At 56.8% G+C, this 57671-nt stretch carries 40 protein-coding genes, 1 tRNA gene and 4 pseudogenes (2 of these 45 only partly in view); 16 read left to right on the forward strand and 29 right to left on the reverse strand.

Features of this window, described 5'->3' with window-relative positions; translation table 11 throughout:
• Positions 1-1324 carry the end of a bifunctional lysylphosphatidylglycerol synthetase/lysine--tRNA ligase LysX gene (lysX, locus tag ET810_RS09395; RefSeq protein ID WP_087454660.1) on the forward strand. It extends 1916 nt beyond the left edge of the window, so the window shows 1324 of its 3240 coding nt (coding positions 1917-3240); the start codon falls outside the window, past its left edge; its stop codon occupies positions 1322-1324.
• Here the strand turns inward: lysX and ET810_RS09400 are convergent.
• The 5 genes and pseudogenes from ET810_RS09400 to dcd form a co-directional block, all read right to left on the reverse strand.
• On the reverse strand, positions 1287-1898 hold the full coding sequence (locus ET810_RS09400) for an alpha/beta fold hydrolase (RefSeq protein WP_014836872.1): 612 nt from the start codon (positions 1896-1898) through the stop codon (positions 1287-1289). The two genes, lysX and ET810_RS09400, sit on opposite strands and share 38 nt — an antisense overlap.
• A gap of 22 nt (positions 1899-1920) precedes the next feature.
• A complete protein-coding gene (locus tag ET810_RS09405; protein WP_087454661.1) occupies positions 1921-2586 on the reverse strand; it encodes a DUF998 domain-containing protein in 666 nt (221 codons plus the stop codon).
• Positions 2587-2595: 9 nt separating this feature from the next.
• Positions 2596-2781 (reverse strand): hypothetical protein, encoded by a 186-nt coding sequence (locus tag ET810_RS09410; protein ID WP_087454662.1) that lies wholly within the window; start codon positions 2779-2781, stop codon positions 2596-2598.
• Positions 2782-2812: 31 nt separating this feature from the next.
• Positions 2813-4107 (reverse strand): annotated as a pseudogene (locus ET810_RS09415) (UDP-glucose dehydrogenase family protein).
• Positions 4108-4111: 4 nt separating this feature from the next.
• Complete coding sequence (dcd, locus tag ET810_RS09420; protein ID WP_013912502.1) at positions 4112-4678, reverse strand: dCTP deaminase; 567 nt, start codon at positions 4676-4678, stop codon at positions 4112-4114.
• An 86-nt stretch (positions 4679-4764) separates the two neighbouring features.
• Here dcd and ET810_RS09425 point away from each other — a divergent pair.
• Positions 4765-4838 (forward strand) — tRNA-Gly (locus ET810_RS09425).
• 374 nt (positions 4839-5212) lie between these two features.
• Here ET810_RS09425 and ET810_RS09430 read toward each other — a convergent pair.
• The 3 genes from ET810_RS09430 to ET810_RS09440 all read right to left on the reverse strand — a co-directional run bounded on the left by ET810_RS09430 (position 5213) and on the right by ET810_RS09440 (position 9791).
• Positions 5213-6604, reverse strand: coding sequence for an NAD-dependent succinate-semialdehyde dehydrogenase (locus ET810_RS09430; RefSeq protein WP_087454663.1), 1392 nt, complete (start codon positions 6602-6604; stop codon positions 5213-5215).
• A gap of 205 nt (positions 6605-6809) precedes the next feature.
• The gene (locus ET810_RS09435) at positions 6810-8471 is read right to left on the reverse strand and encodes a VanW family protein (protein ID WP_087454664.1); all 1662 of its coding nucleotides are present in this window, start codon (positions 8469-8471) and stop codon (positions 6810-6812) included.
• Positions 8472-8663: 192 nt separating this feature from the next.
• Positions 8664-9791, reverse strand: a complete 1128-nt coding sequence (locus tag ET810_RS09440) for a glycoside hydrolase family 3 N-terminal domain-containing protein (protein WP_087454665.1) — start codon at positions 9789-9791, stop codon at positions 8664-8666.
• Positions 9792-9825: 34 nt separating this feature from the next.
• Here ET810_RS09440 and ET810_RS09445 point away from each other — a divergent pair, with 34 nt between their 5' ends.
• Both ET810_RS09445 and ET810_RS09450 read left to right on the forward strand, forming a co-directional pair.
• Positions 9826-10014: a DUF2613 domain-containing protein gene (locus tag ET810_RS09445; RefSeq protein WP_014836883.1), complete on the forward strand. Its 189-nt coding sequence runs from the start codon at positions 9826-9828 to the stop codon at positions 10012-10014.
• A gap of 65 nt (positions 10015-10079) precedes the next feature.
• On the forward strand, positions 10080-13298 hold the full coding sequence (locus ET810_RS09450; protein WP_134316254.1) for an alpha-(1->3)-arabinofuranosyltransferase domain-containing protein: 3219 nt from the start codon (positions 10080-10082) through the stop codon (positions 13296-13298).
• Positions 13299-13355: 57 nt separating this feature from the next.
• On the opposite strand, the gene ET810_RS09455 is transcribed toward ET810_RS09450, so the two are convergent.
• Positions 13356-14426, reverse strand: coding sequence for an acyltransferase family protein (locus ET810_RS09455; RefSeq protein WP_087454667.1), 1071 nt, complete (start codon positions 14424-14426; stop codon positions 13356-13358).
• A 40-nt stretch (positions 14427-14466) separates the two neighbouring features.
• On the opposite strand from ET810_RS09455, the gene ET810_RS09460 reads away from it, so the two are divergent.
• Entirely contained in the window at positions 14467-15654 is a 1188-nt protein-coding gene (locus tag ET810_RS09460; protein WP_087454668.1) for a PorA family protein, read from the forward strand.
• Positions 15655-15729: 75 nt separating this feature from the next.
• Positions 15730-17043, forward strand: a pseudogene (locus ET810_RS13420) (MmpA family trehalose lipid delivery protein); the annotation flags it as partial.
• Here ET810_RS13420 and ET810_RS12820 read toward each other — a convergent pair.
• Positions 17007-18152: a glycosyltransferase family 4 protein gene (locus ET810_RS12820; RefSeq protein ID WP_134316256.1), complete on the reverse strand. Its 1146-nt coding sequence runs from the start codon at positions 18150-18152 to the stop codon at positions 17007-17009. The pseudogene ET810_RS13420 and the gene ET810_RS12820 overlap by 37 nt on opposite strands.
• 37 nt (positions 18153-18189) lie before the next feature.
• Here ET810_RS12820 and ET810_RS09475 point away from each other — a divergent pair, with 37 nt between their 5' ends.
• On the forward strand, positions 18190-18957 hold the full coding sequence (locus ET810_RS09475; RefSeq protein WP_087454670.1) for a class I SAM-dependent methyltransferase: 768 nt from the start codon (positions 18190-18192) through the stop codon (positions 18955-18957).
• Positions 18958-19001: 44 nt separating this feature from the next.
• Here ET810_RS09475 and ET810_RS09480 read toward each other — a convergent pair whose 3' ends face one another.
• Complete coding sequence (locus ET810_RS09480) at positions 19002-20837, reverse strand: phosphoenolpyruvate carboxykinase (GTP) (protein ID WP_087454671.1); 1836 nt, start codon at positions 20835-20837, stop codon at positions 19002-19004.
• A gap of 560 nt (positions 20838-21397) precedes the next feature.
• Here ET810_RS09480 and trmB point away from each other — a divergent pair.
• The 8 genes from trmB (at position 21398) to ET810_RS09515 (ending at position 28366) form a co-directional block, all read left to right on the forward strand.
• Complete coding sequence (gene trmB, locus ET810_RS09485) at positions 21398-22171, forward strand: tRNA (guanosine(46)-N7)-methyltransferase TrmB (RefSeq protein ID WP_087454672.1); 774 nt, start codon at positions 21398-21400, stop codon at positions 22169-22171.
• Complete coding sequence (locus ET810_RS09490) at positions 22172-22831, forward strand: NYN domain-containing protein (RefSeq protein ID WP_087454673.1); 660 nt, start codon at positions 22172-22174, stop codon at positions 22829-22831.
• 11 nt (positions 22832-22842) lie between these two features.
• A complete protein-coding gene (locus ET810_RS09495) occupies positions 22843-25431 on the forward strand; it encodes an MMPL family transporter (RefSeq protein WP_087454674.1) in 2589 nt (862 codons plus the stop codon).
• Between the two features lie 46 nt (positions 25432-25477).
• A complete protein-coding gene (locus ET810_RS09500; protein WP_087454675.1) occupies positions 25478-26506 on the forward strand; it encodes a lysylphosphatidylglycerol synthase transmembrane domain-containing protein in 1029 nt (342 codons plus the stop codon).
• Positions 26503-26850 carry a DUF3054 domain-containing protein gene (locus tag ET810_RS09505; protein WP_087454676.1) on the forward strand — a complete coding sequence of 116 codons (348 nt, stop codon included), beginning with the start codon at positions 26503-26505 and terminating at the stop codon, positions 26848-26850. The genes ET810_RS09500 and ET810_RS09505 overlap by 4 nt, the downstream gene beginning before the upstream one ends.
• A 165-nt stretch (positions 26851-27015) precedes the next feature.
• Positions 27016-27153: a hypothetical protein gene (locus ET810_RS12825; RefSeq protein WP_225870164.1), complete on the forward strand. Its 138-nt coding sequence runs from the start codon at positions 27016-27018 to the stop codon at positions 27151-27153.
• 243 nt (positions 27154-27396) lie between these two features.
• The gene (locus ET810_RS12830; RefSeq protein WP_225870165.1) at positions 27397-27603 is read left to right on the forward strand and encodes a hypothetical protein; all 207 of its coding nucleotides are present in this window, start codon (positions 27397-27399) and stop codon (positions 27601-27603) included.
• Between the two features lie 121 nt (positions 27604-27724).
• Positions 27725-28366: a DedA family protein gene (locus ET810_RS09515; RefSeq protein ID WP_087454677.1), complete on the forward strand. Its 642-nt coding sequence runs from the start codon at positions 27725-27727 to the stop codon at positions 28364-28366.
• 69 nt (positions 28367-28435) lie between these two features.
• On the opposite strand, the gene ET810_RS09520 is transcribed toward ET810_RS09515, so the two are convergent.
• The 13 genes and pseudogenes from ET810_RS09520 to ET810_RS09575 form a co-directional block, all read right to left on the reverse strand.
• Positions 28436-29983, reverse strand: a complete 1548-nt coding sequence (locus tag ET810_RS09520; protein ID WP_134316275.1) for an acyl-CoA carboxylase subunit beta — start codon at positions 29981-29983, stop codon at positions 28436-28438.
• 30 nt (positions 29984-30013) lie between these two features.
• Positions 30014-31093: pseudogene (locus ET810_RS13360) on the reverse strand (alpha/beta fold hydrolase); the annotation flags it as partial.
• A gap of 117 nt (positions 31094-31210) precedes the next feature.
• Positions 31211-34852: pseudogene (locus ET810_RS09525) on the reverse strand (beta-ketoacyl synthase N-terminal-like domain-containing protein); the annotation flags it as partial.
• A gap of 215 nt (positions 34853-35067) precedes the next feature.
• Positions 35068-36915, reverse strand: a complete 1848-nt coding sequence (locus tag ET810_RS09530; protein ID WP_087454680.1) for a FadD32-like long-chain-fatty-acid--AMP ligase — start codon at positions 36913-36915, stop codon at positions 35068-35070.
• A 290-nt stretch (positions 36916-37205) separates the two neighbouring features.
• Entirely contained in the window at positions 37206-38132 is a 927-nt protein-coding gene (locus tag ET810_RS09535; protein WP_134316259.1) for a cutinase family protein, read from the reverse strand.
• Between the two features lie 5 nt (positions 38133-38137).
• A complete protein-coding gene (locus tag ET810_RS09540) occupies positions 38138-38665 on the reverse strand; it encodes a DUF732 domain-containing protein (RefSeq protein WP_087454682.1) in 528 nt (175 codons plus the stop codon).
• Entirely contained in the window at positions 38665-40599 is a 1935-nt protein-coding gene (locus ET810_RS09545) for an alpha/beta hydrolase-fold protein (protein WP_134316260.1), read from the reverse strand. The genes ET810_RS09540 and ET810_RS09545 overlap by 1 nt, the downstream gene beginning before the upstream one ends.
• Positions 40600-40960: 361 nt before the next feature.
• Entirely contained in the window at positions 40961-42283 is a 1323-nt protein-coding gene (locus ET810_RS09550) for a glycosyltransferase family 87 protein (RefSeq protein ID WP_134316261.1), read from the reverse strand.
• 130 nt (positions 42284-42413) lie between these two features.
• Complete coding sequence (locus ET810_RS09555) at positions 42414-43439, reverse strand: alpha/beta hydrolase (protein ID WP_087454685.1); 1026 nt, start codon at positions 43437-43439, stop codon at positions 42414-42416.
• A gap of 245 nt (positions 43440-43684) precedes the next feature.
• Positions 43685-45616 carry an arabinofuranosyltransferase AftB family protein gene (locus ET810_RS09560; protein ID WP_087454686.1) on the reverse strand — a complete coding sequence of 644 codons (1932 nt, stop codon included), beginning with the start codon at positions 45614-45616 and terminating at the stop codon, positions 43685-43687.
• Between the two features lie 183 nt (positions 45617-45799).
• Positions 45800-46780, reverse strand: coding sequence for a decaprenyl-phosphate phosphoribosyltransferase (locus ET810_RS09565; RefSeq protein WP_087454687.1), 981 nt, complete (start codon positions 46778-46780; stop codon positions 45800-45802).
• Positions 46781-47287 (reverse strand): phosphatase PAP2 family protein, encoded by a 507-nt coding sequence (locus ET810_RS09570; protein WP_087454688.1) that lies wholly within the window; start codon positions 47285-47287, stop codon positions 46781-46783.
• Positions 47280-49271, reverse strand: coding sequence for a glycosyltransferase (locus tag ET810_RS09575; protein WP_134316262.1), 1992 nt, complete (start codon positions 49269-49271; stop codon positions 47280-47282). The genes ET810_RS09570 and ET810_RS09575 overlap by 8 nt, the downstream gene beginning before the upstream one ends.
• A gap of 266 nt (positions 49272-49537) precedes the next feature.
• On the opposite strand from ET810_RS09575, the gene ET810_RS09580 reads away from it, so the two are divergent.
• A complete protein-coding gene (locus ET810_RS09580; protein ID WP_087454690.1) occupies positions 49538-50896 on the forward strand; it encodes a TPM domain-containing protein in 1359 nt (452 codons plus the stop codon).
• Here the strand turns inward: ET810_RS09580 and ET810_RS09585 are convergent.
• The 5 genes from ET810_RS09585 to ET810_RS09605 form a co-directional block, all read right to left on the reverse strand.
• Entirely contained in the window at positions 50893-51399 is a 507-nt protein-coding gene (locus tag ET810_RS09585) for a phosphatase PAP2 family protein (RefSeq protein WP_087454691.1), read from the reverse strand. The genes ET810_RS09580 and ET810_RS09585 overlap by 4 nt on opposite strands.
• An 85-nt stretch (positions 51400-51484) precedes the next feature.
• Positions 51485-52771 (reverse strand): DUF5979 domain-containing protein, encoded by a 1287-nt coding sequence (locus ET810_RS13425; protein WP_225870167.1) that lies wholly within the window; start codon positions 52769-52771, stop codon positions 51485-51487.
• Positions 52764-54860 (reverse strand): DUF5979 domain-containing protein, encoded by a 2097-nt coding sequence (locus tag ET810_RS13430; RefSeq protein ID WP_134317677.1) that lies wholly within the window; start codon positions 54858-54860, stop codon positions 52764-52766. Before ET810_RS13430 ends, ET810_RS13425 begins: the two co-directional genes overlap by 8 nt.
• A gap of 367 nt (positions 54861-55227) precedes the next feature.
• Positions 55228-56328 (reverse strand): glycerophosphodiester phosphodiesterase, encoded by a 1101-nt coding sequence (locus ET810_RS09600; RefSeq protein WP_134316264.1) that lies wholly within the window; start codon positions 56326-56328, stop codon positions 55228-55230.
• Positions 56329-56403: 75 nt separating this feature from the next.
• A protein-coding gene (locus tag ET810_RS09605) for an MFS transporter (RefSeq protein ID WP_087454694.1) crosses the window boundary here: on the reverse strand, positions 56404-57671 show its 3' portion. The gene runs 103 nt beyond the window's last position; the window shows 1268 of its 1371 coding nt (coding positions 104-1371); its start codon lies beyond the right edge, outside the window; the stop codon is at positions 56404-56406.

Below are 57671 nucleotides of genomic sequence, written 5' to 3' on the forward strand. Positions count from 1 at the left end.
GGAGGCCCAGGTCTCTATCACCGGTAGGGTCGCGTTCATCCGCGACCACGGCGGGGTCGTCTTTGCAGATCTGGTTGAGGAGCACACAAAGCTCCAGCTGGTGATCGAGCGCGGCACAGAGCAGACGATGCGCTTGTTTAAGCGGTTGGTCAGCCGTGGTGATCTGATTTCCGCGACAGGTCAGCTGGGTGCTTCTCGCAATGGAACGCGCTCCCTGATCGTTTCCTCCTGGGCCATGGCGGCTAAGTCTCTTACCCCTATGCCGCGCGTCCCGCTCAGCAATCCTCACTTGCGGGCAAAGTTCCGCCACATGGATTTTGCGCTTAATCAAAAAGCCACGGACATTTTCATGGCTCGTTCCAAGGCCGTGAGCGCAGTGCGTTCTGTTCTGCAGGAACAGGGCTACATGGAAGCCGAAACCCCCATTCTGCAGACGATCCACGGTGGTGCAAACGCCCGCCCCTTCAGGACTCATATCCGCGCATACGACCAAAACCTCACGCTTAGGATCGCGCCCGAGCTGTATCTCAAGCGCCTCGTGGTCGGCGGTATCCCGCGTGTCTTTGAGATAGGGCGAAACTTCCGCAACGAGGGCGTGGATGCCACCCACAATCCCGAGTTCACCTCGCTGGAGGCCTACCAGTCGTATGGAAACTGGGACACCATGCGGATTCTCACGGAAGATCTCATTCGTTCCGCAGCAATCGCCGTTTATGGAAAACCAGAGGTGACTACAGCGGACGGTCAGGTTCTTGACCTGAGCGGATCCTGGCCCGTCGTACCTGTTTATGATGCGGTGTCCGAGGCCGTCGGCAAGCATATTTCCCCGGACGCAGACGTCTCCGAGTACGCGGACATCGCTGAGAAATACGACATCACCGCCGCCACCGTGGGCGATCTAGTCAACGAGCTTTACGACGAACTCATCGAACCAAACACCGTCTTCCCCACCTTCTACGCGGGCTTCCCAGTGGAAACCTCCCCGCTCACGATGGCAGATCCAGATCAGCCGCGTATCGCCCAGCGTTGGGACCTTGTTGCCTGCGGCATGGAGCTAGGCACCGCCTACACAGAACTCGCAGATCCGCTGGAGCAGCACGCTCGACTTTCCGACCAGTCCCTGCGCGCCGCCGGTGGCGATGCCGAAGCCATGGAGCTAGACGAGAACTTCCTCAAAGCGCTGCAGTTTGGCATGCCGCCCACAGGCGGACTCGGAATCGGAATCGACCGCCTAGTCATGTTCCTCACCGGCCAAAACATCCGTGAGGTGCTCTCGTTTCCCTTTGTTAAACCAGATACGGACGGATCAGCTCGGGGCTGTTAACCGGGAACATATGATTCTCGCCGCGTAGGAACACAGTTTCTGCGCGGAGCTGTTCCCCTAGCTTTCGTTGCGACTCCAAAAAGCCACGCTGCCAACCCAGGCCCGCGCCAACTAGCAGCGTGGTTTTTGCCATCGGTGCAGGGTTTTTCCCTTCAAAAGCGGTAGCTAAACGACGCTGCCGGGCCTCCACTTTGAGGAATTCATCAAAGAGAAAACGGGCGTTATCCTTCCCACCAAAGCGACGATACAACTCCGAGAATCTGCCATTGGACTCACCGCTCGCCACTTGGGTGAGTTTATGTCCCAGGGGGAAAAGTTCGCCCAACGCGGCACTCGTTCCTTCCTTGAGCCATTCTGGGACCAGCCTTCTGCGTACGTGCACAGGCTCGGAGGGATCGGCAAGGACTAGCCGATCGACTTCCTTGGGATACAGCCACGCCCACTCCATGGCGACCAGACCGCCGACGGAGTGTCCAAAGATGTTGATCTTTTCGCCGGGCTGTAAATGCTCGCGCAGATCAGCGATGGAAGAGCTCAACGGTTTCTCCCAGCTATCAAGGATTTTGGCATCCAACCCCGAAACGAGCTCTTCGTAATTATCTGTTGGGCATGCCCACCCTGGCAGAACGATCCACATGCTTAAGCAGAATAATCGAAGATGTGACAATGAGTATGCAGGCAAAAATTGCTTGGCCTCGTTGCTCGTATCCCGTAGGCGCCTGGATTGCTGTCGCAAAAAGCAAAGCCGCAGTTGAGGCTATAAAACCAACCCCGGCGACCGCAGGGATAAGGGCCCACTTCCTAGGAGAGGAAAGTTCCCTCCATACGAAAATGATTGCCGCTATGCCGATTGCCCCGTGTCCCGAAACCGCCAAGCTTGAGGCAAAAACATGGGCGTTAAGATGCGACTGCACGGGACAGGTTGGAAGCGACTCCGCACAAGGAAGCGGAAACAAAACATCCAAGATCGTTGCCGCGCTGGCTACAAGCAGACTCCCCAGGATCACTTTCTGATGCCACGTCCACCGATCGCGCAGTGCGCCGACAGAAATAAAACAAAGCACACCCGCGGTGATAAGCAGGGCGGAAAGCACATCGCTACCAGCAAAAAGCCAGCGCAGTGGGCTATCTGCTGCTGCATATTCTGAAAGGTATGCGTACTTGGGATTCAGCGGATAACCATAGATAGCTTCCGTGATAAAAGAGGCGTATGCCAACCCACCGAGAGCCAACATTATCTTTCCGAGGTTCACCATGCGCATTGAGCGATTCTAACGCACTTGCGCTTCAGCACGCCCCCTGGTACGCCCGAAGGCCTGCCATCCATCACGGCGGCAGGCCTTCTTGTTTTTCTCTTTACGCTTGTCAGGGATTGTTCGCGCCCGGTTTTTCAACTGCAGATGTTGTTCCAGCCTCTCTGGACTCATCTTCCACCTCCGTCTATCGGGTTTCGCCATGATGCACCTCCTTCACGTGCACCTAGTGAGCCTAGATCCTCCGACCCCGTTGGTACAGCGACCAGCCAGACCAACGCTGCCTATCCAGAACATTCCTGGCGTCAAGGATATTCTTCTTCCGAACCAGCCCCTCGGCAAAGCACGGATCCAGGGAGACAAACTCCGGCCATTCTGTGGCTAGGACGATCGCATCGGCGTCGATAAGCGCCTGCGCAACAGATTCCACGTAGTCGAGTTCTGGTGCCACGCTGCGGGCGGTAGTCATCGCCTGCGGATCATAGACGCACACCCGCGCGCCTTTACGAGCAAGTTGCTGAACCAAAGTCACCGCCGGCGACTCCCTCACGTCATCCGACCCCGGTTTGAAAGCACAGCCCAAAAACGCCACCCGAGCATCACGCAGACCCCCAACCATACGATTAAGCGCATCAGCATAGGAGTCGGGCAACTGCCGATTGAGTTTCTCCACACCCCACAGCAACTCCGCCGCCCCCGCAGCACCGATGTCGCTTGCCGTGGCAGCAAATCCCCTTATGTCCTTGGGCAGACAACCGCCACCAAACCCAAGGCCAGAACCCAAAAATTCCGCGCCAATACGGGCATCACAGCCCATTGTCTGCGCAACCGCAACCACGTCCCCGCCCTGCGCCTCACACACCTCTGCGATCGCGTTAATAAAACTCACCTTGGTAGCCAAAAAAGCATTAGCCGCCAACTTGGACAGCTCCGCCGACGCAAAATCCGTGACGATCAAAGGAGCGCCTCCGCATACACGTCCCGCAGAATCGCAACAGCCCGCCCCTCAGGGCAACATCCCAGCACGATACGATCCGGCCGCAGCGTATCCCCAACCGCGTGGCCCTCCCGCAGAAACTCGGGATTCCACGCGAGTTCCACATCAGCATCCGGGCGGCTCAGCTGCGTGCACAGCCGCTCCAGTCGTGCGGCCGTGCCCACCGGCACTGTCGATTTCCCCACAATGAGGTGAGTTCCACGCAGTAGCGGCACCAAAGACCGCAGCACCGACTCAACAAACCCCGTATCAATGCTTGCCGACGCCAGCGAGCCAGGCGTTCCCACCGTAATAAAATGCACGCTCGCGCTCTGAGCGGCTTGGGAAATATCGGTCGTAAAATCCAGGCCTCGTCCGTTATGGCGAGCCAATAGCTCGGCGAGGCCTGGCTCAAAAAAGGGCGGGTTTCCGGCACACAACGCGGCCACTTTTGCCGCATCGATATCAACCCCTACGACCTCATGTCCCAGTTCGGCCATACAGGCAGCATGAGTCGCACCAAGATAACCCGTCCCGATGACGGAAAGCTGCATCTGACTAATTACGGAAGTTCAAATACGCCTTCGAGGGAGTAGGACCACGCTGCCCCTGGTACTTAGATCCCAAAGCACCCGTGCCATAAGGCATTTCTGCTGGAGAAGTCATCTTAAACAGCGCCAGCTGGCCCACCTTCATCCCCGGCCACAGGGTGATAGGAAGATTAGCCACATTGGACAGCTCCAATGTGATGTGTCCCGAGAATCCCGGATCAATGAATCCCGCAGTCGAGTGCGTCAACAGACCTAGGCGCCCCAGCGATGACTTCCCCTCCAAACGACCCGCGATATGAGCAGGAAGCGTGAACTTTTCCAAAGTCGCACCCAGGACAAATTCCCCAGGATGCAGAACAAACGGCTCCCCCTCCGGCACTTCCACCAGACTAGTCAACTCGTCCTGCTGCAACATTGGATCAATGTGGGTGTACTTGGAATTGTTAAAGACCCGGAAGAAACGGTCCATGCGGACGTCAATGGACGATGGTTGGATCAACTCTGGGTCAAAAGGCTCAATGCTGAGCTCACCAGCGTCAATTGTGGCTCGAATATCGTGGTCTGAATAAAGCACGGCACTAGTCTACGTGCTTCGACGCCCCTTTTGGTAACACCCCCGACTATTCGTGCTAAACTAACTCTCGTTGCTTAAGCAGCATTGCCGATGTAGTTCAATGGTAGAACATCAGCTTCCCAAGCTGAATACGCGGGTTCGATTCCCGTCATCGGCTCCATTTTTTGAGCCGGAGCATGGTATACACCACGCTCCGACTCTTTTTGTATCTACTAGCAATCATCCCCCCACTAAAGCCTGCATTTCCATGGACAAAAGTCCCGAATCAGACAACAAAGGGCCGCTTTGTCTATGGAAATGCAGGTTCGGGTTTAAGATCCTCAAGGTTTTGTCGTTTTTGAGAACGCTAGAAAACCTCACTTGGGCTTTTACACAGCACACATCCGCTAGCGTTCTCAAACGACAATAAACACACGGAAGCCATCGGCTGCGAACGCCGCTTTCCATTCTGCGCACAAAAAATGCCGTAAGAAGCTCCCTCAATAAGCCTCTTACGACATTTCTAGTTTAATACAACCACTAAAGCCTTACATTTTAAAAATCGCCATCAATATCGGTGACCACCACCACTTTCTGATTCACAAATTCGTGCAAACCTAAGTCGGTGAGCTCACGTCCAAAGCCGGAGCGTTTGGTTCCGCCAAAGGGGATGTCTGCTTTCACTCCAGTGGGTTGGTTGATGTAAACCATGCCGGTATCTAGGCGACGCGCAACCGCCTGAGCTTTATCTTTATCCTCCGTGAACACAGATCCGCCAAGACCAAAGGGGGAAGAATTGGCGATCTCAACAGCGTGATCCACATCCCGAGCGCGATAGATCTGTGACACTGGTCCAAAGAATTCAGCATGCGCAGTGTCGGATTCGAGGGGGATATCGGTGAGGATCATCGGGGGGAAGAACGAACCATGCTCGGGTATTGCTACGCCTAGTTCTTCCACTGTTGCACCTTCGCTGCGCGCCTTTTCCACTAGCTTTCCAAGGTCGTCGGCTTCCTGCTGGGAAGATAGAGGTGCCAGCTGAGTCTCTGGATCCATAGGGTCGCCGGCTTTTAGTTCCGCAACTTTGGATTTGTACTGGTTGAGGAAGGCGTCGTAAAGCCCCTCTTCAACGATGATGCGCTTAGAGGAGCAGCACACCTGCCCAGCATTCCAGTGCCGACCAAAGACAGCCCATTCGACAGCTTTGTCCAGCTGGGCATCGTTGAGCACGATGAACGCATCCGCACCGCCTAGCTCTAGAGTGGACTTTTTCACGTGCTTCGCGGCGATAGCGGAAACCGCTGCTCCTGCAGCTTCTGAGCCAGTGAGCGCTACTCCACGGACGCGGGGGTCAGAAATGATCGTCTCTGTAGCGTCGTGACCTGCAAATACGTTTACCAAAAGCCCTTCGGGAGCGCCTGCCTCACGGAACAGCTCAACCATCTTCAACGCCGACTGGGGCACGTTAGATGCGTGCTTGAGGATGATGGTGTTACCCGCGGTGAACTGCGGCGCACCAATGCGAATGACCTGGTAGTAAGGGAAATTCCAGGGTTCCACAGCATACAGAACACCCAAAGGCTCGTTCACCACCTGCACGTCTTGCGCACCAAACCCCTGTGCGGGCAGATAGCGCGGGGCTAGCTGCGATTCACCGTTCTCCACGTAATAGCGCAGCATGCTTATGCAGATGTCTACTTCTGCCTCGGCTTCGGCAAGGAGCTTGCCCATTTCCAATGTCAGGATTTCCGCATACTCGCGCTTCTTGGATTCCAGAATCTCTGCGGCTTTGGCCAACACCGGCACCCGCTCCGAGACAGGCTTGAGACTCCACTCTTTAAAAGTTTCATCCGCACAAGCAATGCCGTGTTGAATTTCCTCTGGGGTAGCCGTAGGGAACTCTTTAAGCACTTCACCGGTGTAGGGATTTGTGGTCTTATAAGCCATGTACTTCCTCCTAGGATCTCGCGTGAGCCTCGAACTTTGAGCCCACACTACGCTCGCGTAAGAACGCGTGCGACGCTTCCTGACCGTGATGTTCGTCCCCTTTTGAGGCCATCAGGTACAAGCAGAAACACTCAGACACACTCAAAAGTGGCCATTCCATACAAAAATGCACGCGGCCTACACACCGCGCGCATTTTCACATTGTTTAGGAGCAGGTCACGATCGGCGATGGATCGTAGACAGTGGTCGTGGTTACCCGCGAGAGTTGGTTACCGCTGAGATCGCGCACAATGCGGGTATCAGATGTGGTGAAACCTTGGGCACCGCCGGAAGGCGTGCAGTCCGGGCCAGATAGTCGGATCGGCCTCGGCGGGGTGTAATTCCAGCGCCCTCCGTTGATGGATTCCACGTTGACAGTCTTTACTCCCGTGAGCTTGACGGTCACGTTGCCGCCACCTGCAGACGTCACGATCCTAACGGGATACGGTGAGGTGTTCTTAAATTGCAGGTCGATGGCACCTTCATAGACCGTGGCCTCGCGTCCCGCGGGGTAACGCGAGATGTAGAAGCTGTGATTGGTGTGGGCTACGTCTTGCATACCGGCAAAGTAGGAGGCGTTGTACAAGGTAGTGGCAAATTGGCTAATGCCGCCGCCTACTGCTTTATCTGCCCGACCGTTGAGAATAACGCCGGATTCCACAAAACCTTGTGCGCGCCCACGTGGACCCGTGTAGCCGTTCAAGGAGAATGTATCTCCCGGCGCGACGATTGCCCCGTTGACCATCTCTGCAACGCGAGCGATGTTCACGCCCGAGGCTTGCGAGTAACCGCCCGTGGTGAATTCACCTACGACCTCGTCAAAGGTGGCGCGTTCCGCCTGCTCGGTGGTAAAGGTCGCGGGTTGGTCGATGTAGACGGCATCGAAGGTTCGTTTGTCCTTGGAGGTCACACGCTCCTGAAAATTTTCTAGCGTCTTCTCCCAGTCAATGGTGATTCCGTCCGCGCTAGGGGTGATTGTCTTGGTTCCACCGTTGAAGATGATGTTGGCGTTTTGCCTTTTCACCTCTGTGACACCAAGGTTTTCCAGGAAAATGCCTTTAGCTGCTTCTACGTTGATGTCCGGTCGCAGCGAATCGTGATCCGGGACAAAGGTGAGCACCTCAGCTAGCCGTTCCACGGGGATGAAGCCGTCGATGTTATCGCGTCCATGCAGCACAAGTGGGCCTTGGAGTGCAGCGTTGGCTGTCTCCTCCGCCTTTTTGAGTGCGGATTCCCCGATCGCGGGCTTGGTGGTGTTCACCTTCACGTTCACACCATTAGGTTTTAGCCAATCGGAGACGACCGCGCTGTTGAGCTCCTGCCGGCTCAAGCTCTGCCCATTCACGGATGCGTGAGAGTTAACCCTGCCGCCGTGGATATCCAGGCTGGCGTCCTGAGGCGCAGGAGTTAGCTCTTTTTCCACCCGGTCCAGTTGCGGGGTCAACTTAGCCTCATCGACAGTGGAGACGATGTTGATCTCATGAGTGGTGAAGAAGCTAGCCAAGCGGGTAAACGGGTTGGCAGATTGTGCGCCCGCTCCGTCGATTGTTTTCTCCCAATCCACCCCAAGTCCTGAGGCTTCAGGCGAGAGGCTGGAGTGTTGCTCTCCCGCGGTGATCTGTACTTGGGCGCTCAGCGCCAGGCCCTTTTTTAGCGTCGAGATGGCTTCATCTTTCCCCATCCCGCCGATGTTGATGCCGCCAACACTTGTCCCTCGGGGGACAGATCCTTGGTTGATCACATAGTCCGTGCCGTACCCGACGCCGCCGAGCAACGCGATCCCTAGGACCACTCCTGCACCGAACTTAGCTGCCTTCTTTGAACTCACTCACACCAACTTAGTGGACACAGGGTGTTGCCCACTATTCCAAGAACTCTAAAGTTTTGCTGTGTAATTTTTTCGTGCGGCTATTTTCGTGACAAAGAACCCCTTATAACCTTTATCAATCCTGTTTTTATGGATTTACATCACACAATCATCGCACCATAATAATTTTTTACTTAAGTCTTCCCAAAGGGATTAAAGAACACCTACCCGGCGCACCGAGTCTTCAAATTGACCTCTGGGATACGCGCCCGTTTCCACGGCAGCAACGGTGGCGTCGATAGCCTCTTTGAGCCCGGCGGTGGTCACCCACAGCGCCTGGTCTGCACCTGCTTGCAACGAGGCCACCACAGCCTGGGGAACAGGCATAGCCCCCGTGATCGCACCCATCGCAAGATCATCGGTGTAGACAACACCATCAAAAGGATGTCCACCACGATAAGAACCCGTGCGCAACAGCTGATACGCGGCTGGGTTGAGGGTGGAGGGAAGACCATTCTTGGGCGAGCCTAGGTCGGGGACCACCATGTGACCGAGCATCACGCCAGCACCAGGGACATTAATCCGGCTATAGGGCACCAAGTCGATGTTCTCTAGGTCTCCCAAGGGCGGGGTAAACACCTGACCAGTGTGAGAGTCGCCACTGGCACGTCCATGTCCAGGGAAATGCTTAAACACTGGTCGAATCCCCGCGTCCAGCATTCCTTGGGCAAAAGCTGCCGCATATTCCGCATCAATAGTGGGATCCGCGCTAAAAGCGCGATCGCCCACGACATCCAATCCAGCGTCTATGTCTGCAACTGGCGCAAAGTTCACGGTCACCCCGTGCGCCGACAAGGAATCACCCATCGTTTTAGCCATGCCTCGAACCTGCTCGGGGTTCATGGTCTGTGCCATCACTTGGGGTGAGGGGAAGGTCCCCAGGATTCCTTGGTGCCGGAGAACACGTCCGCCTTCAAAGTCGATAGAGACGGAGAAATCACGTCCCACGGCCTTACGCAATGCCTCGATGTTTCTGCCCGGCGCGGTGAGGAGGTTGGGGTCTGTGCCTGATCCTATGAAGATGCCTCCAACACCTTGGTGTAAGGCAGAGAGAGCGTCGTCGTAGTTGCTTACTCCCACCATCATGAGGCTCGCGGCTTGAGCGCGGACGTCGTTAGGTTGTGCTTTTGCGCTTGGCGGCGCACTGGTTTCCTGCGTTGTAGACGCAGTAGCAGACGCAGTGGTGACCTCGGTGCTGGCGGGATCCGTATCGGTTCCGGCGTCACTGCATGCGGCGAGCGCACCGAGGAGGGCGGCGGCGAGAAGTCGTTTTATGTGCATTGCCCATCCAGTAAACCACGGTATTGTTATATGTATGGCTTTTGAATCCGATTCCCTTAACCGCCGCACCCTCGGCCCCACCATAGCCAGCGCCGTTATCGGTATCGCGGTGGGCATTGTGGCCGTGATTGGTGTGTCGCTCGTCGATTCTGGGCCAGCCAACGGTGCCGCAAACGCCGATTCTTCGGTCCTCGGTGACCCGGAGTATGGCTCACGTCAGTAGATCCGGCTTTGGCATCCCCTTCACTCATAAAGGCGACAAAGGCTAGGACCTTAGCCGACTTCTTCGTGGCGCGCGTGACGCTGCTCTTGTTGTTCTGTGCTCGCCGGCCTCATCTTTCCGGCTGGTTCTGCACTGCCCTGGTGAGTTTTTCGCAGCCGTGGGGGTTAACTGCTGCAGACACAAAGCACGACCTTGTTGCCAACCCTGCGCGCTTTCTTAGCGCAGCTCTCCATCCGTGGACGGATATTTTTCCCATGGGTCAGCTGCAAAATCAGGCCTACGGTTATCTCTTCCCGCAGGGGGCTTTTTTTCTTCTTGCCTCCCCACTTCCGGATTGGGTGGCTCAACGCCTGTGGTGGACGTTGCTTCTGGGCTTGGCTTTTTCGGGTTTTTTGTTGCTTACCCGCAGGCTGGGGGTTGGTTCCACCGGTTCGCGTGTGCTCGCCGCTGCGTTGTATGCGCTGTCTCCTAGGATTTTGACCACCCTGACGGCCATTTCCTCAGAGGCTTGGCCGGTGGCGCTAGCCCCCTGGGTGCTGTGGCCGTTGCTCCCGGTAGCGGGCACGGTGGCTGATACTCCCCACGCTAGCCGACGGCCTCCCGTGCAGGGTTTCCCAGGGGTGGCAGCATCGTTGCTGGCCGTGATAGGTATGGGCGCGGTGAATGCGACGGCTACGGTGGCCGCGTGTGTTCCCGCCGCATTGTTGCTGCTGTGGTTGCGGCGCTGGCGGTTCTTTGTTGTTTGGACTGTTGGTTGCGTTGCGGTGAGCGTGTGGTGGTTGGTGCCGCTGGCCGTCCTCGGTACGTATTCCACTCCTTTTACTGATTTTATCGAGAGCTCCTTTGTCACCACGCGCTGGCTCAACGCCGCCGAAGCCTTACGCGGCACCACGTCGTGGACGCCTTTCGTAGAGACCGAGCGAGAAGCCGGCCATGCGCTTGCCACCAGCCCCTATTTTGTCGTGGTGACGCTCGCCATCGCGGCCATCGGACTGATCGGCCTATGCCGCCCCGGCCTGAGGTTTCGTTCCTTTTGGATTGCGTTGCTCTTTGTGGGCGTGATTGTTGTGTGTGGGGCACATTTAGTGCCTGAGCTTCTCGACGGCCCCGGCGCCGCACTGCGCAACGTGCATAAGTTTGACCCGCTTGTGCGGATCCCACTGCTTATAGGCGCTGCCCACGCTATCCAGATCCGCTGGATTCCGGAAGCTCCCCGTCGCACAGCAGTCTATGCCCTCGTGGTGCTTGTTGCGGCGGCAGCGGTTTCTCCTGTGTGGTCGGGGCGCTTGCTTCCCTCGGGTGCCTATAGTCAGGTCCCCTCTTATTGGTCGGAAGCTGCTGATTTTCTCAGTGAGAAGGCCTCGGGCACCCGCACCTTGATACTGCCTGCGGCCAGCTTTGCCCGCCAAGATTGGGGATGGACCAGAGATGAGCCGCTGCAGCCGTTGTTGTCTGTTCCGTGGCTTGTTCGCGATGCTGTGCCGCTTGTGCCCCCGGAAGCAATCCGCACGCTTGATGGGACGCTTGCGGCTATCGACGAAGGCGAGTTAAGCGAGCTACCAGCCCAGCTCGAACGTCTCGGCGTCGGCGCGCTGGTACTCCGACATGATCTCGACGACTCCGTCGTGGGGACAACCGGGACAGCGCTCACCTTGAGCAAAGTCCAGCGCTTGTTTCCTGCTGCAGAGGTCCGCACCTTTGGCGAGGTCGATGTGGTCGTGTTTGCCCCCCAGCGCAACATGCTGCTTGCCGACGCAGAAAAGGCCGCCCCAACACCCACAAAGCTCGCAGGCGGCGGCGAAGTCCTCCCGCTGCTTCCCCGCGGCCTCTACGAGCTCACGCATGAAGGCGCAGAGATCGTCACCGATACGCCCATGTTGACGGCTCGCAACTTTGGCACCATAGAGTCTGCGGTCTCCGCCCCGCTCGCCTCCGCCGATGAAGCCCGCGACGCTAAGGGCGCAGCGCTCGATTATCCGTCGCAAGGTTTATACACTCGCGTCGTAGAAACCGGCGGCAGCGTGGCGGCCTCCTCGTCTGCCTCGGATGCCACTGCTTTCGGTGGCGCGCACCCCGAGCGTTCCTTGACCGCCGCCGTCGATGGCGATCCAGACACCGCATGGTTTCCCGCCCCCGGAACTCAAGAAGGGCAATGGCTAGAACTACGAGCGCACTCCGATAACCCGACGCTGAGCCTCACCACCACTGGCGCTCCCGCAGAGGTCACCATAAGCAGCGCGGGAGCACACACAAAGGTCAAACTCAAACCTGGAATTCCCACCACCATCAAGGTGCCCGGCGGCCCGACCGACGCCGTGCGCATCACCCTGGGGCCACAACAGCCAACCGCAACTCAATCCGGAAAAGTAGGTATTGCCGAAGCCACCATCGAAGACGCACCGATCCGGCGGGTGGTCACAGTGCCGGAAGCCCCCGCGAGCGTCCGAGAATTCCTGTTCCAAAAGGTTGCGGTGGATACCGGCGTGATCATCAGGAGTTTTAGCCTCCCCAAAGACCTCACCGTTCAACTATTCCAATCCGACTGCCGCCAGCCCACGCATATCGACGACACCCCCTACACCTGCGGCGACGACCTCGTCCTCACCGCCGGTCACCATGAGATCCTTACCCGCGCCAACTGGGTCCGCCTCAGCGAACCAGACTACTCGCCCCGGAATAATCTGCGCGATATAGCCCGCGGAGAAAGCATCCCTCCCGCTGACTATGACAGAATCCTCGTGACCACCCGCGCCGCCAACAAAGGACTCACGGCAACGTTAGACGATGGCACGGAACTACGTCCGGCGGAGTTTAACGCGGCGTCGCAAAGCTTTATCGTCCCGCCAGGCGCCCACGGCGCCGTAACACTCAGCATGCGTGCCGACTCCACCTACCGCCGCGGGCTGCTCGGCGGCGGAGTGCTTGCGGTGACGATCGCGGCGGGATGCGTCCTAGCCATCAGCCGGCGACGACGCGCCACCGAGCCTCCCGTCAAGCCCTGGCCTGCGTTCATACTTCCCATTATTGGCACGGCGGCGGCCTGCTGCGTCGTGGGATGGTGGGGGCTGCTGATGCTCCCGAGCCTCTGGGCTATCCGGCGTTTTACCACCATCACCCCCACCATCATCATCGGCGCAATGATGGCGATCACCGCCCTCTGGCTCGCGCGCACCCCGTGGCCCAGCGCCCACTACTTTGACCTTGTGCCTTTCACCGACATTCTGTGTTGTCTGGCGTTGCTGTGCCTGCTGCTAGGCAAAGATTGTCGTTTTTGGGAACGCTAGCGCTTGTGGCTCGCGTAAAACCCCAGGATGCCTTTTCTAGCGTTCTCAAAAACGACACTATCGCGCCCAACGGGCGTTCTTTTCCACCAACGTAAAGCTCGCCGCCGCCACAATGACACTTCCCACAAAGCAGACCACTGTGACAAGCATGAAGTGCCCGGAAAACGGTGCGATCCCCAGCAGCGGGAAGACCATCGACAACACCGGAAGGTGCCAAAGAAACAGCGAGTAGCTCCACCGCCCCAGAATAAGCAGGGGCCGACTACTGAGAAACGATGTCCACGCGCCCCCTGTCCCCCAGGCATAAGGCAGCACTATCAGCGCCCCAAAAAGTGCCCCTGCCAGGATTTTTCGCACAAACTCTCCGGGGGTGGGATGCGTCAATCCCTGTGGCCCAAACCATGGCTGCCCCGCCACCCACGCCACGCCAAGGGCCAGCGCCCACCACAGCCATGTGAGATTAAAGCCTCTCCACCTGGTTATTCGTGTCCCCTCCAGCTCAGCTGCGATAAGGCCAACGGCAAACCAGGGCGCATAGGAAGGCGGGAAAATCTGAAAGTTGATTCCACCGGCTAGATCGAGGGGCCATGGCACCGCAGCCCAACCGATCCCTGCCGCAAACATCCCGAAGAAGCACAGCAGGCGCTTGCTTTTCGACGCCCCCCGCAGCGCCCACACCAACACCGGAAGAAAAAGGTAAAACGCTACTTCCACACTCAGCGACCAGAGGTGTGTCAAACCACCGGCAAGGCTGTGGGCTGGGTAAACCTGGGTGAGGGTCAGGGTGGCTAAGATTGTGCGCCACCCCGTGCCAAAGGAATCCGGCAAGAACGCAAAAACAAGCAGGACGCACACCCAATAGGCCGGGAGGATGCGTAGAGCGCGGCGGCGAAAATACGAGAGTGAAGAGCCCGAGTGATCACCGCGCCAGAGCAGGAACGCTGAGAGGCCAAAAAATACTGAAACAAAGAAGTCAAAGCGCGCGAGTATCGCCCCTGGGATCCCCGATTGGCTCATCCCGGTTTGAAAAGCCGTGTGTGTGAGGAGTACCCCGGTGGCAGCCACACCTCGTAGCCCCTCAAGCTGGGGGAGGAAGTTTCGCGTGCGCGGTGGGTACGATGGAGACACTTTAAGGGATCCTAGCGGAAAGTAGAGAGTCGTCAGGGTGATGGACAGCAAAGACACCGGTGTGGATGCTGCTGGCATGGGCACACGAAAAGCCCTGTTTGCGCGTTCCGAAAAGCATGCACGGCGTGCCCCTATCATTGCCTTTGTGGCGGCAGCCGTGCTCTTTATCATTGCAGCGGCTGGGCCGGCTCTCATGATCAGCCGAATCAAGCCTATCCCGGTGGACACCACCCGACAGATCACCACTACTCCTGCGGATACCATTCTCTACGATCCTGAGGCCCCCTGCCCCGCTGATGCTCCACAAAGCTGCTTTGTGGTTAGCACCACCACGCAGCTGCATCGGGAGATCAAAACGGTAAAAACCGATGTCCGCGACGAGGTCGACCTCCACGTGACAGAAAATCTCGTGCGCACAGACACTAAAAAATCCATCATCGATGTCGATGACAAACTGCGCCTTATCCGACATTCCACCTATCCGGTCTTGGATTTTGCGTCGCATATGAAGGTCACCGCACCCAGTCTCAATTTGAGCTTTGATACCGGCGATTTTGCTCGCGACGGCCTCCAATACTTCTATCCGTTTAATACGGAACGCCGCTCGTATCAGTTCTTTGATCCCATCGCGCAAAAACCCTGGCCGCTGGATTATGTGGAAGAAAATAACGGGATCTACAGGTTTACCCAAGACATTCCCGCCACGGACTTGGTTAAAGCTGCGACGCGCTCTTTCACCCAGCCCGAGGACATCTCCGATGAGCCCTCGATGGAAGCCACCACGAGCGACCTCAGCCAGGAGCAGCAAGACCAGATACGCAAGATGCAGATCACGGCCCCGGCATCCAAGTTCTATGGCGAGGGGCGCCCCGGCACGGTCAAGCTCACCCCTTATTACACCGTCAAGCGCACACTGTGGGTAGAGCCTAAGAGTGGTGTGGTGGTTAATCAGAGTGAAGACGTGTTCATGTTCTACGCCACCGATCAGCAGGACGCAGACGCAACTGCTCAGCGAGGCCACGACCCCATGCGCGCGATCTTAAAGACCACACTTCAGTGGGATGCCACAACACAGAAGCATGCCCACGATGAAGCCCAGCCGACAGTGGATACTTTGCACCGGCTGCGCATAGGCGGGTTCGTCGCAAAAATGCTTGGCTTTGCGCTGCTCGCGGTAGGTCTTTGGCTTGCTGTACGACGCCCCCACGACGTCCCACCGAAGCCTTAGAGCATGTCTGCCCCCGGCGCGCGTTCTTCGTCGTATCTGCTCGTCGCATGGACCGCGATGCTGCTCACCCTACTCATGTGGGCTTTGTGGCTACCTTCTGGGTGGTCTGGGATGTTGGGGCTGCGTGACATGGTGGTGCTCAATCACCCGGCACTGACCGCAGGTGCCGTAGGTTTTGGTGATCTGCCGGCACGCAATGCGCCCCAAGACGGAGTGCTGGCGCTGTTGGGTCACGTGGTTCCAGCTACGTGGGTAGTGCGGATGTTGTTACTGGTAGCGGCTGTCGCTGGAGCTCTGGGGGCTGCCCGGCTGGGTAGCACCGCGTGGTCACGAGCTGCCGCGATAACGCTTACCCTGTGGAATCCGTTTGTGGTGGAGCGGTTGTTGCAAGGGCAGTGGTCTTTGGTGATCGCTGCGTGGTTGTTGCCGGTGGTGATCACTGCTTCGACTCGGGGTCGAATTGCGGCACTGTGGCTGAGTTCTTTGACTCCGACGGGGGCGGTCGTGGCAACAATCACGGGCCTGGTTGCCGCTCGTTCTAAGCTTCCCGTCTTGTTAGCTGGTGTGGCCGCTAGCCTTCCGTGGCTCATTCCTAGCCTTGTCACTGTGCCAACGTCTTCCACGACGGCGTTTCTCGCCCGTGCGGAAACCTGGACTGGCACGCTAGGTGCGCTTATGGGGTTGGGCGGCATATGGAACGCTGAGGCAGTTCCCCCCTCACGGGCTGCGGGCTTTGCGGTGTTTGGGATAGCGCTATGCCTGCTCACATTCTGGAAAGCCCCCCGGCGGTGGCAGCTGCTCGGGGCCGCTGCCCTGGCGACGTGCTTGGTGTTGAGCACTCCGGTTGGCGGATGGTTGCTCGCTCATGTGCCCGGCGCGAGCCTTTTCCGTGATTCTCAAAAACTCATCATGCTGCTTATCCCAGCTCTGGTGACGGGCGCGGGCAGAATGCGGTGCCGACCGCTTGCTCTTATCACTCTCTTCCTTGTGATTCTCCAGGTTCCTGATGCCCCGGTGGCCCTCAAACAGCTCACCCCGGTGGCCGAGCGCCCCTGGCCGAGCTCCGAGGGAGACCTACTTTTCCCGGATTCGCGGGGGTTGGTGACCTACCACGGGCGCACCATGGTGGATCCTCGGATCAAGGCTCAGTCAAGTGTGGAGGCAGGGGGCCTTGTGGTGGATGGCACGCTGGTAGACGAGCTTTCTCCCCGGTATTCGGCCGCTGTGAAGGAGTGGCGTCGCGGCTGCACCGAGTGCCTGAAGGAACGCGGTATTGGGACGGTGGTGACGTCGACAAGCTCAGGCGCAGAAACCATCACGGAGATCGGCGGCATCACCCACCGCGGGCGCAGTTACTGGGTGGGCGTATCGCTTGCCTCGTTGTGGCTGGTGGAAGGCGTGGGCGTTGCCGGGGCATGGGCGACGCGTTCCATGAGGTCGAGGAAGCGGCGGCCGGTGTCGTCCCAGGAATAATCCTGCACTGCTTCATAGGCCAAGGCCCCTAAAGCTTCTCGACGATCCGAGTCCGCCAACAACCGGCGGGTCTCCGCAACAAACTCATCCCGATCCCCGACCAGCACACCGCCTTCCCGGACAGAGTCCACAAGCCCGCCCGAGGAGCGGTAACCGATCGTTGGCACCCGATGCTGAGCTGCCTCAATCACCGCTAGACCCCAGCCCTCCTTTCGGGAGGGCATGAGGTGTATCGCTGCGCGGTCCAAGAGGGCATGCTTGTACTCCTCGGACACCTGACCGTGGAACACAACCCGATCTGCAATATCCGCCGCTTTATCCCGTAATTGCTGGCCCCACCAGCCAGAGCCGATGATGTCTAGAACTACGCCGTCAAGCGAGCGCACCACCTCGATGGCGTCTTCAATCCGTTTGTGGGGCACCAGGCGCGAAAGCGTGACCAGGTGTAGTCGGCCATCGTCTTCCAAGCGCATATGCGTGGGTGGATGATCCACTCCATTGCGGATAATGTCCACGCGATCGGGATCTACCCCCAGGCCCACCAACTCATCCTTGCTGGGTTGGGAGACCGTGACATAGCGCAGCGACTGGTGCAACCACGGCGATACCTGAGATTCCAAAAACCAGCCGAGCTTAGCCAGGATCTTCCCGGCTACCGGCCACTGCTCGCGATGGCAGTGATGCGTGAGCAAGATGGTGGGCTTGCCGGAAAACAACGCAGCAAAGAAAGGGATTCCGTTTTGAGTGTCCACCACAACGTCGACTCCACGCATGGTGCCAAACCCCACGCGCCCAGCCAACATCCCCAAGGCAGCTTTAGGATAAACCCCAAACTTGCCGCCGCTGCGAGAAAACCGAACGCCGTCACGCATACTGCGCCGGGGAGCATCCGTGTAGGAAGACGTGCGGAAGACTACCTCGTGTCCGTGGCGTGCACAATATTCCGCAACGCGTTCAAGGTAGCGTTCACTCCCGCCACCTTGAGGATGCGTCGTATCACGCCAACATAATAAGAGAATCTTCATATCACAACCCACCCTAGAGCATGAAAAGATAATCTCCATGGCGAAACCACTACAGCGTACTGCAAAGCTTGCAACCCTGCGTCGATCCCTCACGCTTCTGAGGAGTTTTCGTCATGAACAAACCGCGCCTGACAAATTCTACGCCCCGCTGGCAGCTGACACAGCGGAGCTCATAACAAGCCTGTGCAAAGACAGTCGCTCACCGCTGGATAGCGTCTTAGACGTCGGAGGCGGGCCTGGATATTTTGCTGATGAGTTCGAGCGTCGCGGGATTTATTATGTCAGCGTTGAACCCGATGCCGGGGAAATGTCCGCTGCGGGGATTAGCGTCGCGAATGCTGTCCGCGCTAGCGGAACCGCCCTGCCCTTTAGCGCAGACGCTTTTGACGTTGTGTATTCCTCTAACGTGGCGGAACACATCGCTGACCCTTGGCTCATGGGAGAAGAAATGCTGCGTGTAACGCGACCGGGCGGCCTCGCAATTCTGAGCTATACCGTATGGCTCGGCCCCTTTGGCGGACATGAGACCGGCCTATGGCAGCACTATCTTGGTGGCGACTTTGCCCGGGATTACTACACTCGCCGCCACGGGCATCTGCCCAAAAATGTTTTTGGAACATCCTTGTTCAATGTCTCATGCGCTGCGGGATTGCGCTGGGCGCGTAGCCTATCCGACGCACAACTGCTCTTGGCTTTTCCGCGTTATCACCCGCGCTGGGCATGGTGGATGGTACGAGTACCGATTCTCCGCGAATTCCTTGTGAGCAACCTCGTGGTGGTCATGAAAAAGCCGGAGCTCCCTTAAAGGTTAAAGGGGAGCTCCGGCCTCAACAGCACGTAGTATTCTGCTTATTCTGCAGCAGCCACGCGCTGCTTGAGAGCCTCAAACTGCTCAAGCACCTCTGCGGGCACTGCCGAGCCCTTGGATCCAAGGAACTCAAGGTACTGCTCGTTATCCTCAAGGTCGCCCTTCCATTGAGCGGCAGGAGCAGAGAGTGCCTCCTTGACGTCTTCAATCGGGGTGTCTAGACCAGTGAGGTCGAGATCCTCTACGCGTGCGGTGTAACCAGCGATAGTCTCATCAGCTTCTACGCGGCCCTCAATACGGTCCACAATCCACTTGAGAACGCGGCTGTTGTCGCCGAAGCCAGGCCATAGGAAGCGCCCGTCGTCGCCACGGCGGAACCAGTTGACAAGGAAGACAGCCGGCATCTTGTCGCCGCCCTTCTTGCCCATGTCGATCCAGTGCTGCAAGTAATCAGCAGCGTTGTATCCGATGAACGGCAGCATGGCCATGGGGTCGTGGCGCAAAGCACCCACGGTGCCCTCGGCGGCGGCCGTCTGGCCGGAGGACAGCAGCGCACCAATCATGGTGGCGTGGTTCCAATCGTGAGCCTGAGACACTAGCGGAACGGTGTCTGGGCGACGTCCGCCGAAGAGGATCGCGGAGATCGGAACGCCTTCTGGGTTGTTGAACTCTGCGGCGGCAACAGGGCACTGCTCTAGCGGCACGCAATAACGGGAGTTCGGGTGGCTGGAAGGCTGATCGCTCTCCGGAGTCCAGTCGTTGCCCTTCCAGTCGATAAGGTGCTCCGGCTGGTTTTCCAGCTCCTCCCACCAGATGTCACCGTCGTCGGTAAGCGCAACGTTGGTGAACAAGGTGTTGCCCTGCTCCATGGTCTTCATGGCGTTGGGGTTAGAGGAGTAGTTGGTTCCCGGTGCCACACCAAAGAATCCGTTCTCCGGGTTGATGGCGTAAAGACGTCCGTCCTCGCCAAAACGCAGCCATGCGATGTCATCACCAACGACCTCGGCCTTCCAGCCCTCGATGGTCGGCTGCAGCATCGCTAGGTTGGTCTTGCCGCATGCCGATGGGAATGCCGCAGCGATGTAGTAGACCTTGTCTTCTGGGGAGGTGAGCTTGAGGATGAGCATGTGCTCGGCCATCCAGCCCTCTTCCTTAGCCATAACAGAAGCGATGCGCAGCGCGTAGCACTTCTTGGCCAGGATGGCGTTTCCGCCGTAACCGGATCCAAAGGACCAGATCTCCTTGGTCTCTGGGAACTGGGTGATGTACTTGGTCTCATTGCAAGGCCACGCAACATCTTCCTGACCCGGCTCCAATGGCGCGCCCACGGAGTGGAGGCACGGCACGAAAGATCCGTTGTCGCCAATCTTGGCCAGTGCCTCAGCACCCATGCGGGTCATCACACGCATGGAAAGCACCACATAAGCGGAGTCTGTGAGCTGGACGCCGAGCTTGGGCGCGGGGTCGTCGATAGGCCCCATGCAGAACGGAACTACGTACATGGTGCGCCCCTTCATGGCACCACGGTATTGCTCCGTCATCTCGGCTTTCATCTCTACCGGGTCGGCCCAGTTGTTGGTTGGGCCGGCGCCCTCCGGAGTGGAGGTACAGATAAAGGTACGAGACTCAACGCGTGCGACGTCCGCAGGGTTGGAACGCGCAAGGAAGCTATTTGGGCGCTTCTCGTCGTTGAGGCGAATAAGCGTGCCTGCTTCAATGAGCTCCGAGGTAAGTCGATCCCACTCTTCTTGAGAGCCATCTGCAAAGACGACTTGCTCCGGCTGGAAAAGCTCTACATTCTCCGCAATCCAATTCAGCAATACTTCATTCTTTGTAGGGACTTCACCCTTAAGGCCCTTAATGGACACGGTGGACATCACTTCTCCTGACATAGTTGCGCGTGTCAATTGACTGTTCTTCCTCACCACACAGTAGCCATTAAGACGCGGGGAAAGGAACACTAACTCAGAGACGCGCATCACAAAAAGCCCCCATTCGCAGCTCCACCCCCGATATTCGCGCCAGACCGGGGAAAATCTTTGAAATTTCCCCCTCACACACCCACCCCTTTTGGGGGCAAAATCATGCAAAATATTCATAGGAAGCCGCAAATACCCGCACGCGCTGCAGTTTTATCGGCCAGCATCAGGCAACAATGTACGCAACACCACACACGCAACAGAGGCCGCTATCGAACTCCCAGCACTCACCACCGGCCCCCACTACACACTCCCCTCCCCCGAAAGAATTCTCCCACCTTATAACTGAGCCGACCCAAAGAGGTCTGACGTCTAGGCAATACATAGAGAAATATCAGCTTAAAAGCGCCTCCCGACAATCACTTCAGTCACATTTTTCACTTTAATTCACTATTTTTTTACCCTGCGCTGGGCCTCACACATTGAACAAATCCCAGCGGGGGGGCAAAATAGCAGGGATGTCTAATTCTGATAATTCTCAAAATTCGCTCGGAGAGCTCCCCGCCGGGCGCCCTTTGCAAACCGATTTCAATAGCCAGTTCAACAACGACCTTGACTATCCCCGCCTCGGGTCGGTAAGTTTCCGCCGCGGAACGCTCACCGATAATCAAGAGAGTATGTGGGAGGAATACTGGCCCAATCTGGGCACAGTCCTGTCCGACGAGCGCATAAACGTCACGGAATGGTTCGGGCGTGACGATGCCCACACGATCTTAGAAATCGGATCTGGAACCGGAACCTCTACCGCCGCGATGGCGCCGCTTGAGACCGACACCAACGTTATTGCCGTCGAGCTCTATAAGCCCGGTCTTGCCAAACTTCTCGGCGCGATCGTTCGCAATGACATCAATAACATCCGCATGGTTCGAGGCGACGGGGTGGAAGTTCTCACCCGCATGTTCGGCGAATCCTCCCTCGACGGTGTCCGTATCTACTTCCCGGATCCTTGGCCCAAAGCGCGTCACCATAAACGACGCATCATCCAGTCGGGCGTTCTCAACCTGATCGCCACCCGCCTTAAGCCTGGCGGAGTCCTCCACGTGGCCACCGATCACGCCGACTATGCCGAGTGGATTACCGAGCTCGTCGATGTAGAACCCATGCTGGAGTATATGGGCTGGCCGTGGCCGGAGTGCCCGCAGCTTACTGATCGTCAGGTCATCACCAAATTTGAAGGTAAGGGCCTGGATAAGGATCACACCATCACGGAATTCCTGTGGAGGAAGAAATAAATGAATTCCTTTGATATTCCCCTCCACATTCCCGTAGCGCCCGATAACGAGCTCTTGTTGGTGTGGGATGCCCCCAACCTAGACATGGGGCTGGGTGCCATCCTTGGTGGGCGCCCTAATGCAGCTCACCGTCCGCGTTTCGACGCCGTAGGCAAGTGGCTGCTGGCCAAAGCAGGCGAACTCAGCCATACCACTGGCATCAAGATTGAGGCTGAGGCGACCGTCTTTGCCAACATCACCCCCGGTGGCGCGGATAATGTTCGCCCTTGGGTCGAGGCATTGCGCAACATCGGATTCGCGGTATTTGCCAAGCCCAAGCTGTCCGAGGAAACCGACGTGGATCCGGACATGCTCGCCCACATTCGCCTACGTCACCAGGCCGGCAAGCTCAAAGGCCTAGTGGTAGCCAGCGCAGACGGACAGAATTTCAAGGACACCCTCGATGAGCTAGCCGCCGAGGAAGTCGCCGTCACCGTCCTAGGATTCCACGAACACGCAGCTTGGGCAGTAGCCGATGAGGCATTGACGTTCGTAGACTTAGAGGAAGTGCCCGGAGTATTCCGCGACCCGCTACCTCGCGTCAGCCTGGATAAGCTTCCCGACGAAGGCGCATGGCTACAGCCATTCCGTCCACTTACTGCCTTATTGTCTAATCGCTAGGATCGATACACATGTTCTCACGCTGGGGAGACTTCGCTTACCGCCACCGTCGTGTGGTGCCCGTAGCAATCGTCGTGTTTATCGTGGCGATCTACGGCATCTTTGGCATCCGCCTTGCCGACCGCATGAGCCAAGAAGGCTGGGACGATCCCGGTTCTTCCTCGACTCAGGCTGCCAACATTGAGCAAGAAGTCTTTGGCCGCGACAACTCCGGCGACGTTGTTCTCCTCTTCTCTTCCGAAGACGGAATAGCTAAGAACAAGAACTTCGATGAGATCAAGCGCTATCTGAGCGACCTCAAAGCTTTACATCCCAACCAGATCGCAGACGTCACATCCTACTTTGATAATCGCAATGCTCAGTTGCTATCCAAGGACGGAAAAACGGCCTTTGCCGCAGTCTCTCTCAGGGGAGACCACGAGCAGACACTGAAAGATTTCCGAGCGATCAAAGGAAATCTGAAGCCGAAATTTGATGGAGTAACCGTCCAAGTCGCCGGAGCCACTGCGGTCGCCGACGCCCTAGATTCCGGCATGGCGGGAGACATTAAACGTGCGGAAGTCGTAGCGCTTCCGCTCGTGGCAATTTTGCTGTTGTTCGTTTTCGGCTCGGTGGTAGCCGCTTTCATGCCACTTATCGTGGGCATTCTCTCCATTTTGGGTTCTCTCGGCGTGCTGTCCATTCTCGCTGGCTTCGCGCAAGTGAATGTGTTCGCGCAGTCCGTGGTCACGCTGCTTGGTTTGGGCCTAGCCATCGACTACGGCCTTTTCATGGTGTCCCGATTCCGTGAGGAAATGGACCAGGGCCGGGATATTCGCGATGCCGTGCGCATAACCACATCCACAGCCGGAAAGACCGTAGTTTTCTCTGCTGCCATGGTGGCCGTGGCCCTTTCTGGTTTGTTGGTCTTCCCGCAGGCATTCCTCAAGTCGGTGGCCTACGGTGCCATCAGTGCCGTCGGCCTCGCCGCTTTGCTGTCCATCACGGTGCTGCCCTCGATCTTCGCGATGCTGGGAACAAGGATCGACAAGTGGACGCTACGCCGGACTAAGCGCAGCGCTCGCACACTCGCCGATACCTGGTGGTACAAGCTACCCGCGTGGGCCATGAAGCGTTCCAAGACCGTCGTTGTATCTGTGGTCTTCCTTCTGATCGCGTTGACGGTGCCACTCGCTGGAATCACATTCGGTGGAATCAACGAGACCTATCTGCCGCCCAACAGCGACGTCCGCAAGGCTCAGTCCACCTTTGATCAGGAATTCCCTGCTTTCCGCACAGAACCCATCAAACTGGTGGTCTCCAACGCCACTAACGATCAACTGATCAAGGTGTATCAGCAAGCAAACACGGTCACGGGCCTCACAGATAGGTTCAAGCCGTCGACCGCCACAAAAGACGGCACCACCGTTCTTTCTGCCGGCATCGCCGAGCGCAAAGACAACGAGTCCGTGGTGAAGCAGCTCCGGGCCATCGAGGTCCCCGAAGGGGTCAGCGTGCACATCGGAGGCACCCCGGCAATGGAAGTTGAATCCATCGAGGCGCTCTTCGAGAAGCTGCCGTGGATGGCAATCTACATCGTGCTAGCCACGTTCATTTTGATGTCTCTGGTGTTCGGTTCCATGATCCTGCCGGCCAAGGCCATCATCATGACCATCCTGGGAATGGGCGCCACCCTGGGCATCCTCACCGCGATGTTTGTGGACGGCATCGGCTCCAGCCTCTTCAACTTCTCCGCCGGCCCGTTGATGAGTCCCGTCCTGGTTCTCATCATGGCGATTGTCTACGGCCTATCCACCGACTACGAGGTATTCCTGGTCTCCCGCATGGTGGAGGCGCGCGATAACGGCGAATCCACCGACGAGGCCATCAAGTACGGCACCGCCCACACTGGTGGCATCATTACGGCTGCTGCGCTGATCATGATCGTGGTCTGTGGCGCGTTTGGATTCTCTGAGATCGTGATGATGAAGTACATCGCGTTTGGCATGGTCGTAGCATTGCTTTTCGACGCCACCATCATCCGCATGCTTCTGGTCCCAGCGGTCATGCATCTGCTGCGTGAAGACAACTGGTGGGCTCCCCGATGGGTCAAACGAGCCTCCGAAGCCATGGGCCATAACTCCGCCCCTGAGCCACTGCCTGTTGCTTCTCGGCCGGTGGAGAGCGGCGATAAGCCTGCTAGGCGCGTCGAACCCGCACAGCCTCGCGTGCCAGTATCCGCCTACATGGACGACACGAGCACTATGGCCCCAGTGAAGGAACCCCCCGCTCCCCAGCGACCGGCTGCGCCACGGCCTACGCCTCCACGGCCCATGCCTCCGCGCACTCCGCCTCGCACTGACGCACCCGCTTTTAATCCAAAGCGCACATGGGGCAGCACACCTGCTACATCGCACAATGCGGGAGGCGCCGATACAGTAGAGGGGCAAGGCTCACATACCCCGAAGCGCAAACTCCATCATTCGCGACGCGAGACCCTAGTCTCCGACACAACAGTGGTGGACCCCCGGACCGCAGGCAGATCCGGGCGCATCGCCTCCGAGGATAACGAGCTCGTCCCCTTCTCTGAGCTGGTGAAGCGTCTGCGTGAAGAACATTAGAGCCCGATGGTGGCATAACAAGTGGGTACGGTTTTTAGGACCGCTGGTGATCCTTGCGATCGCCGCCTTCTTGCTACGCGACAAAATGCCATTCCTCGCCGAGGGATACCACGAGGTACTAGAGGCAAACAACACTGGGCTCGTTCTGTCCGTCGTCGCGGTTCTCATCTCATTGATCGCGATGGCCGAAGTCATGCGACAGCTCCTCCGGGCCGGCGGGTCCAAAGTCAGCCTGCTGCACACCACTCAGCTGGTGTTCATCGCCAACTCTTGGTCAGGCACGTTCCCCGGGGGCGCAGCAATTTCCACGGTGTACCAATTCAAAACCATGTGCACCTGGGGTATAAGCATCCTCGTGAGCTCGTGGTTTATCGTGGTTTCCGGCGCCCTGTCTACGCTCTGGCTAGTGGCCTTGGGGATTGTCGGCGTCTTATTCATGGGCGCCCAGTTCAGCATATGGCCCCTATTGGGCACCGCTGGCGTTATGATCAGCGTCTCCGTTTTGCTCTATGCAGCAACTAATAACCCGCGCACCACCAGCCGCTACGCCACCGGCGTCGTCCGCGCCTTTAACCGCCTCATGCGCAAGGACCCCGAGCGCTGGATTCCCACCATCAAGGGGCAGATCTCCCAGCTCGACGCCGTGCATCTCACCCCCAGCCGTTTTCGCGTGGTCTCGCTGCTCTCGCTCTCCAACTGGCTTTTCGACGTCGCCAGCCTCTGGCTGTGTATCTGGGCCGTTACGGGCAACCTCCCTGGGCTGGAACGCGTCGGTGAGATTCCCTCATTCCTAGGCGTGACTCTCGCCTTTGTCACCGCAAAAATTGTGGGCACTGCACAGATCACCCCGGCTGGCGTGGGCCCCGTCGAGGCCGCTATGACAGCGAGCCTCGTGGCGGTGGGCATGACTGTATCGACGGCCTTTGGAGCGGTCTTTGTCTACCGCATTTTGTCTTTTGCTCTCATCACGGTCATCGGCTGGATCATTTACTTCATCACCGTTGCCCGCGGCGGGATACGCGCAAGCTATGGTGATCAAGACAACGAACCTTATAAGGAGACCGCAACCCCATGAAGTACTTCTGGTACGACGTTATCGCCGTCCTAGCATTCGCCATCTTCGCCCGTGCTGCACACGGCGGCCTGGGCATAATCCAGATCCTCGATACCTGGTGGCCATTCCTCATCGGAACAGCCCTGGGATGGCTTCTCATACGCGCCCGCAACCCGCTGGCCTTGGGTAATGGCGCTATTGTTTGGGGCGCCACTGCGGCAGCCGGCCTCACCGTATGGGGTATCCGTCACGGTCAGGTTCCCCACTGGTCCTTCATGATCGTCGCCACAGTAATGAGTGGAATCTTGCTCCTAGGTTGGCGTGTTGTGTCAGGTAAGATGCGCCGCACCACGGAAAATGCTTAACAAAACGCCCCAAAAATAAGCATTCCCTTAACGTATACTTTTTGCTATGTTAATTTCTGCAAGTAATCGCATACTTTAGGTTCCTTTTCCGAGGGCTCTTTGCGGCCTTTGGGAATGGATCTCGATTCAGAACACCATCCAGAACAACACAGCAAAGAGGTTTCTATGTCTAGGTCTTCACGCCGTATCCCCTTTATCGTCAGCGGCATTCTCGCCGCTGCCATCATATCCCCCGCCGCTCCTGCGCTAGCAGCAGATACAGGTCTTGTGGACGCAGTGACCGCAACGCAGGACGCCGAATAGGCCCCCAAGACTCACGAAGAGAAGCTCCAAGAAGCGACAGAGCTGCTTACCAAGACCACTTCTCAGGGCCCCGTCGCCTATATCCAGCATGAAGGACAGGGAGTACTCAACAACTACGTCCCGGAAGAGGGCGAGATTGAGTCCTTCATCCAAAGCGCTCCAGACAAAGAGCATGCGGCAAAGGAACTACAGACAGCAATCGATTTTGCTCGCAATGACGCCACCACAGTCAAAGAGCGCATCATGGAGATGCTAGATGCGCTGACTGAGCAGTATTTCGACGCACAAACGTCCAAGGAAGAAGCCTTTATCCAGGCCGTACAGAAGGTCCAGAGCGCCGTCAAAAATATGAAGGTCTCCGCGGAATGGCTCGCCATTATGCAGAAAGTTGCCGAGCATTACAGCGTGCCAACAGACGGCATTAAAGACGCTTTCACGCCAAACAAGTAGGACTCTTGATAACCCTGCGAGCATATTCACACGACTTTCGTACCCCGCCCCCAGGGTTTAAGAGGGAACTCATCATTAACACAGCTCTCTCTTCCCAGCATATTCGACTAACCTAAACACAATGACAGTGGAGACTTTTCTTACGGGGCTTAGCCCAGCAATTGTGTATGCAGTCGTAGGATTCGGAGTGTTGATTGAGAGCATCGGAATCCCTATTCCCGGTGAAACCGCAGTAATCGCGGCGTCGCTCCTATCCACGACCCACGCTGCCAACATTCATTTGCACTGGGTCTTCGCCGCAGCGTGCATCGGTGCGATTATCGGCGATAACATAGGTTATTCCCTGGGACACCGCTACGGACATCACCTTACTGCTTGGTTGGAAAAACGCTTCCCCCGCCATTTGTCTCCCAACAGGATGCGTTATGTGGAACACCTCATGCGCACTAAAGGGGTTCCTGTAGTCCTCGGTGGCCGCTTCATCGCGTTGCTCCGCATTCTCGCCGGACCGCTCTCGGGCGTGACCCGCATGTCTTATCCCCACTTCTTTTTTGCCAACGTTGTAGGCGCTATAGCGTGGGCAGGAACTGTCACCCTCATGGTCGGTCTTTTAGGAAAAGCCGCTCATACCTGGATTAACGATATTTCCTGGGTGCTCGGCGGAGCCGTCCTGGTCATGGCGATCGCTGCCATCGTCTTTGGCAAAGTAACAGGACGCTGGCTGGACAAAAAAGCAGCCGAATACGCAGAACAATATAGCTAATACAAGAGTATCCCTCCTGGTTTAAACCAGGAGGGATACTCATATGCGCCATATAAGTGCTCAACAGCACTACATAGGCGCGATGGTGTGCTTCTTAGGCAGGTCGTGCAGATCTTTGGTTTCTAGCTGGCGCATGGCGCGTCGCAAAGCAATGCGCGTCTCATGAGGCTGGATCATCGCATCGACATAGCCACGCTCGGCAGCAACATAAGGGCTGGTCATGTTCTCATCGTAGAAATCCATGAAGACCTTCTTCATGTACGCCCGCTGCGTCTCATCCTCGATCATGGCCAGCTGCTTGCCCTGGATCATCACGGAAGCTGCCGCAGCGCCCATCACGGCGATCTGCGCGGTTGGCCATGCCAGGTTGATGTCACCAGTGAGGTTCTTGGATCCCATCACCGCATACGCTCCGCCATAGGCCTTGCGCACGATCAACGAGATCTTAGGAACCGTAGCTTCCACCAGCGCAAAGGCCAGCTTGGCACCACGGTGAATCAGTCCGGCCTTCTCCTGGTCCACGCCCGGCAGGTAGCCGGGGGTGTCTACCACGAACAAAACGGGGATGTTGTAGGCGTCGCAGATGCGGATAAACCGAGCGCCTTTGTCAGCAGCATCAGCATCGATACAGCCGGCGAACTCCAGTGGTTGGTTGGCCACTACGCCCACAGATTTGCCGTCGATACGCGCAAACCCCGTGATCAGGTTAGGGGCGAAGTTCGGCTGCACCTCAAGGAAATCATCGGAGTCAAAAAGACGCTTGAGCAGGTCATGCATGTCATAGCCGGCGTTGGTGTCATCCGGCATGAAGGTATCCAAGACCTCGTCGCCGGTGAGGTCCTCGTCCGCAGGCGCCCAATACCCAGGGTTGGGATCCTGACAGGTCAGCGGAAGGTGCTGCAAAAGATCATGGACATAATTGAATGCGTCCTCCTCATCGGCAGCCACATAGGAGACGTTGCCGTTGAGTTCCTGCTGACGAGCCGAACCCAGATCATGAGAGCTAATGTCCTCGCCAGTGACCTCCTTGATCACGGCGGGGCCAGTAACGTACATCTCTGCACGCCCATCGACGGCCACCACAAAGTCAGTGGTCACCGGCGCATAGACAGCACCGCCGGCGGACTTACCCATCATGATGGAGATCTGCGGGCTACGACCAGACAACGGAAGCTGCCTGCGGGAGATCTCCGAATACATGGCCAGCGAGGTCACAGCATCCTGGATGCGGGCACCGCCAGAATCCTGGATGCCGATCACCGGGCAACCAATTTTGATGGCCATATCCATGACCTCACAGACCTTACGACCAAAGGTCACGCCCACGGAACCGCCATACACCGTCTTGTCGTGGGCGTAAATGGCCACGGGGCGGCCGTCGATACGCCCGTATCCGGTGACCACGCCGTCACCGTAAGGGGCATCTTTTTCGTCGGGAGTACGGCCAAGTGCGCCGATTTCTACGAAAGAGCCGTCGTCAAGGAGTCGCTGAATACGCTGACGAGGGGTCGTAAAACCTGCCTCGTCGCGCTTCGCGCGGGCACGCTCGCTGCCCGGATCCTGGGCCTTTTCAAGGCGCGCGCGTAGGTCAGCTAGCTTTTCCGCAGTTGTCTTCATGCTCACTTAGTCAGTCACCTGCTTGGGGGATTATTTGCTGTGCAGTTCTGCAATTCGCTTGGTCAGCTCAAGGCCCACCGTAGCGATTTCCGGCTCATCGACCACCGCAAGGTGATCACCGCGCAGTTGCACAATGTCCAACTGCTCCACGATAGCCGACCAACCACCGTCCTGATTAATCTCAGCGTACGCCGGCTCAAGTTCAATCGCCCCATCGTGCATGCGTTCCGCACGGAACAGGATCACCGGAGCCTTCACACCGGCCCAACGCTGCAGATCCATCTTGTCCAAGATTCGGTTATCTACAAAGGAGGCGCGCTGGTGCTCCAACACACCAGCAGAAAGACCGTGCTCGGAGGCATCCATATTGGCCAAGAACTCACTCATCATGGTCAGAAGAGCGTCTTCACCAGCGGTTTCCAAGAGCTCATAAGGCACGGGGAAGTCAAGACCATAGGTCTTCTTGACAAACGCCGAGTACCGTTCCCACCGCTTCTTGGTCTCTTCCATCGTGTCTGGCGCGGGGTTCTTTGGCTGAACAGTATCCAGCAGAGCAATTGTGGCGATCTCTACGCCACTACCCTGCAGCTGATGCGCTACCTCATAGGCCAACGCGCCGCCAAAGCTCCAGCCACCCAAAATAACAGGAAGCCCATCGGAGTAGTGCTTAATCTCATCCAGGTACTGAGCCGCACGGTCATCCAAAGCACCCTCAAGGCGCTCCACACCGTAAACGGGAACCTCCGCCGGCAGTCGTCGCATCAGCGGTTGATACACAACCGAAGATCCGCCGGCTGGGTGGAACATGAACACAGCCGGGGCGGTCGAGCCTTCCGGACGCGCGCGCAGCACGCGGATATTGCCTTCCACGTCGGTTTCCAGTCCTTCGCGAACAATGTTGGCCAGCGGCTCTAGAGTCTCAGCTGCAAAAACCTGCTCTGTGGTCACTTCAATGCCGCCGCGCTCGGTGAGCCGCTCAGCAATGTCCTTGGCTTGTTCCTCGGTGATTGACGGAAGCTCGCTGGTCACGCCCGCTGCGGCAGCGCCCGTGATTCCCGCCCAGGTAGCAAAGACTAGGCGTTCCGACGCATCACGCGGAGCCACTCCCACGCCTTTAGCACCGTCGCGGGGTGCTTCGCTCTTCTCCACCACAGTGGGTACCGGTGACGGGGTGCTCTCCGCGTCCGTGGTGGCGGCGGAAGCGGTGTCGTCGCCAGCAGGCTTGGCAGCAACCAATCCTTCTACCAGGGTGACTACCTCGGCCGCGGAAGCGTCGCGAAGCGCCTGCACCTGCAGCGGCGGAATCTGGAAGTCATACTCAATGCGGTTCTTGATGCGCATACCCATCAGGGAATCCAGTCCCAAGTCAATAAGAGGCAGTTCCAGCGGAAGATCTTCCACGTCATAGCCCATCGCCTCGGAGACGATAGCGCGCATCCGCTGCTCCACGGTTTCCCCGCTGGCGGGATCCCAGCGCAGGGACTCTCCCACAAAATCAGAAGGCTGTTCCGGCTGGTTTACCGGAATATCCTGAGTCAGCGGCGCAGGAGTCTCAAAAGAATCAGCTGCCAGTGCCACAGCGGTGGCAAAGCCCTCTGCGACAGCAACGGTGGTGTCGCCCATAACGCGGTGAATCTCTACGCTCACACCACCGATGTTGCGAGTGACCACAGTGGTCAGGTCGCCGGACGGCGGCAACGTACCCGTCTCCTCGACTGCGATAAGCGTAGCTCCCGGAAGAACAGCCTCAACGGCTGCTTCCAAGAGCGCTGCTGCAGAAGGAACCAGGTCAGCCGTGGTGGAGAAGGCCACCGCACCCTTAGGCAAAGTCACCTTTGTGCCAGGCAATGCTGCGTGGTTGCCCGATGACGGGCGTGCAGCGGTCCAATACCGTTGGCGCTTCCACGGGATATGGGGAGCGTGAATGGTGTCGCCTTCTCCGTAGAGACGGCTGAAATCTATCGGAGCACCCTGGACATACATCTTGCCCAGGAGGTCTCGAATCGACTCGGCCTCGCTCACCTTGCGCTTGAGCGCGAACAGAAGCTGTGCATCGCCCCTACCGACGCTGAACGCCGTATTCATCATGCCCATCAAGGCAACCGGGTTCGGCGAAATTTCCACCAACATCGTGTGCCCTGCCGCAAACGCCTGCTCGGTGGCGTCCTGGAACCACACCGCCTGACGGGTACACCGCAGCCAATAGTCCGAACCGTGCACCACGGAACCCACAGGATATGTGACTCCCCGATCCACAGAGCTAAACAGTGGAATGGTGATCGGCAGCGGGGTGATGTCCGAGGTCTCCGCGGCGAGTTCGCCAAGGAGCGGCTCGACAGCACTCGTGTGCCCGGCGCCCTTAACGTTAAGAAGTCGAGCGAATTTCTCTTCCGACTCTAACTTCTCCACAAGACGCACCACTGCCTCTCGTGGGCCTCCCACTGTGGTCATGCCCGGTCCTGCATAAACGGCAGGCTCAATGCCTGCGAAGTCTGGGTGGGTGGCAATAAACTCGTCGAGCGCCTCCACGGAGAACTCCACCACGGCCATTGCGCCGAGCTCATCCTCCGGAAGAGACTTCTCGCCCTCACCCATGAGCCTGGAACGGTGGCAAGCAATACGCATAGCGTCCTCAGCGCTAAGACCACCGGCTGCATATGCCGCTGCGATCTCGCCCATGGACATACCCATCACTGCCGCTGGGTGCGCCCCGTAGGAAGCCAGAAGATCAGTCAGCGCGATCTGGATTGCGGTGATAGCCACCTGTGCGGTTTCAGTGTCATACGTCTGTTCGTCGTCAGCGACGATGTCCAGGATGGACCAGCCCGATTCAAAAGCTACCAGCTGATCAAGCTCTTCCAGACGTGCCCGGAACTCGGAGGACATAGCCACCAGGTTCTTCACCATCTTGCGATGCTGGGAACCAAAACCGGAGTACACAAAGACGGGGCCGACGGTAGCCGGCGAATCTGCGGCAGCGATGCCGGCGCTGATCTTGCCTTCCGCGACCTGGCGCAGACGCTTCACCGCGTCCTCGGTGGTGTCTGCGTGAACCACGGCACGAGAGCGCCCATGATTACGCTTAGCGACGCTACGCGCAACCTTAATCAGGTCCTCATCTGCACGACCTTCCAAGAAATCTGCAAGCTGTGCAGCGACTTCCCTGCGTCGCGACGGCAGCAAGCCCGATACCTCAAGAGTGACCGCATTCGGGTTCTCGGGATCTATGAGCTGCGGGGTGGGCTGCTGCTGAGCAGTGTATTCTTCGGGAACAAAGGAGGACACGACCACGTGCGCGTTGGTTCCGCCAAAGCCGAATCCAGACACACCTGCGATCTTGTGGCCCGAGTACTGTGGCCATTCGCGTGGGTCCTCGATGACCTCAAGGTGCTCCGCGTCAAAGTCAACGTAGCGGTTCGGTGCCGTGTAGTTGAGTGACGGCGGCAGCACGTCGTTAGTCATAGAGAGCACAACCTTGATCAGGCCTGCAGCGCCTGCAGCAGACTCGGTGTGCCCAAAGTTTGTCTTAGCTGAGCCAAGCAGCGTGGGAGTGGCAAAATTGCGTCCGGGGCCCAGGACTTTGCCCAGGGAGGTGGCCTCAATGGGATCACCGAGGATCGTGCCGGTGCCGTGCGCCTCCACGTAATCCACAGTCGCAGGGTCCACGCCAGCGTCGCTATACGCACGATGCAGGACATCCACCTGTGCGTCAGGGTTTGGCGCAGTCAGGCCGTTAGAGTGTCCATCGGAGTTGACTGCGGAGCCCTTGATCACGGCGAGGATCGTGTCGCCGTCCGTAATGGCATCCTGGACGCGCTTCAAAATGAGTACGCCGGCGCCGTCGGAACGCACAAAGCCGTCTGCGTCATTGGAGAAAGCATGGATCTTTCCGGTGGGGCTAAAAACGCCCAACTCGCCAAAGCCTGTAGACACAAAAGGCGCAGCGAGGATGTTCACGCCACCTGCCACAGCCACGGAGGCTTCTCCCTCGCGCAGCGCTCGAACAGCTTGGTGCACAGACACCAACGAGGAGGAACAAGCGGTGTCCACGTTGACCGATGGGCCGCGGAAGTCAAACGCATAGGAGATGCGGTTAGGAATAATCGAGCTGGCGGTTCCCGTGAGCGCATAAGGATGAGACTCAGAAGGGTCGGCACTGATCAGCATGCCGTAGTCGTTGCTGGAAGAACCAACGAACACGCCTACCGGTTCCCCGCGCAAGCTGGAGGGCGCAATGTGTGCGTGCTCCAATGCCTCCCACGTCAGCTCAAGCATGATGCGCTGCTGCGGGTCGATGTTCACGGTCTCTAGTGGTGACAGCCCGAAAAACTCGGCGTCAAAGCTGGAAATATCGTCCAGGTAACCGCCCCGGAAATCGATGTCGGCCATCTTTTTGGTCGTGACCTCATCGGCGGCATATTCCGACCAACGTCCAATGGGAAGATCGGTGATGCCGTCACGCCCCTCAACGAGCATGGACCACATCTCATCGATGTTGTGTGCACCTGGGTAACGGGCCGCCATGCCCACGATCGCAATGTCGTGGCTACCTGGGGTATTCGAGGTGCGGGTGAGTGTCTGCAAACGCGCAGCCTGCTCGCGGGGAGCACCCTCTACCAGGCGCTTAGACAGCGCCGTGATAGTCGGATATTCATAGGCAATTGTTGCGTCAAGCTGAACACCGAGGAGGTTCTCCAACTCGCCGGATAGCAGCACAACATCACGGGACGACAGGCCGAAAGACTGCATCGGCTTGTCATCTGTGATCTCTTCAGCCGGTAGCCCAGTAGTAGCGATAACCCAGTTCCGCAACCACACCCGCAGCTGCTCGGTGGTCATCGCGTTTTTGGCACCCTGGCGAGAATCCATACGTATAAAACCTTCTCAGTGATCGGCGAAATATCGGCACCTCTAAAGAAAAGGGGCACCGATAAGATTTACCTACGACAGTCGTTCTATTCTATATCGTCACCGAGGAACTAAGTGTTTCATTCAATGCGGTTTCTCAAAACCTCACTACAGAAGCACAAGAAGGGGCCGCCGCGCACTAAGCTTTTCGACGACCCCTCCTATATTCAATCTCTCTACTGCTCTAGGTATGCCTTCTTGTTCACGCGTCGCGCGATCTTTCCGGAAGAGGAGCGGAGAATCTCGCCAGGAGCGACCACCCGAATATCGGTAGGCACCACACCATGGGATTCGGTCACTGCTGCACGGATTGCCTCGATAGCTTCAGCGTCACCGCTAGCGTCGCGCTCAAGATCGCGCTCGGCCAGGATGATCAGCTTCTCTACGTCGTTGCCTTCAATAGCAAACGCGGCGACGGCTGCCGGGCGGATGTGCTCAGAAGCGTGATCCACGGTGTACTCAATATCCTGCGGGTAGTGGTTACGACCAGCAATAATGACCAGGTCCTTGAGACGGCCCGTAATAAACAGGTCGCCATCAACCATTGCGCCAAGGTCGCCGGTAGCCATCCAACGGTCATCCTCAGGAGCACCCTCTGCACGGGAGTTCTCAGCCAAACGGCCCTCCAACGTGTTGCGGAAGGTCTCCGCCGTGTCCTCGGCACGATCCAGGTAACCGGCGGCCACGTTATCTCCATAAACCCAGATCTCACCGATGGAACCGTCGGCAAGCTCTTGCTTGGTCTCAGGATCCACGATCACGAGCTTCTGCGGGGCAACTGCCTGGCCACAGCCCATCATGGACACTGCAGCAGGAGAGTCGGAATCAATCTGCACAGCCTTGTTTTCAGCGAGCTGATCGCGGTCAAAGTATGCAATGTGCGGGCGTTCCGGAGTTTGCGGCGTGGTCACCAGCAAGGAAGCCTCTGCCAGGCCGTAGGAAGGACGGATAGCGGAGCGGTTGAGACCGAAAGGACCAAATGCAGCCAAGAAGGCATTCACTGCCTTTTCCGTCACAGGCTCGGAACCGACGATAAGACCGTCGACCTTGGAGAAATCTGCATCCGAGCCAGCCTCAGGAGCAGCGTAACGGGATGCCAGCTCTAGTGCGAAGTTCGGGACAACGGTGTAGACCGCGTTGTCGCCCTCACGACGCTTAAGCTGATCTATCCAGCGCGACGGCTGCTGGATGAAGTCGCGCGGAGCCATGAGCTCAAACTCCAGACCCAGCAAGGTAACAAATGCTGCCAGGATGATGCCCATGTCGTGGTGCAGCGGGAGCCAGGAAACGAGGCGCAGTGGCGTCTTGAGCTGAACTGCCGTGAAAATCTGCAGCACGTTGGTCAAGATCGAACGGTTAGTCAGCACAACACCCGCAGGGGTACGGGTAGAACCCGAGGTGTACTGCAAGAATGCCGGGAGATCAACCGGTGCAACCTGTGCAGCGGCAGCGAAAGCCTGCCCCTCCTCGGTGAGCAATGGGTTAACAAAGCTCTGTGCGCCGGAATCAGGCAAGGAGCCGATAGAAATGATGCGTGGGCGTTCTGCGCCTGGGATGTCCGCGAAGAAGCGACGAACAGCCGTAGCGGACGTGTTGTTGGTCAACACGATGGTCGGCTTGGCGTCGCCCATCACTGCAGTGAGGTGGTCTGCGTGTCCCGGCTCTGTGGGGTCATACAGCGGGACGGGGACCATGTCGGCATAAAGCGAACCTAGGAAGCCAAAGAGATACTCTGGGCTGTTATTAGCCAAGATAGCTACGCGATCACCAATGCTGCCGACCTGCTGCAGGCGCGCTGCAACCACCTTGATCCGAGTGTTCACCTCGGTCCGGTTAAAGTCGCGGGTCTCACCTTCACGGGAGGAGGTGAAGTCCCAGAAGCGGATGCAGTGGCGGTCAGCTCCACCTGTTGCCGCATCAGCCTGGAAGAGAACCTCGCCAAGGCCAGCGAGGGTCAGCTCGGGCCGGAGAGTAATCTCGCCCTTCTCGTTGAAGAACTGGCGCATAGCCTGATTCAGATCCATAAATCTCCTTGAGGGTTTCCTGGCACGGGGCTACTGCAGAGCCAACCGCACGCACCGAAAGTGCTTAACGTTCCATCTACTTTATTAGTTTTGATTGCGAAAGTGTTACACAGTGATCAAAAATCTAAATATTGAGGGCAAATCTTCAGGTATAGGCTACCAATCCCCCCTACCCGGCGGCAGCACGACGCACTCAGCAAGCATCACAAAGCTTATCGACGCTCCACCCCCTCCGATACACAAAAGCTGGAAACCTCTGTCGAGATTTCCAGCTTTCTCATCATGACCGTTTAGCCGATCAAGCCCTTTGCCCATTCCACTGTCCATTGGTTGGCAGTGGTTCCGGGAATCACGTGCGGGTTGGTGGCATAGAGCGCGTGAACGCCATTCGCCTCAACCAGCGCCTGGGCCCGTAGCAGCGCGTTTCCTACATCTGCCGGAGCATCGCAGATCGTGTCATCCGGCGCACAGATCTCAAAAGTTTTTGCATCCAGCTCGCCGAAACCATTGACGCGCGGACCGCGCATGGTAGCTCCCGGGACAATGGGCTGAACCACAAGATTGAGTGGTTGGAGAGCGACTTCCGCACCAACCCCACCTACAGGATTTCCCACAGCCTGGCCCACACCTGGCTGCCTCCTGCCATCCGCAATGAGGGCGACACCCCTCACTCGCTCGGCGGGGATGACTCCCTGACCGGTACCAATCTTGTTAGCAATATCTCCAGCGATCACTGCTCCCTGGGAGAAACCAGCGAGAATGAAGTCTGTCAGCGGGCACTCTTGGTGGGTGCGAATCAGCTCACCTTCAAGCGTGGATGTTCCCTCTTGCCGTGACTCGTCGTAGCTCAGCTCATGCTGCGCATTGATGTTCCGGAACTGCGCCGTGTAAGGCAGCGTCCATACTTTTACATGGCCGGCAGAATACTGCTCTTGCAGCGGCCGAGAAATCGACAGCATAAACGACGCAGGATTGGCCATTGGGTTGATCGGATCATCATTCTTTGCCGATTCCCACGTACCCGGCGCAGAAATAAACTCCACAGCAGGGCAATGAGCGGGTTGGACGGGCTCGGAAGTCTCCCCCGGCTTGGGTGCAGCACCCTTGTCGCCGGGATCGAGCGGATTGTTATCCGTGTTGTTCATCCACCGAACGATGCCCATGAGAATCAGCATCAGCACCACGATGGTCACTATGACCGTGAGCAGTTTTTTCATAAGCTCTAGCAGTACGCGGATCGGGCCGAAGAATCAATGAGCTTGGTCAGCTCGTCAAAAGAGAGCTTTGATCGTTGTTGCTCCAAGAGCTGCCCTGCAACCGCTTGAACGGTGGCCGGGCTCAACGATTGGCTGTTTCCCTGACACACAACGCCCGCAGCGCCAATCATCTGGTTTTCTACTCCAGCGATGTTCACGCCACCCTTGGTCAAGGTGTCCAAAAACGCCTTTTCCTTTGCGGAGAAGGATTCCCCGGGTGTTGGTTTAGCCGTAATTTCCTGGCCCGCGCCATCCTTGAAGGACTCGTCGACACGCCCACCGCCGTTCGGGGCGGAGCCCGAATCCTGTGCGGATGTTGTCTCAGAAGCTGAGCTCTTAGCCGACGTCGACTCAGAGGATTTAGCCTCCCGCGTCAGCGGGGCGATACTCGTGTTCGTGCCGGAATCCTCAACGGTGGCTCCCCCGCCGCAGGCGGCAAGGGTCACCCCGACGGTAGTCAGAAGAGCTCCCACAAGGAGGCGGTTGCTGCGCATTATCGACGATCCTCCACTACGCGTCCGTTTATTTCGCTGATCTTGCCGTGCTGGAAGGAGATTTCTTCACCACCTGCAGGGATTGAAGTCTGGTCGGAGGTTGGCCAACCATACTCTCCCTGCTCCCACCTCTTGGCGCCCCAAGCGTCAAAGATGGCACCCTTGTAGATCACGTGCGCACCAGTCGTTGCAGACCAGTAGATGTTGCCGTGCTCGAACTGCTGGAAAGCGCCACCTGGGATGAGCTGTTCGTCCGAGGTCGGGAAGCCCAGCTTGGACTTAGCGGTGTCCATCTCGCCGTATTTCTTAGCGATCTCGCCACGGACCCAGTGGTTCTTGTGATCCTTGTCGCGGGTGACGTAGCCGCCCTGGAACTTCTGCACCAGGCCGCCATTGATTTCTTTCGCGTCCTCTACCGGGTAGCCCAGGGTGCCGTCCTCCCATTGCAGTTCGCCCCACTTGTCCACGAGGTCCTTAGGAACCTCAAAAGCGCCGCGTTCTGGGGACCAGTATATGTTACCGCGCTCAAACTGAGCAGCAACGACGTTGTCCTTGAGCTTAAAGTCGTTGGATACTGGGAAGCCCAACCAGGAGTTAGGTCCACCGATCTCGGAGTAACGAGCCCCGACGCGCCCGCTGAGCGTATGCGCACCGGTTGCTGGCGACCAGTAGGCGCGGCCGTCGACAAAGTCTTCAGCCTTGCCACCAGCGATGTCGTACTCGTTGTTTACGCAGGTTCCTACCTGTCCGCCCTTGGTTGCCTCAGCGATAGCGCCGATGGCTGCGCAGGATGCGCCGCGGTCCTCAGAAGACAGACCAAGTGCATCGGCCATGTACGGCCATGCCTGAGTCATTTCAAACTGCCAGTATGGCCAGTCGTGCACGCCGGAAGGACGGAAGTGCGACACCACGTCCACACCTGCGCGCTTGGCGTAGTCCACAAAGGTTTGAGTGGTCATGCGTGAGATAACTTCAAGGCCGATGCCGGCATAGGTGCCCTGGTTCTTGGCCACGGATCCGGGCTGGCCGTAGTCGTCACGCCCAGAGCCTGCAGAAACATAGGTCTTGATGCCCTTGAGAGCCTCGATGCCCAGCTTAGGATCGTGGTCGATCCAATCCTGGGAGCCGTCCGGGCCCCACATTGCAGTGGTGTCATATCCACCAGCGTCCTGCTGTGCTGCGCGGATGGCGGTAGGCATACCGATAGAGGTGGTGTCGAGGTAACCCGAGAATGAGCCAACGAACTTGAATAGGTCGGGGCGACGCTCAGCCAGGTTGACTGCGGCGGTTCCTCCCATGGAAAGCCCGACGATGGCACGGGAATCATTGGTGCGGTAGCCGTGAGCCAGCACTGGCACGAGTTCCTGAGTAAGGAAGGTCTCCCACTTGTAGTGCTTGCCCTTGTTCTCGCGTTGCCAATCTGAGTAGAAGGACGACTCTCCACCCACCGGCATAACTACGTTGACGTTCTTGTCTGCGTAGAACTGCTCGATATTGGTGTTGATGGTCCAGCCGCTCTCTGTTTCCACAGCGCGCAGGCCATCCAGGGTCCACACGGATGGGAAGGTGCGGTTCGGATCCTGGTGCCAATCACGCGCGAGGAGGACCTGAACCTGGATGGGGTTACCGGGCATTGCAGCCGACTTGATAAACAGCGCTATGCGGCGGTTGGTGATCCACTCAACGCGGTCGATAGACACGCCCGCTGGCAGGCCTTCGATCTTCGGATGATCGGTGCGGATCGGAGTGCGGTGTACTCCCTCGTTTTTGAGGTAGCCGGTTTGGTCGTCGATAAGCCCACCAATGTGGGAGCTCTGAGCCGTCGTCGTGGCTGGAACGATGACTGCAGCACCTACTGCCAAAGCAGCAGGTACAGCGGCCGCAGCGATCCAGAGGGAACCACGTTTGCTGAGACGGGATGCGGTGTCGCGCATAGAGTCTTTGTCCTTCTAGTAGTTACGGTTGGCTTTAATCCAGCGCTGACCACGACATACCAAAGGTAAGCATGGTGCAGACGGGGCGCCTCCGGAGGTTCCCCGCCTCCGGAAATTCCCTTTTTCTATCTGCGCTCACCTTGTTCGTCGTTACAGACGCCTCGATGTAGCCGAGTTATTGACTTGTTCTCGCCGCAGTGGCCCGGATCGTGTGTGGGCACGAAGACAGTGGGACCACAAGGTCGTTTCTCAAGTTTAAGTTCAACTTGAGACTTTGGCCAGTGACACACCGACACTTTCTGCTCTTCCTTAGCTCTAATACTCTATTTTCACACCAATATCAGGGTGCCCGAGCCGTTGCTTATCGACGCCCACCCGTCGTTTCCGCCACCGCTTCCACCAGAGAACTCCATCGAAGCCGCCTATCAGCGCGAATCTCTGGGCGTGCCCCCAGTCCCATCCCAGCCAACGCGATCATCGGGATGACCAGCGACAGGAACCCTGCCCACATGAGGGAATTGGGCGTCCTTTCCGCAGAAACAAACGCCTCTCCAAACGGCGGGAAGAGCAACACTGCCGGAAGAAGCCCCACGGCTGCCCACCACGAAGACCTCTCAGCTAGCGCCACCAGACCAGTCACGGCTACAAAGGCCACCATTGTGTAGTGAGTCCACACGATTCCCGACAATGCTGTAACCCCAACAAATGCGACAACCGCACAAATCTCAAATCGAAAATCCTTCAATTTGATCAGGGTCACCAGGAACAAAGCAACGGTAACCAGTACTATCCCCATGCTCCACCACATCACGGCTGCGGGGGCCTCGTCGATAACGGCAACGATACTCCCCTCAGGCTGTTGTCCCCTCGCCAACAGCGACGCCAACGACTGATTGATCGCAGAAACCAACGTCTTTGAACCCAGCCACCCCAAAGCCTGCCACCATGCGCTAATAACAGACCACGGCGCCACCACTAGGGTAAGAACACCCCAGAACAGGCTTAAACCTGCAGCCCATACGCCAGCGCGCCTATGCCCCGCAAACATCAGCATTATCAGCACGATGAGCACGGGAGTGAGCTTGATTAGCACTGCTATCGACACAAGGAGCCCTGAGAGCCACGGGCGGCGCACGCTCATGGCAAGCCCCACGGCAATCAGCATCATGATGATCGGCGTGGTCTGCCCAATCCAGAAGCTAAGCTGCGTCGCCGCAGACACCCACACCGCCACCGACAGAACCACAAGAGGGACTATCTGAGGAGTCCGACGCGTCCATAAATTAATGCAACCGGCGCTGAATAAGACCACCGATATGCCACTGAGAACCAACAACACAGAAGCACTCGTGGCAAAGCTCATCAACCGAGTCACCGGCGCCAGCGCATAGGCCACCAGAGGGTTATGAACAAAAGGATGCACAAAAGGAGCGAGATCGCTCACCTGTTCCGCATACGACGCCCACACTGGGCCTGTGGGGTTGCCAAAATCCGTCGGATCAATGGAATAAAGGCTATCCGAATGTCCATCCGCGACGATCTGCCCGCCGATCCACAAGCTTCCCCAGTCGTCCGGCTGAGAATTCCGCGACCCCTGCCACCATGGGGCCGACCCAGCACAGAGCGCCAGCAGCCACCCCAGCGGAGTCAGGAATGACTGAGACTTCTCAGACCTATGGGACATTCGATCACCTTGGAAGCAAAACAGTAGCGGACAATAAAACAGCCGTAGACCAATGTAATGGCCAAAGGCAACAAGAGCATAAAAATCCCCAGAGGTACGAGCCCTCTGGGGAGATAGTAAGCAGGAAGCCTTACCAGGCGTTCATCACGTTCAGGATGCGATCCTTGGTGATAGCCAACTGGTAGTTCCACTGCAGCCAGTTGTGGATACCAACAGCCGGGTAATCCGCAGTGTAATTCAGGCCATAACCCTTTGCCTTGGTCTCCCAAATCTTGGTGGAGAGGCGGGATGCGACCTCAAGAATGGAACCGTTGACGCGGTCCTTGAACGAATACTTTTCGATGTCCGGGCCGCCCCATGCGCCGCTAGCAGCAGAGACATACACGTCCTTGCCGTCGAGGCCGCGCATGTTGAACAGCGGATCGAGCTGAATACGACGTGGGCTGAAGAAGCTACCGTACATGGAGTTAATGTTCAGGCCACCGACTTCGAGGAGAGCGAGGCCCAGCAGGCTGTACATGCCAGGAGCGGTCATGGCGAGGTAACCGGAGTAGCTCAGCACCTGGCGGAACTGCTCTGGGTGAAGAGCAGCAAGGTTCATCGCAGCGGTAGCGCCCATGGAGAGGCCACCGATGGAGTTGTTATTGCGAGCAACACCAAAATGCGCTTCGAGGTACGCAGGAAGCTCTTGAGTAAGGAAGGTCTCCCACTTGAAGACCTGTCCAACGGAACCAATTCCCGCTGGTGCCGCCCAGTCGGTGTAGAAGCTGCCGGCACCGCCAACAGGCATGACCAAGGTGATGTTGTTATCCACAAACATGGTCTGTGCGGAAGCATCAAAGGTCCAAGCGTTGGCCGCATCGGAAGCGCGCGCTCCGTCGAGCAGGTAGAGGGCAGCGTTACCACCACGACCTGCAGGCTGGATCTGCACTGTCACGTTGTGGCCCATAGCCGGGGAGGCAACGTCGCAACGCTGTACCCAGTAGTTTGCACCATCCCACTCACAGTGGCCGGTAGCATCTGGCCGCAACCAGTCGCGAGGGCCTGCGGAAGCAACGCCTGTGCCGGCAACGGTCAGCGCTGCTGCCGTAACCACAGCAGTAAGTGTGGCGGTAGCTTTCTTGCCTACCTTTTTCAATCGGGACGCGATCGTCATAAATCTCCTCGAACTAAGTATGCGGCGTCGCAGTTATTATGTGCACGCAAACGCCCCGTCTCATTCCTGCTTAAGTATCGCGCAGGACGTCCGGGCCGTTACAGAACCGATATAATCCAAGCTAGATTAACTCGCTTATGCTCTTTTTCATAGTTGGAACTTAGTTTTTAGAAAGTTCCCCACCCCACCAGCGCTCTTTATTACCCACTTTTGCGGGGGATATATGCAATCAAAGCAAAGCGCAACTAGTCAGTACGGGCGCTCACCGGCCAAGAAATACGAGCTGCCGGGTCCACAGTAGCCCCATAGTGGGCAGGATCTGGGTTAAGTTCCAGCGAACGTCCTTGGCCTAGTGCAAAAGCAATATTTTTAAAGAATCGTGAAACGCTCATCGGCTCCCGATACGTAGCGATGAACTCGGCTATCTCTTCTGTGTAGAGAGCCTTCCGCACGCTCGTCGCCTCAGGTCCATCAACCCACACAGGCAGGTGGTTAAGATTCGCTGCGGAATCCGCAGCCTGCCAGGACAACGGAAGATGCTTATTGTGGCCGACACGTGAACCCTCGATGCGCGGTTGGCGTGCGCCCAATGGGTTGGATAGGCCCACCGAATCCACAACCCTCACATCCAAAGGAGCATTCATCGACGTCATGCCCAGGTTAATGCGAGTAATAGTCAGCGGAATGTCTTTTTCTTTGGTGGAGTCATCCCTAGGAATCGGCTGCCAGTCGTAGAGTTCTTGCTTGTCATCAACCACAAAGTCGAGCATGAGTGCGTCGTTGTTTGCTTGAGCCTGCGCTAATCGTTCCTTGAACGTTCGCATTACCGGAACCTCAAGGAAATCCTCTGCTGTCTTTGGCGCATTATCAGACGCGCGCCCCATTGACTGCGTCCAATACTCCCGCTCATCCACGATGCCGATTTCCTTCTGAGCATCCCCGCTTCCGGGTCGTTCATAGCTATGGCCGCCAGCGACAACCAAGAACGCCCAGGTTACTGCACCACAGAAAATTCCAAAGCTAGCCAGCTCGTGCAGCTTGCCCTCGCTCGTGGGACGAATCGGGATCACAGCGACGGGAAGCAGCAACACAAAGAGCGGCAACAGCAGCATTCTGCCGTGCATAAAGTCGCCACCAACACGGGTCACATAGAGAATATGCAAGAAGGCACAGCACAGCAGCACCACGATGATGACGCGAGATGTCCGCAGCTCCGAACGCATGGCAGCAAACCTCTGTGCCGATTCAGCGTCAGACTGCGCACCTATCCCCCATGGGCCCCGGAAGAACCCACCATGAACAAACACCGTGTATCCCACGGCGAGCACAAGCAGGGCTGCGATGATCATTCCGTAGGGATCATTAAAGTCCCTCAGATACATCCAGCCGCTTGTCCAGTCACTGAGCTTTGCGGACTTGGCCACTGCGGTCTGCGGAACAATCAGCCCGTAATATCCCATCCGGAAAATCTGGTATCCCAGCGGCAATGGAAGAGCGACCAAAAGAATGAGCCCGCGGCGGCGCCAGGTCTCCGCATTCACAAAAATAACCAGCCCGATCACGCCACCATAAAGTGCCATCTCCGGGCGGATGAACCAGCTCAGGCTACACCAAAAGGCCAAGAAGAGCGTCGCCTGGAATGCCCGATCTGTTCGCTGAGAAGCGTGCGTCTCCGCAGCCGGCGGATGCACAGCGTTGACCCACGCAACGATCAGCCACCACAGCACCGCAAGCCAGAAAAGCGACAGGCCCCATTCCAGACCAGACGTAGCAAAATCTCGTGCCGGGGGCAGCGCGATATAGATGAGAGCGCCAAAAGGAAGAATCAGTGCGTTGCGCTCCGGATGAAGGCGCACAGTAGCAAGAGCAGCAATAGTCAGCGCGGCTGTGGTCAGGAGCAGCGCAAGCCACAACGCGATTGCGCTCAGCTCCCCGCCGGTAACTTTGGCAACCGCAAAGATGAGGTACTGCCACAGAGTGGAGGTATTGGCCTCTACCCGCTCGCCGGCGTTGAACACCGGACCATTACCCGCGAGGAGATTTCGTACGGTCCGCAAAACTATCAGACCGTCATCGCTAATCCACCGGCGTTGCCAGCCTCCAACAAATGCAATCACCGCGATAGCCGTGGTAGACACAAACGCGGTGGTCACTGACAACGACCGACCCTTATTCATGAGTGCTCATGCTAACACTGAAGACGGGGCTATTGTGAATCCGAGTGATAAATGTTGCGTGATTAGTTTTTGTTCTCACACTTATTCATATCGCTCTACACCTGCCTTTCCATAACAAAACCGCCACCGAACAGTTCTGCGAAGAAACTGCTCTGTGGCGGTTGCACTCCTAGTGGCGTGAGCCTAAAACGCAGGAACCAAATACACAGCGATGCCGATGCACACGACCCATGCGATCGCTAGGACCTGCAACGCGCGGTCTGACAGCGCGAGCTCATCAGGAGCGCCGCCGTCGCCACGGTCAACGTCGGCTGCATAGCGCAAGATAGCCACGGTAAAGGGAACCATGGAGACCTGGTACCACACTGAAGCCGTTCCGGAAGATGACGCAGCCATCTCAAAGCCCCATAGCGAGTACGCAATAACCACAGCGGTTGCAGAGAGCGTCCACACAAAGCGCAGATACGTGGGCGTATACCCTTCAAGTGACTTGCGGATCTTCGCGCCCGACTTCTTGGCCAGCAAGATTTCCGCATAACGCTTACCCGATGCCATGAACAACGAACCAAACGCCGCAACCAGCAGGAACCACTGCGAAAGGTTGATACCTGCGGCCACACCGCCGGCCATAGCACGCAGCATGAATCCGGAGGAGACCAAAGCAATATCGATCACCGGCTGGTGCTTCCAGCCAAAGCAGTAACCCAGCTGCAGGGCGATATAAACCACGACAACAATGCCGAGCCCGTGACCCGAGGAAGCAAAGTAGCTGATGAACACAGCCGCGAGCATCAGGGATACTGCCATGCCGTAGGCCAGGTTGATGGGCAGAACACCAGCGGCAATCGGCCGGAAACGCTTGGTGGGGTGCTGCCTGTCCGCCTCAACGTCGCGGGCATCATTGATCAGATAAATCGCAGATGCCGACATGCAAAAAGCGACAAAGGCGATAAGAATGTCCACGAGTGTGCGCGGCGCGAAGAGAGCCTCTGTGCCGGCGGCAGCGGGTGCAGCAAGAACCAGAACGTTCTTCACCCACTGCTTGGGGCGCAGTGCTTTAATCATCGCGTCAGGGAGGTTCTTCGGCGGACGACGCTTCTTGTTGTCCTCCACGCCACGTGTGTGGGGTTCGGGCTCAAGGAAGCTCTTGTTTTGCTCGGTCACTTACTTTTCCTTCTTATCCATTCGCGATACTGCTTGCGCGGTAGCGGCGCCGAGAAGCGCACCGACGGTCACGTCGGTTGGGTAATGCACTCCGAGCACCATACGCGATGTCATCATCACAGGGATACCGAGCAGCGGGAGAGGACTGCGCGTGAGCTTAGCAAGACTCACCAAGGCAGCGCTTGTCGACGTCGCGTGTGAACTAGGAAAGCTCAGCTTAGAGGGCGTTCCCACCCCAATAGCGATCCGATCATCATGTGGACGCTTCCGCCGCACAATACGCTTGATCACAACGCTAGCAGCATGGCTGAGAAAAGCCGATACACCAACGTGTATCCACTGGCGGCGTCTCCCCTTATCCACGCAAGCGCCCAGAGCGGCCAATCCCATCCACCCCAGAGCGTGCTCACCGAAATGGCTGAGCGCGCGTGCGGTAGGCAGCACGCCACGTCGAGAAGCTAAAAGCGATTGAATCCCAACAAGAACGTCTGATTCCACTTTACTCATCCACACCACCTGCAAAAATCTCAGACCATGCCTCGCGGCTGGTCAGACGCGTGTGGGCGGCGCGGTACTCGCCACGCAGTCGATCAAAGTTCTCTGCGACTTCCTTTTGCAAACAACGCGACTCCTTGAGCAGCTCCTTTGCCTGTTCCAGGTCACGCTTGCGGTACACCACTCCGCGACCATCAGCGGTGGTCACCGTAGCGCCGTCGAGACGGGAGAGGCTAAACCAACGCGCCTCGATGGGAGAGAGATTTGCCTGGGGAACCTCGTGATGATCTTTGTTTTCCTTGGACAACGAGTGCTTGAGACCCTTAGCCAGCCATACGGCCTTCTTGATCGGTGCCAAACGTCCTCCGATGTCGCGGATCGGCACACCGGGGATACCAGTGGGCTTAGGCAAGTCCGCGGCGGTGGGCAGCACGACAGCATCCGAATAGGTCTTACGAATCGCCGCGATACGAGGCAACGAAGACTCCAGGATGTCAAAGAGCTGATCAGGGCCAGCGAGGAAGTCCTTCATGGCCTCATTTTGGATAGCCACGGTCGAGTACTCCAGGCACATCAGGTGCTTAATCGTGGCCTTCTGCATCGACTTGATGATGCCCTCAACAGGGCCATCATGGTAGTTAGCAGCCACGACGAGGCGGTTGCGCAGGTGGAAATACGCCTGCCAGTCAATCGCGTCGTCCTTGTCCGACCATGCCATGTGCCAGATCGCGATACCCGGCCAGGTGGCCGTCGGGTAGCCATGACGCCCGGCGCGAAGACCGAATTCAGCGTCATCCCACTTGATAAACAGCGGCAGTGGCTGTCCGATTTCTTCTGCGACAACGCGTGGAATCATGCACATCCACCAGCCGTTGAACTCTGCGTCAATACGACGGTGCAGGTCAACGGAGTTGGGCATATCTGGTTTGTCGCCTGGTTTTCCGCGATCTGCGAGCGGGTGCTTGGCAAAGTCATGGTCGTAGTGCACATGGGGCGCGGAGGTCCACATAAAGTCATGGCGTCCGATGACCTCGCCCATGGTGTGCAGGTGGCTGCGCTCCTGGAGGTTGAGCATCTGGCCACCAACCAGCATCGGGGACTTAGCGTAACGAGCCACCTGAAGAGCACGCAGCACTGAGTCAGGTTCAATGGCGATGTCATCATCCATGTACAGGATGTAAGGGCTCTTCTTGGCGCCGGCCTCACCTGTGCCGTCTACTCCACCAAGTGCCTCATACATGATGCGGGAATAGCCGCCCGATCCGCCGAGGTTGCCCTGGCGGAATTCAAAGAAACGCTCCCCGAAGTGCTCGGTTGCTGCTTGATAGCCTGGTTCATCAGCGGGGTGCTTGGTGCCCTGATCCGGCATGATCATCGTGTCGATGACCGCATCCACCTCTGGGTCAGAGGCCAGCGCTTCGAGCGCAGCCACTGCGTCTGCCGGGCGGTTGAAGGTGGGGATACCCACGGTCACTCGCGGCTCGAAAGGTCCTACCTGGGTGCCGTCGGGAAGCGTCTGGGGGCCGGGCGCCTGCGCTGCGTACCAACCAGCTTCTAGAACGGTGGTGTCGGTCTCTGCGGTGAGATCGAACCACAGCCAGCCGCCGTCCTCGAAAGGCTGCAAGGAAAGCTCAAATTCAGCGGTTCCGTCGGTGACCACTTGGCCTTCCACAGCGATGCGGGCGCCGTCAATCTTGGAGCGGTACACGTCTACGCGTGCGGTTCCAGCGACCTCAACCTTGAGGATCACAGAGTCCAGCTGAGACCAGCGGCGCCAATAGCTTGCGGGGAACGCGTTGAAATACGTCAAGAAGCTCAGCTCGTTGCCGGCAGCAAGCGAGACCGAGCCACGGTCCTCCCACGTCGCACGTGCAGTTTTGTGTTCTGCCTCGATGAGGTACAACATCCGCACGTCATAAGGCTCGCCTGCTCGCGGTAGCAGGAATCGCTGCAGCTTTTCCACTGCCTTAGTAGCCGTGCTCTTATCAGCGCTCATTGACGCCAAACCTTTCTAAAAGTTTTGATGTTGCCCCGCTCTCGAAGGGCACAGTTCACCCGGTCTAGCATAATGCTACTGAGTACGTCGTTCCTTAAATAACGCGCACACCACCCGGATTTCTCAGTCGGTTCCTTCTCACGTTTGTGAACCCGTTGTACTGTAGTCTTCTTATGCTTCTCGGGGGAACTCCATGGTCTAGCAAGCATGCAGAAAGTCTTTATACTCGGCGGTATCGTCGTCAACGTTTGCTGAGAGGTGCGCACATGCGTGTTTTCATGAAGTTTTCGAGCTTGATTACGGCAGTAATGTTATCGCTGCTCCTGCTTCCTTCCAGAGTGCTCACAACCGCGCGTGCCGACGCTCCCCTAAACGTGACGATTTATGACCAAGACAACGTCTTGTCCCCTGAGGAAGAGGCCGAGCTTACTGAGAAAACTCGGGCATTGAATTTTCCTACCCAGGTGCCCAATGTCGACTACGTCATCAGCGCTACCGCCACCACGCCTTATGACGATTGGGTGAAAGACTTTGGCGTGCACCAGCACAGAGAGCTCATCAATCAAGAAGGAAACAAGTGGGCCGACGGGCACGTTTTGTTCACCGTGGATGTTAATCTCCGAAAAATGGGCACCTACGTGAGCGAAGACCTCAAGGGGCCGCTCGGGTATACCAAGCATTCCACGCGTTATTCCGATTCCATGCAGAAGTCCTTTAAAAACGGCGACTGGGTGGGTGGTTTGCTCACCGGTGCCACGACTGTAGCTAAGTATGATCCGAACGCTACCGATAACGGTAGCCGGATATTCGGCGGCCTCTTTGCCGCTGCTGGCGCGGTTTTTGCTGCGGTAGTGGGGTTCTTTTCCTTCTATTACCGCAAGCAACGCCGGAAGCTCGCAATGCAGGATTACCAGACGGTAGCCGATAACTACACGCATCTTGCTAACAACTTAGACAGCATCGACATTCGTGCACATTATTCCCTTACCTCCCCCATCGCTGACGCCACTCTGCGCCGTGAGTGGGAGGACATTAAGAATGGTTTCCTGGCTCAGCACGACACCATGATGCAGCTTCCGGAAAACGCCGATGCGAAAGCTATTTATGCGCGTCGTAAAGAATTGGCCACGGCCGCCGCTAGCGTCACCCAGCTCCGCAACGCTGAGAACAACATCGATACCCTCTTCCGCATGGAGAAAGGCAACACCGATGTGCGATTAAAGGAGCTCACGGCCTTGCATGAGGACATAGTCAAAGCTCAGGTCGAGGCTAACGACGCCGCCATCCAAGCCCGTATCGGCGAGCTCAGTGCCCGCTGCCAAGCACTCATCACGAATCCTTCCGCAGCGAACTTTATGGATGAATACGCGCTCATCATCTCCGAGTACGGCGCTGTAACCCAAGCCCTGGCCCACAAGCAATTCTCTCAAGCCGACCTTGAGCACAACCGCCCCCCAAGCCTCGGCGCTAGCGACTGGCACCCCGGCTACGGCAATTACGTGCCTTTCTTCCTCATGAACTCCTGGCATAACGACGCAGTCAGCGCCGCCAACGCCTCTAGTTCCTCGTCCACCGCCACATACTCCGGCGGCTTCTCCGGCGCGGGCTCGTCGGGAAGCTTCTAGCTCGCGCCCTCTGCCGCCACTTTTCGCATCACTGCAAAGGTGGCGGCTGCAATCGCGGCGCCAAGCAGCGCACCGGCTAGCACGTCGCTAGGCCAATGCACTCCCACATACAACCTGCTCAGCCCCACTGCCGCCGCCACGATCCACACGGTGAGCACCCACCAGCGGCGACACAGAAGCGCGAGGACCATAGCCGCAGCAAAGGCCGTCGTGGCATGGCCCGAGGGGAATGACGGGTTGTATTCATAAAGAAGCTGCAATTCCCTGCTGGGACGCTCCCGGCCGCACACGTACTTCAACGCGGTACTGCTCACCCACGAAAGCCCCACGGCTGCCGCAGGAAACAACGGCATCGCACGATGCGTGACCATAAGCAGTGCCGACGCCACCAGCGCCCCAACCATCACAAACGCCGGGCGCGTCGCCGTGGTCAACGCAACCACCCACGGCGTCACAGCCTCCTCGCGGTGCTGAATTACAAAATCTAAAAGATACGCATCCACCCCAGCGAGCCTACGGCACCACCAAGAAAAGCAAGGGTGCGGACGCTCTCGCCCTCACCCTTACTTTATAAACTCAGAATGTTCCTTAATCTCTACGGTGACGCATCACAAAGAACGCCAAACCAGCGAGCGAAAGAATCGCGCCAAGGATCAGCACCATGTACACACTTGCACCAGTAACAGCAAGAGTCTTCTTAGGCTTTTCCTTAACCGGTGCCGGCTTCTGAGTAGTCGGTGCCGCAGGCCTCTGAGGTGCATTTGTCGGTGTGGAAGAACTAGAACTTCCGCTATCCGATGGCACCAAGTGCGGCGCGACAAACGGCACCAGGATCAGCAGCGACCACCACCACGGAATATTGGCGGTGTTGCGCACCTTAACCAAGGCTGGCTTGTCAAAGGAATCAGACGGAACGATGATCGTCGCAGATCCATCGCCATTGTCCCGGACAACAGCAGACCCATCCGCAGAGGAATAACCGGGGGTAGACCACGTGGTCAAAGCAGAGTTACGAGGCATAACCTCTCGAACCTTGATCTCGGTACCGACTGGCAGCGCAGGCAACTCGGTGTTCTTGCCCTCGGAAATCTTCAGTGTCTGTGTCTTGTTAACTCCGCTTGTGTCCTTGTACGTCACCTCCACGTCAAACTCCCGCGGATTCTGCCCGCTAGAGCCCCACGCATCCACAGACAATCCACCGAGCACCTTGGTCAAAGAGACTTTACCCAGTTCCTTATAATCATTGACCAGTTTGGCAGAAGTGTTCGTTCCCTTGTCTCCGACCTTAACGGTGACGTTTGTCGTGGAACCTGCCAAGTTAAAGCGAGCACCACCCGCATCAAGGCCTTCGGTGTTCTCGGTGAACACGCACTCAGCGCCAGAACGTAGATCCTCGATCACAGTTGGTGTCTTGGCAGTGACGGTCACTGTGCCGTCTTTCTTCCAGCTACCTAGTTCGCAGACATAGTTCACCTTAAAAGGCTTCTCCATCAAGGCCTTGGAAGTTGAACCAGTGATCTCCTTGGAAAGGGTAATCTTTGCGCGCCATGCGGAGTAGGCATTGGTCACCTTGACGTTCTTCTCACCGTTACCCACGATAATGGACTCATCCAGGCCGGAAACCTTGAGGTCAGAGCCGCCTACCTGAGCGTCTTGCTCTTTAATGGTGCAGATAGAACCTTCGGGAATATCCTTGACTGTTGCTTTCTCACCAGCGCCGATTGGGCCTAAGAAGCCTTCCTGATGGAAGCCAAGTTCTTTATGTTCGCAGGAATAGCCGAAGGAAAACTTCTTGTCAGTCGCAACATTATCGGGATCTTGAAGTTCTTTAGTAATGGTGAAAGAACCCTTGTTTAAGGAGTACACGTTATTCACATATCTCTTGTTCCTGAACAGCGATAATAGTTACTGGACCAGAAACATTAGTTACCAAAGAATATCCCTTGACGGCTGCTTTCTCTTTATCCTCAGTTACTGAGCAAGAGTAGCCAGCGGGAATCTTATCGATGGTCTCTTCACCTGCGCCTGTGATGGTGAATTTTCCGGTCTTAACATCCGAATCCTTGACGCAGGTGTAGGTGAAGTCGTAAGCGACATCCTTGTGTTTTTTCGGAAGACCATCAACCTTCTTGGTAACTTTGAACTTACCCAAAGAAGTCGTGTACTTATTAGTGACTTCTAGGTCGACAGTCTTGTCTGCTTCGATGGTGACAGTGTTCTTGTCATTAATCTCAACGGTGTAATCAGCTACCTGAGCAGATTCTTTATTCTCAGTGACCGAGCAGGTCGCACCGGCTGGAATACCGTCCACTTTGTAGGTTCCGGCACCTGTGATCTCAATAGATTTTTCGGATTTTATTTCTTTTTCACCGAGTACGCACTTGTACTCAAAAAGGTAGGTGTTTACTTTCGCATCTCTGTCAAGGCCTTCAACTTTCTTGACAAGATTGAAGGAGCCGTCTTTTGGCTCATCTTTCGTGTAAGTGTTCGTAACCTCAACAATGGCGGCCTGCTCATTGTTTGCACTTGCCTCAACTTCTACGGATTCACCTTCTTGAGACTTGCCATTCACAATCCACTTAGTTATTCGTTTGTACCCTTCGACATCAGCATTCTTTTCCTTCAGCTCACAGATAGTGCCTTTGTCTTGGTCTGAGACGTGGTGAGACTCACCAGGTTTAAGGTTCGTACTTCCTTTTGTTGTTTCTACTTCAGAAGCATTTTTATGATGACAGGACCACTCAAACTCAAAACTTTTTTCTATCCCATCCTCAAGTCCGAGAACCTGTTTCTGGAATGCAAAGCCGCCAACTTTACCTTCTGCCCAACCACCAGCAGCTGGAATAACAACGCTTCCTTCAACTTCTTTTTCTTTTACCGAAGCTTTGTTAGTAATTCGACTACCTGGTGCCGGTTTAGCTTCCGTATAAGTGGTCAAAGAAATACGTGGACCAGTTCGTGGATCGACGCCGTAGGGGAAGAAAACTTTCAAAGAATTTTCCTGGCAATCAATCTCAAAACCATGCGATCCTAGAGCATATACCGGGTCCCATTGTTCTTCTTGAGCACGCTTACTAAGAATAAGGTTGTGCTTACCTGTATGTTGTACTCCTGTGCCAATTTGAATAGCATTTGTTGGCGTATTGCCGTTTTCGGTAGTGGCATCCAAAATAATTGGAGACCAATTCCCATCTATATATTTAGAATCACACGCGAATTTATGCCCCTCTGGTGGAGCATCGGTTACAGAAAATGCAGAAGTACCAGTATCGCTACCGACAAATACCGTCCATCCAAATAGATAATATGTTTTCCCGTCTACATCCTTAGACCCAAAGTATTGACCATTTTTTCCACTCTCATGGGTGATCCCAGCAGGGCCATCCGGGCTATAAACTCCATCTAAAGATCTTGCCCCACAACCACCAAATTGAAGTTTTCCAGGATTTTCGATTGCGCCAAAGCCGTTTTCTGGAAGATTGCTTTTACTATATCTATCCCACTGCACAGTAAAGTAAGCTTTACCTTTAACCCCGAATTTCTTATCAGCAAAATCCGTTAAAGTAAACTCTACTTTTTTGGAGTTACTCGAAATATTCGCTTCTGCAACTACAACACCATCGCTATCTTTTAGCTGCAGCATTCCTGTATTAACAGTAATTAGTTCTTCAGGCAACTGTACATAAAATTTGTCGCCCTTTTTTGCCCCATCAGACACTTGCCAATCAAATTCCACCTGCGCTTGATCGGAACGTCCACTATAAACTCCATCCTCCACACCAGGACTTCTGTCTTTCCAATGCAAATTGGAGTAACTGCCACCAGCACAATTATCCTGCGCTACCGCCGGTTGAGTAACCACACACATGGCAGCCACCAAAGAAATAACAATAATAATCCAAAAGGCTTTATATAACCTTAAGGACCCCCTACTCCCCATATTTAAAAATTGAGGGATACTCAAAGCCCTACTCCATTTCCTAAAAAATTTACTCTCTCTATCGGAAAGAAAATTTACTTAACGATAAAGTAGCACATTCTCTAGATATGATGGGTTTGCATCCCCGAATGACAGCCCACGTTCCCTGCGCCCAATCCTTCTCTATAAGCCCAAGAAACGCATACAAAACTTTTACCTATATCCGCCCGACTTTGTCGTTTTTGAGAACGCTAGCGAGCATTCCCTTGATAAACCCCCAGGTCGCGATTTCTAGCGTTCTCAAAAACGACAATAACCACTCACCCAACACATAAAATAAGGCGCGCTCCGACTTAGAGCGCGCCTTATTTTATAAAAGCTACAGAATAGTTTTCAGTCCCTAACCTCTCACCTATTTCGCCGGATACTTTGGCGGAAGATCGAGTTTCATTTCTTCAGCAAGCTCACGCAGGATTGTTGGGTAGTCGGTGATGATGCCGTCGATGCCAGCTTCAATCTGGGATTTCATCGTAGCTTTATCATTAACTGTCCACGGGACCACTTTGAGTCCCAGGTCATGAGCCTTTTTCACATACTCAGGCGTGGTTACGGGCTTATAATCTGCGTCTGCGACAGTCTTGCCGTATGGAACTGTGTAGCCGGGGCTTACGATGTCTGCGCCGAGTTTCTTTACCGCTTCGAGTGCGTCGCCATTGACGGACTTGTAGTCGATGTCTCCGAGCCAGGGGGAACCTTCGAGCCAGGTGGTTTCGTCGTAAAGCGCTACGGTGCGGATCTTGGGGTTATGCTTCTTTGCTAGCGGAAGCGAGCGCCAGTCAAAGCTTTGGAGCATTACTTTGTCTGTCACACCGGCTTTATCTGAGGCGTTGAGGATGGCGTCGACAAATTCTTGCGGGCTAGCAGACTTCTCTGGGTGGTCCGCCTCGATTTTGGTTTCGATGTTGTACATCACGTCTGCGCCACGCTCTTGGGTGAGTTGGAAGACCCTTTCCAGACGAATCATCTGGTTATCTTTAGCGGGTTCCGCGTTGGGGAATTTATCCAACTTTTTGTCGCAGCGCAGAGTACTCAGCTGCTCCCAGGTGAGGTCATGGAGCAGCTTGCCCACGTACGGGAACTGCGGGTCGTTTGGGGTGGCGGCGGGCTCAGTGTCGCGGCATTTTTCTTCCTGAACATCCGGGTCATGCCACACCACGGGAACCCCGTCTTTGGACATCACGATGTCAAATTCCAGAGTGCTTACGCCAAGCGAAAGCGCATGTTCAAAAGCGGTGAGCGACTCCTCGGTGTGCTCCCCGCGCCCACCTCGGTGAGCTTGCATGTCCAGGTGCTTAACCACGGGGTTTACTACGGCCGATTCCTTTGTCACCGCAGCAGAGCTACTCGACGCCCCTTTGCCAGATTCCTGCGACGTACCACACGCTGTGAGAACTAGAGCCCCTGAAAGCACGAGCGCACTTGCGGACTTTGTGTATTTTCCAGCCAAACGCATTGTTACGGTTCCTCCAAATACATAGCGACAAATGGGTAGTGAAAAAGCGGGCCCGGTGGGACCCGCTTTAGTGGTTTAAGCACGCGACTGTGCTTTTTCATTGTGGCTGCGCATAAGCTCACGCTCATCGCGTCCAACCACGGCGAAGAGAATCACGGTAATAACGGAGAACGCGACGAATACTATGAAGGTAACATCCCAACCGTAGTGCTGCACAAGGAAGCCCACACCGCTTGATGCCAGGGTGGCTCCCAGCAGGTAGCCGAACAAACCGGTGAAGCCTGCAGCGGTGCCCGCGACGTTGTGCGGGGAAAGGTCAATGGCCTGCAAACCGATCAGCATCACCGGGCCGTAGATCAAGCCGCCGATAAGGCCAACCAGCAGAATCAGCATCCACATCGGCGATCCCACAGGAAGCTGCCAGTACACGAATATGCACACGGCTACGAGAACGGTAAACAGCATGCCGACGCCCGAGCGATACCCCTTGAAAATCTTGTCGGACATCCAGCCACAGAGGATTGTTCCTAGGATGCCGGCAAGCTCAAAGGCGGCAAAGCCGGTAAGCCCCGCACCGATTTCCGCATGGTGCTTCTCATGGAGAAACACAGTGATCCAGCTGAGAACGCCGTAGCGCAAGGCATACACAAAGACGTTTGCGACTGCGAGCATCACGATGGTGCGGTTGGTCAGCACGTGCTTGCGGATGCGCTGGAAGGTGGTCAGCCCGTCCTGAAGATCAACTTCCACCTTCGCTGGATCATCGCGATATTCCTCGATAGGCGGCAGACCCTGCGACTGCGGCGTATCCCGAATCAGGACAAAGCCAAGAGCCGCAACCAGCAGTGCCACCAGCGCCGGAAGCCAGAACGCTACCTGCCAAGAATTGCTCATGTGCGCCAGACCGATACCAACGAGGAACGGCAATGCGGCACCGCCAACGTTGTGCGCCGTATTCCACAACGAGGTCTTCCAGCCGCGCTCGTTGGTGGAGTACCAATAAACGAGCACGCGACCTGCCGGTGGCCACCCCATGCCCTGCACCCAGCCATTGATAAACATCGCGATGGCAAACACCGCAACGGAAGCCGAGAGCCACGGCACAAAAGCAATGCCCAGGTTGACCAGAGCAGACAGCGCAAGACCCAAGGGCATAAAGTACCGGGCATTGGATTGATCCGAGATCATCGCAGAGAAGAACTTGGACAGACCATAGGCAAAAAGAACGGCATTGGCGATAAGACCAATGCCTACTTTGTCAATACCAGTGTCGCTGATCAGCAACGGCGCGATAAGCGAGATGTTGTTGCGGATCAGATAAAAGCCTGCGTATCCGATGAAGA

The organism is Corynebacterium silvaticum (assembly GCF_004382825.2).
GTDB lineage: Bacteria > Actinomycetota > Actinomycetes > Mycobacteriales > Mycobacteriaceae > Corynebacterium > Corynebacterium silvaticum.

Bases quoted from the DNA above. Each gene is read 5' to 3' on its own strand.
- ET810_RS09505 (WP_087454676.1), top strand. From the start codon at position 26,503: ATGAAGTACTTCTGGTACGACGTTATCGCCGTCCTAGCATTCGCCATC.
- ET810_RS09440 (WP_087454665.1), bottom strand. From the start codon at position 9,791: ATGCACATAAAACGACTTCTCGCCGCCGCCCTCCTCGGTGCGCTCGCC.
- ET810_RS09475 (WP_087454670.1), top strand. From the start codon at position 18,190: ATGGCGAAACCACTACAGCGTACTGCAAAGCTTGCAACCCTGCGTCGA.
- ET810_RS09530 (WP_087454680.1), bottom strand. From the start codon at position 36,915: ATGGATCTGAATCAGGCTATGCGCCAGTTCTTCAACGAGAAGGGCGAG.
- ET810_RS09600 (WP_134316264.1), bottom strand. From the start codon at position 56,328: ATGCGTTTGGCTGGAAAATACACAAAGTCCGCAAGTGCGCTCGTGCTT.
- ET810_RS09430 (WP_087454663.1), bottom strand. From the start codon at position 6,604: ATGGCTTATAAGACCACAAATCCCTACACCGGTGAAGTGCTTAAAGAG.
- ET810_RS09445 (WP_014836883.1), top strand. From the start codon at position 9,826: ATGGCTTTTGAATCCGATTCCCTTAACCGCCGCACCCTCGGCCCCACC.
- ET810_RS09520 (WP_134316275.1), bottom strand. From the start codon at position 29,983: ATGAAGACAACTGCGGAAAAGCTAGCTGACCTACGCGCGCGCCTTGAA.
- ET810_RS09575 (WP_134316262.1), bottom strand. From the start codon at position 49,271: ATGAGCGCTGATAAGAGCACGGCTACTAAGGCAGTGGAAAAGCTGCAG.
- ET810_RS09555 (WP_087454685.1), bottom strand. From the start codon at position 43,439: ATGACGATCGCGTCCCGATTGAAAAAGGTAGGCAAGAAAGCTACCGCC.
- ET810_RS09560 (WP_087454686.1), bottom strand. From the start codon at position 45,616: ATGAATAAGGGTCGGTCGTTGTCAGTGACCACCGCGTTTGTGTCTACC.
- trmB (WP_087454672.1), top strand. From the start codon at position 21,398: ATGTCTAATTCTGATAATTCTCAAAATTCGCTCGGAGAGCTCCCCGCC.
- ET810_RS09480 (WP_087454671.1), bottom strand. From the start codon at position 20,837: ATGTCCACCGTGTCCATTAAGGGCCTTAAGGGTGAAGTCCCTACAAAG.
- ET810_RS09405 (WP_087454661.1), bottom strand. From the start codon at position 2,586: ATGCGCATGGTGAACCTCGGAAAGATAATGTTGGCTCTCGGTGGGTTG.
- ET810_RS09490 (WP_087454673.1), top strand. From the start codon at position 22,172: ATGAATTCCTTTGATATTCCCCTCCACATTCCCGTAGCGCCCGATAAC.
- ET810_RS09495 (WP_087454674.1), top strand. From the start codon at position 22,843: ATGTTCTCACGCTGGGGAGACTTCGCTTACCGCCACCGTCGTGTGGTG.
- ET810_RS12830 (WP_225870165.1), top strand. From the start codon at position 27,397: ATGGAGATGCTAGATGCGCTGACTGAGCAGTATTTCGACGCACAAACG.
- ET810_RS09550 (WP_134316261.1), bottom strand. From the start codon at position 42,283: ATGTCCCATAGGTCTGAGAAGTCTCAGTCATTCCTGACTCCGCTGGGG.
- ET810_RS09515 (WP_087454677.1), top strand. From the start codon at position 27,725: ATGACAGTGGAGACTTTTCTTACGGGGCTTAGCCCAGCAATTGTGTAT.
- ET810_RS09535 (WP_134316259.1), bottom strand. From the start codon at position 38,132: ATGAAAAAACTGCTCACGGTCATAGTGACCATCGTGGTGCTGATGCTG.
- ET810_RS12825 (WP_225870164.1), top strand. From the start codon at position 27,016: ATGTCTAGGTCTTCACGCCGTATCCCCTTTATCGTCAGCGGCATTCTC.
- ET810_RS09460 (WP_087454668.1), top strand. From the start codon at position 14,467: ATGGACAGCAAAGACACCGGTGTGGATGCTGCTGGCATGGGCACACGA.
- ET810_RS09540 (WP_087454682.1), bottom strand. From the start codon at position 38,665: ATGCGCAGCAACCGCCTCCTTGTGGGAGCTCTTCTGACTACCGTCGGG.
- ET810_RS12820 (WP_134316256.1), bottom strand. From the start codon at position 18,152: ATGAAGATTCTCTTATTATGTTGGCGTGATACGACGCATCCTCAAGGT.
- ET810_RS09570 (WP_087454688.1), bottom strand. From the start codon at position 47,287: ATGAGTAAAGTGGAATCAGACGTTCTTGTTGGGATTCAATCGCTTTTA.
- ET810_RS09580 (WP_087454690.1), top strand. From the start codon at position 49,538: ATGCGTGTTTTCATGAAGTTTTCGAGCTTGATTACGGCAGTAATGTTA.
- ET810_RS09545 (WP_134316260.1), bottom strand. From the start codon at position 40,599: ATGCGCGACACCGCATCCCGTCTCAGCAAACGTGGTTCCCTCTGGATC.
- ET810_RS09410 (WP_087454662.1), bottom strand. From the start codon at position 2,781: ATGGCGAAACCCGATAGACGGAGGTGGAAGATGAGTCCAGAGAGGCTG.